The sequence below is a fragment of the Amycolatopsis sp. genome, assembly GCF_035546795.1.
Lineage (GTDB): Bacteria > Actinomycetota > Actinomycetes > Mycobacteriales > Pseudonocardiaceae > Amycolatopsis_E.
In genome coordinates, this window is the sequence record NZ_DASZWC010000047.1 from 56,435 (window position 1) to 112,275 (window position 55,841).

Consider the following 55,841-nt stretch of genomic DNA (forward strand, 5'->3'; position numbering starts at 1 on the left):
TCTCGGACGATCCGTACGAGCTGGAAACCACGTGGTGGTCGCTCAACGTCCCCGAGCGAGGGCTGGGCGCGTGGCTGCACGCCGGTTACCACGGCAACCAGGGCGAGGTCACCTGGCGCGTCTTCGCCTGGGATCCCTCGGGCACCGACCCCGGGCGCCTCGCCTACTACAAGCACGCCCCGGCCGTGCCGATGCCGGATGCACCCGACCTGCGGGACATCACGTTCCCCGGCGGTGGTTTCTCGGTGAAGATGCTGCGGCCGCTGATGGACTACCACGTGGCCTACGCCGACCGGGACGCCGGCTTCGCGATCGAGTTCGAGCACCACGGCGTGCACCCGCCGCGGCGGTTCACCCCCGGCGAACCGCCGATGCTGCACAACCCGCACCTCGACCAGCTGGGCCACCTCACCGGCGAGCTGACGCTCCGCGGTGAGCGGATACCGATCGACTGCTATTCGGTCCGTGACCGGACGTGGGGACCACGCGGCGGCCCGCATTCGCGGAGCCGGAAGCCCGCGTACCTTCGTGGCGAGCACAAAGTGCGCGAGCCCGGCGGTCCGCGCTGGCGCGAAATCGAGCGCGAACGCGGGCGCGGGCGAATTCAGTACATCTTCGGGCACGCCGGCGGACAGACCGGTTTTCTGGGTTTCGTCCGCCCGCAGGACGGCGACGCGCGCGGCTGGTCTCCGCTCAACGTAGGCTGGCTGTTGAAGGACGGACAATTCCAGCGCCTCGACCCGGCACGGAGCCGGATGCGCGACTTCCGTGACCCGGCCACCGGCTGGAGCGCCCACATGCAGGTCGAACTGACCGACACCGCGGGCCGCTCGATGGAGGCCGAAGGGTTCGCCGTGAGCCACATGTGCGAGCACGGGGCCGGTTCGAACGCGTTGATGCGCTGGGAGTACGACGGGAAGATCGGCTGGGGCGAGGACCAGGACGGCTGGCGCCTCGACCACTTCCGGAAGATGCTCGCCGCCCTGCGCGCCACCGCCCGCTCTTGACCACCGTCCGACCTTGGGAGTGAACGAAAATGACCGATGCCGTGATCGTCAGTGCGAGCCGGACGCCGATCGGGACCGCCTACAAGGGAACCCTGACCGAGACCAGCGCGCTCGAACTGGCCGACGTCGTGGTGGCCGAGACCGTGCGCCGTTCGGGCCTGCCGCCGGAGCGGTTCGACGACGTCGTCCTCGGCGAATCGATGTGGGGCGGCGGCGACATCGCCCGGCACGCCGCCATCACGGCGGGCATGGTGGACGTCCCGGGTGTGGCTGTGAACCGGCACTGCGCCTCCGGCCTCACGTCCGTGTCGATCGCGGCCGCGAACATCCGGGCCGGGATGGACGAAGTCGTGCTCGCGGGTGGCGTGCAGTCCTCTTCGACCGCGCCGAGGATGCGGGCGCGCGTGCTCGGCACCGAGGACGAGTGGACCGAGCCGTGGATGAGCCCGAGCCACCCCGGCACGGCCGAAGCGCCGAGCGACGACATGTCGATCACCGTCGGCTGGAACGCCGCGAAGATCGCCGGTGTGACGCGGGAGGAAATGGACGCCTGGGCGCTGCGTTCGCACCAGCGCGCGGTCGCCGCGATCGACAACGGCCTCTTCACCGAGGAAATCGTGCCGGTGAAGGCACGGCGCAGGGACGGCTCGCTGACCGACTTCGCGGTCGACGAACATCCGCGCCGCGGATCGACGCTGGAGAAACTGGCGTCGCTCAAGCCATTGCACCCGGAGATCGACGGTTTTTCCATCACAGCGGGCAATTCCAGCGGGATCAACGACGCCGCCGCCGCGCTCGCCCTGGCGAGCGACACGGTGGTGGCCGCCGAGGGGCTGACCCCGCTGGCGATCGTGCGCGGCTGGGCTTCGGTCGGCGTCGACCCGGTGCGGACCGGGCTGGCCCCGGTCGACGCGGTGCGCAAAGCCCTGCGGCGTTCCGGTGTGCGCCAGGACGAGATCGCGCTCTGGGAGATCAACGAAGCGTTCGCGTCCGTGTGTGTCGCGACCACCCGAATCCTGGGCATCGACGAGGAAAACGTGAACACCAGCGGCAGTGGCTGCAGCCTCGGCCACCCCGTCGCGGCCTCCGGCGCCCGGATGCTGACCACCCTGGTTCATGAACTGCGCCGGCGTGGTGGCGGCTACGGTGTCGCCGCCATGTGCGCCGGCGGCGGACAGGCCGGCGCGGTCGTCGTCGAGGTGCTCAAGCCCTGACGCAGGTGAGTACCGCCGCACGAACGGCGCGGCGGTACTCACCGCAGTGGCGGCCACGTCCGGTGCCGCAACGCCCCGGAGGCCGACCGCATCAGGAAGTCGTCGCGCATGACCTGGTTCCACAGTAGACGGACCAAGCGCTCCACCGGGACCACCGGGGCCGCGCGGGCGAGCGCCTCCCGCCCTTCGGCCACTGTCGCGGGACGCGTGCCGAGTTCCGCCGCCAGCTCGCCGAGCTCGTCGGCACTGACGGCTCGCCCGGCCGCGTCCACCTCCCGGAGATACCGCAGAACCCTTGCCACGCCTTTGGTCCACTGCTTCGCGAGCGGGTCGTCGATCCGCGGGGTGATGGTGCGCAACATGTCGAGCGCGGTGTCGTAAAGGTGGTGCCATGGCTCGGGCGGGGCGGGCTCGGGCTCGGCAGGGCGCCGCAGGCCGAGGCCCAGCACGACGTCCAGCGCTTCCAGCCACAGCCGGCGGTGCAGCTGGGTGTAGAGGATGCGGTTCCCCGCGTCGTGCGGCGGTCCGGGCTCCTCGGGACCGCCGGATCGGAGCGTGGCCATCGTGGTCTCGGCGAAAACCCGGTAGTACCAGACCCGGTCCACGTCCAGCTGGTGCCCGGACAGCTCGGTGTATTCGGCGATCCGGTCGGGAAGATGGGTGAACGTGTCCTGCACGGTTCGCAGCGACAGCCACGCGATGTCGTCCATCGGGTCGCCCCAGTGCGCGAGTTCCCAGTCCACGACCGCGGTCACCTGCCCGTCGCGGTACAGGAAGTTGCCCGGACCGGTGTCGCCCTGCACCAGCACCACGGGGCCGTCGTAGTCCGGGACGTTGTGTTCGAGCCAGTCGGTGCTCAGCCGCACGAGCGGGTCGAGCGTGCCGTCCGGGCGGCGCGCCCGTTCCCGGATCGCCTCGATCCGCTCCAGCGCGTGCTCGCGCGCCGGCCGGACGGGCCCGAGGCCGGGTATCCGCAGCCGCGCCGGGTCCAGCCGGTGCACGTAGGCCAGCTGCCGGACGAAGTCCTGCGCCACCCGCAGTTGTTCGTCCTGGTCCTCGATCCGGGCGAACCAGGTGCCGCCGTCGATCCGGTCCTGCAGCACGGCCTCCCTGGACGGATGCGCGGCATGGATCTTCGGCACCCTGGCGCCCGCTTCGCTCAGCGCGCGGACCACCTGCGCCTCGGTGCCGAGCCGGTGGAACGCCGGGCTCTCCGGCCGCGGGCTGTAGCGCAGGAACAGCTCCCGGACCGCTCCGCCAGGTCCGCGGAAGTCGACGAACCAGCCCTGCCGGATGCCGCCGCCGGGGATGCGCTCCGCCGCGGCCAGTGGCAGCCCGGTGGTCTCCTCCAGCCAGCCGACGATTTCCCCGGGCAGCCGCAACGCCTCGCCGTCCACATCAGCTCCCCACTCGTAAGAGTCTGCTCTTTATAAAACAAGGCACCTGTATGCTGCGGATACCTTGCATGCTAGCTCAAACAGTGCACTCAGCCGAGACCCGTTACCGGAGGAGCTCATGACCGTTCGCGGACTCGAACCCGGCCGCCGTGTGGCGCTGCTGATCAACGAATGCCAGAACGCCATGGTCAACGGCGAGCACAGCGACAACGACGGGCTGGTCGGCGAAATCACCGGGCGGAACGTGCTCGCGAACATCGGCGCGCTGGCCGGCGCGTGCCGCGCGGCGGGCGCGCTGGTGGTGCACTCGACGATCGTGCTGCGGCCCGACGGGGTGGGCACCACCTCCTCGTGTCTGCTGCTGGGTGCCCTGCGCAAGCGGGGAAACTGCGTCGAGGGGCACCAAGGCGCCGAAATCCACCCCGATCTCACCCCGCGCCCGGAGGACTACGTGTCGAGGCGGATCCACGGGCTGACGCCGTTCCACGGCACGGAGCTGGAACCCGTGCTGCGGGAGCGCGGCGTGCGTTCGGTGATCGTCACCGGGGTCTCGACCAACGTCGGCGTGCCCGGCACCTGCCTCGAGCTGCTCAACCGCGGGCTGACGGCCGTCGTGCCGGAGAACGCGATCGCCGGCAGCAGCCGCGAGATCCACGACTTCCAGGTGGCGAACATCCTGCCGCTCATCGCGACCGTCACGACCACGGCGGACGTACTGGACGCCTTGGCGGCCGCTTCGCAGTACGCCTGAGCGCGCCGTCGCGGTTCGCTCAGTCGTACCAGGCTGTCAGGGCCGCCAGGTGCCTGCGCATCCGGTGCCGGGCAACGCCTTCATCCCCGTCCAGGATGGCCTGCAGAATGCCGCGGTGCACGTGGGCCGCCTCGGCCGCACCCGCCGGGCCCGGCTCCGCCGCGGTCGGCGAGTTCGCCCGGTGGCGCGTCCAGAGTTCGGTCAGGATGCGGAGAAACAGCCCGAGTACGGGATTGCCGGACAGATCGGCCAGCTCGGTGTGGAAGGTGTCCGACGCGGCCGGGACGGGAGCTTTCCCCTCGCTCCGCGCGATGACCGCGCCGAGCCGGGCCGCCACCTCGGGTGCGTCCCGGCGCGCCATCACCCGCTCCAGCGTGCCCAGCTCGACGGCGTCGCGGACGGCGTGCAGATCCTCGGACGTGACGCCGCGGTAGTCGAGTGACAGCGCCATGCTCCGGATACTCGCGCCGGGATCGGGCGCGGTGACCACGAGCCCGCCGCCGGGGCCGCGGCGCATGAGGGCGACCGAGTGGTACTCGAGCAGCCGCACGGCCTCGCGCAGCACCGATCTGCTGACCCCTTGCCGCGCAAGCAGATCAGCCTCCGAACCCAGTACCTGCCCGACCGGCCAGCCACGGCGGGCGATCTCGTCCCGGATGCGCGCCGCCACCACCTCGGCGAGCTTCGCCTCCGGCTCCTCCAGCAGCCTCGCCGCTTTCCGGCCGCCACGACGGCCCCGGTGCGCCGGCAGCCAATCCGTGACCTCTTCCAGATGGCCGGCGGTGGCCGCCTCGGCCTTGCCGGTGTCACCGGCGATCACAGCGTCCACAATGGTCAGATGCGCGGAGTGCGCCTCGTCCTTGCCCCTGGCCACCTCTTCCTTCGGGACCCGGCCGGTGGCGTGCGCGTACCGCGCGGTGAGCCTGGCCAGCACGTCGATGAACAGGTGCAGCGCGGGATTACCGGACAGCTCACCGACGAGCACGTGCGGCACGTCCTGGGCGAAGATGCCGGGCTCGTGCCGGCGCTCGGTCTCTTCGGCCACCGTGCGCCGCAGGCGTTCGATGCCCGCCTCGCCGATCCGGGCCGCCGCCAGGCGCGCGGCCGCCGGTTCGAGAAGGCACCGGGCGTGCATCAGATCTTCGGCGGTGGTGCCGATGTACTCCAGGAAAATCACCAGCGCGCGGGTGGCCGGCCTGGCGTCGGGCGCGCGGACGAACAGGCCGCCGCTGGGGCCCCGGCGCATTCCGGCCACCTGGTGGTGCTCGATCAGCCGGACAGCCTCTCGCAGCACCGGGCGGCTGACGCCGTACTTCGCGCGGAGCTCCTGTTCCGAACCGAGCGCCGCGCCGACGGCCAGCCCCGCCGGATGATGTCGTCCTCGATCGACTGGGCCACCCGGGTGGCGAGTTTGCCCGCCGGCAGCACCGTTTCCGGCGCCGCACCGGTTCCGGGGGCCACCGGATCCTCGCGCACCGCGGCACCGGCGGCTGACCTCGGCACGGCGCCTCCTCGATCCGGCTTCCCGGGCACGTCCGTGCGGCTCAGTGTATTCGGTGTGGCCGCACCTGCCGGGCAGGTCACCGGCGGGTGGTATCCATCTAAATAATTTAGTCTCAGGTTCGCACACGACCGCGCAGTAGATGAGTATGCTTTATTCTGCCGCTGACGAACGGAGTGAACGTGGGGATCCGTGATCGGCTCTCGTCGCTGGTGCGCGAGGCGCCCGCCGAAACCGAAGCGATCGAGCACGACGAGACCTGGTACTCCTGGGGCTGGGTCCGGACCGTGGCCGCCGCGACCGCGAAACACCTGGAAGCCGCGGGGCTCGGCCCGGCGAGCCGGATCGGGATCGTGCTGGAAAGCAGGCCGGAGCACGTGGCGGTGCTGCTGGCCGTACTGGGCACCGGCCGGTGTGTGGTCACGCTCAGCCCGTTGCAACCCGCCGCCCGGCTCGCCGCGGACATCGCCCGCAGCGACCTGCCGGTGGTGATCGCCGGCCCGGAGATCTTCACCCGGGACGGCGTTCTCGAGGCTGCCGTCGCCGGTGGCCTTGCCCTCCAGGCGAATCCGTCCGGTGAGATCACCGGTCGCGGCGGTGCACCGGCGCCGGACGCGGCCACCGCCACCGGCGTCGCGATCGAGATGCTGACGTCGGGCACCACCGGGCCGCCCAAACGCGTCCGGCTCACCGATCGCCAGCTCGACAGTTCGCTGGTTTCCAGTGCGAGCACCCCGAAGAACGGCCGCTTGCTGAGCCGGTCCGTGTCGCTCGTGGCCACGCCGCTGGTGCACATCGGCGGTCTGTGGGGCGTGCTGGCCTCCCTCTACGCGGGCCGGCGACTGGCGCTGATGCCCAAGTTCGAGCTGGCGGGCTGGGTCAGCGCGGTCGAGCGGCACCGGCTGCGCGCGTCCGGGCTGGTGCCCGCGGCGCTGCGCACGGTGCTGGACGCGAACGTCCCCGCCGAGAAGCTGTCGAGTCTGCAGGTGGTCACGTCCGGTACCGCGGCCTGCCCGCCGGAACTGGCGGACGAGTTCCAGCGGCGGTACGGGATCCGGGTGCTGATGACGTACGGCGCGACCGAGTTCGCCGGTGCGGTCGCCGGGTGGACACTGCCGCTGCACGAGCGGTGGTGGTCCGGCAAGGCGGGCAGCGCGGGACGCGCTTTCCCCGGTGTCGAACTGAGGATCACCGGTGACGACGGTGCGGAACTGCCCGCGGGGCGGACCGGGCGGCTGGAAGTGCGCACGGCGCAGAGCGCCGCCGGGGACTGGACGCGGACGAGCGACCTGGCCTGGATCGACGAGGACGGGTTCGTCTGGATCAAGGGCCGCGCCGACGACACCATCGTGCGCGGCGGGTTCAAGGTGCAGCCGGAAACGGTGAAGAACGTGCTCGAAACCCATCCCGCGGTCCGCGAGGCCGCGGTCGCGGGACTGCCCGACGAGCGGCTCGGCGCGGTGCCGGTGGCGGTCGTCGAGCTGGCGCCCGGCCGGGATTTTCCCGGCGAGGCGGAGCTGAAGGCCTTGTGCCGTCAGCAGTTGACGCCGTACGAGGTGCCGAAGCACATCGTCGCCGTCGACGAACTCCCGCGGACCCCGTCGATGAAGGTGAGCCGGGTCGAACTGCTGGACCAGGTACGTGCGGCGCTCGAAGACTAGGATTCCGGCGAGGGAAGTGGTCATGGCGCGAATGCCCGTCGAGCAAGGAAAAATCCGCGAGTACGCGCTCGCGACGGCGAACGGCCGGCCGGAGTATCTCGACGACCCGCGTGCGCCGATCCCGCCGACGTTCCTGTCCACCGTGGTCTTCTGGGACGACCCCGCCCAAGCGTTGCGGGCGCCGGAGGCCGCCGCCGCACTGGCCGCGCTGGGCATCGAGCCCGACGTGCGGCGGCTGCTGTCGGCCGAGCAGGAATACGTGTTCCACGGCCCGCTCCCCCGCGCCGGCGACACCCTGGAGACCTCCGTGCGGTTCGATCGCGCCGTGCGCAAGGAAGGGCGGCGAGGGCCGCTGCTGTTCATCCATTTCACGATCGAGTTCCGCGACCAGGCCGGCGCGCTCGTCGCGGAGTGCCACTACACCTCCGCCTACGTCGCCGAGCCGGGAGCCACCGCATGAGCGTGCCCGGCGAAGTGGGAGCGCGGCTGCCCGTACGCCGGTTCGGGCCGGTGGGCATGACCGACATCGTGCGGTACCAGGGCGCGAGCGGGGACCTGAACCCGATGCACCACGACGACGAACTCGCCCGCTCCGCCGGCTATCCCGCGGCGTTCGGGGTCGGCATGCTCAACGCCGGTTATCTGGCCACGTTCTGCACGGACGTCTACGGCACCGAAAGCGTCCGCCGGTTCCGCTCCCGGTTCCGGGAACTGGTGTGGCGCGGCGACATCCTGACCGCCACCGGCACGGTGACCCGCGTCCGCACCGTCCGCGGCGAGCGCAGGGCCGAACTCGACCTGCGGCTCACCACCGGCAACGGCACCATCGTCGTCGAAGGCACCGCGGAATTCGCCCTCTGATACCGCGCCGGCGCGGGCGTTCTACCTTCGGCGGTAGAGCGCCTCCTGCGTCAGGCTCGCGCCGAGGACGCCTTCGCGAGTGTGGACGCTGCCCGTATACCAGCCGCGACCGCCGCCGACGGTGTGCGGCACGAGGTCGAGCAGCACCCAGTCGTCCAGCCGGATCGAGCGGTGGAACCACACCGCGTGATCCAGCGTGGCCCCGGACTGGTACGTCTCGTCGTGCAGCGGGGCGAGCCCGGTCGAGATGTCCGACAGGTACGTCAGTGCCGCGGCGTGCCACAGCGGTTCCTTGGGCAGCTGCAGCGTGACGCGGGCCCAGAACCTGGTGGGCCACGGACCGCCCGGGTACGGCTGGGCGGGCAGCCTGCCTTCGAACGACGTGAGGCGCGGCAGGACGAACGGGGGAAGCTCATCCGGGGCACCGGCGGACGGCACCGGCTCGACCTGGTGATCGGCCCCGTCCTCGGCGGCCTGGAAGGAGGCGGACATGTTGAAGATGACCTTGCCGCGCTGGATCGCGACCACCCGGCGAGCCGAGAACGAGCGGCCGTCGCGGTCCCGGTCCACCCGGAACACCGTCGGGTGGGAGGCGTCGCCCCCGCGCAGGTAGTACCCGTGCAACGAGTGCGGCAACCGCCCGTCCGGCACGGTCGCGCCCGCCGCCATCAGTGCCTGCGCGGCGACCTGGCCGCCGTAGAGCGCCAGGGGATCGTCGAAGACGGCGTTGGCGCGGAACAGATCCCGCTCGATCGGCTCGAGTTCGAGCAGACCCGGCAGGTCGGCCTCCGGGTACCCGGGATCCACCGCCGCCGTCACCGGCACTCCCGGACCGGAGCCCGCCTTTCCATGCCTGCGGTGCGCTCTTGCATGGTCACTCCCCTCACAGGCCGAGACCCTAGCGCCCGGCACCCGGGCACGAGACCACCCTTGTGCTCCATATTACGGAAAGAGTTTTATGAACCATTGGATCTATACCCGAGTCCGCTCATCGTGGAGGTAACCCTGATGGAGATGTGGGAACTGGTGGCCAGGGAGGAAGTCCGTAACACCATCGCGGGCTACAACCATGCCGGGGACCGCGGACGGCTGGCGGACCTCGCGGCGACCTTCACCGAGGACGGCGTGCTGCACCTGGAGGGCCGCGAGCCCGCCGAGGGGCGCGAGGCGATCGTGCGTTTCCTTTCCGGCGTGGTCGCCGAGGGTTCCCGGACCGACGACCGCGGGGAGCGGAAAATCGTCCGGCACTTCGTGGCCAACGTCGCCTTCGAACACACGTCGCCCACCGAGATCCGCACCGCGGCCTACTTCGTGGTGTTCAACGCCCACGGGCCCGACCACTGGGGCCGCTACCGCGACCGGCACGTGCCCGGCGACGGCCGCTGGCTGATCGCCCACCGGTACGTGCGGGTGGACGCCATCGCCGAGGGCTCGAACTTCGCCGGCTGAGCCCGCCGGCCCGCCATCACGGTCGAGCCAGGTTTAATCAGTTAATCTATACTCGCACTCAGCCGGAGTCGCCTGGGAAGGGATCACTGTGGACCTCGAAACGCTGGAGTTCTCCCTCAGCGATCACATCGCGACCGTGACGCTCAACCGTCCGGACAAGCTCAACTCCTTCAACCAGACCATGTGCGACGAGTTCACCCGGGTCTGGGCCCGCGTCCGCGACGACGACGACATCCACGTGGTCGTGCTGCGCGCGGCGGGCGATAGGGCGTTCTGCACCGGCGTCGACGTGAGCGGCAAGCTCGCCAGCGCGGGCCACCCGAACATCTGGACCCAGCAGGACCCGGGTGTCCAGCTCTCCCCCAAAATGAACCAGGTCTGGAAACCGGTGGTGTGCGCGGTGCACGGCATGGCCGCCGGCGGCGCGTTCTACTGGATCAACGAGTCCGATCTGGTCATCTGCTCCGAGGACGCGCAGTTCTTCGACCCGCACGTGACCTACGGCCTGACCGCGGCCCTCGAGCCCATCGGGCTCGCCCGGCGGGTCCCCCTCGGCGAAGCGCTGCGGATCGCGCTGCTCGGGCTCGACGAGCGGATGTCCGCCGAACGTGCCCTGCAGATCGGCCTGGTGACCGAGATCGTGCCGCGGGACGAACTGTGGCAGCGCGCCAACGAGCTCGCGCGGATCATCGCGGCGAAGCCGCCGGCGGCGATCCAGGGCACCGTGCGCGCGATCTGGGAGTCGCTGGACGCCACCCGCTCCCAGGCGCTGCAGACCGGTCTGATGTACACCCAGCTCGGCAATCCGATCGGTACCGCCGAGGTGGACCGCGCCACCGTCGCGCGGCCGAAGCCGATGATCCGCTGACCACCCGCGACTTCGCGTCCGGCGGCCCGCCCCGCGCACGGAGGTTTACCCTTTACGGTTGAAGCGCCGGCGGGAAAAAGGAGGCGGCCGCGTGCCGGTTGAAGTTTCGGAGGAGTCACGGATCATCGACGCCGCCTACCGCTGTCTTGCCCAGAGCAACGGCGAAGGCGTTTCGATGACCGACATCCTCAGCGCCGCCGGGCTGTCCACCCGCGCTTTCTACCGGCATTTCGAATCCAAGGACGCGCTGCTGCTGGCGATGTTCCGGCGCGACAGCGACCGGCTGCACGCGGAGCTCGACGCCGCCGCGCGCTCGACAGCCTCGCCCCCCGAGGCGCTGCGGGCCTGGATCGAGGGGTACCTGCGGCTGACTGCCCTGCCGCGCCGCCGGCAGCGGGTGCTCATGCTGTCCTCGGCGGAGCTGCTCAGTGCCACCGGCTACGCCGAGGCCAGGGCGCAGACGATGCGCCGGCTGCAGGAGCACATCGCCGGGATCCTCCGCCAGGGACAGGCCGACGGCTCGTTCCCGTGGACCGACCCCGAACCCGACGCCCAGGCCATCAGGGCGACCCTGACCGAGGCGTTCGCCGAGCGGATGAGCGGGTCGGCGCGGACGTCCGCGGCCACCGCCGCGGCGCAGGTGACCGATTTCGCCTTTCGCGCGCTCGGCGCACGCGGCCGCCGCTGACCCGCCGGAACGGCGGGCCGCGGCGGCACGTCAGCGGACGGAGAAGCCCGCGTCCAGCGGCAGCTGGATACCGGTGATGTACTTCTGCTCGTCGTTGACCAGCCACGCCACCGCGTTGGCGATGTCCTCCGGTTGCAGGATCGGGATCGGCAGCGCGTTCTGCATGGTGGACATGTCCGCGTCCGGATCGGCCATCAGCTTCTGCATGGCCTCGTTCATGACCATGCCGGTCGCGACGCCGGTCGGGTGGATGGTGTTGACCCGGATCCAGTCCGGCGCCAGGTCGTTGGCCAGCACCTGCATGTACCCGACCAGCCCCCGTTTGGCGGCGGTGTAGGCCTGCTGCCCGGCCTGCGCGCTGCCGGTGCCCTTGAGGCCGGCGCTGGAACTGGTGATCACGATCGACCCGCCGCGCCCCGCCGCGCGCATCGCGGGCAGCGCGACGCGGATCGTGTGGAAGGCGCCGGAAAGGTTGGTGTCGATGATGTCGTGCCACTCCTGCAACGGATCCGCTTCCGGCGTGAGCCGGACGATGCCGGCGTTGGCGACGATGATGTCGACCCGCCCGAACTCGCCGAAGCCTTCGCCGAACGCGGCTTCGAGCGCCGCGTAGTCCCGGATGTCGGCCTGGCGCGCGACGATCCGGCGGCCCTGCTCTTCGACCAGTTTCACCGTCTCGTCCAGATCCTCTGGCGAGGCGTTCGGATAGTCCATAGAGGACACATCGGCGCAGATGTCGACCCCGATGATGTCCGCGCCGTCGCGCGCCAGACGGATGGCGTGCGCGCGGCCCTGTCCTCGTGCGACGCCGGTGATGAACGCGACGCGGCCTTCCAGTGGTGCGGTCATTTCCGGCTCCTTCAGACGGTGGCGATGTAGACGTTCTTGGTTTGCAGGAACTCGTCGAGGCCCGGCTTGCCGCCCTCTCGTCCGTACCCACTCTGCTTGTAGCCACCGAAGGGCGCGGAGGGCATCACCGGCACGAAACCGTTGACGAACACGCTGCCCGCCTCCAGCCGTGCCGCGACCCGGTGCGCCCTGGCGGCGTCCTTGGTCTGCACGAACGCGGCCAGCCCGTAGGTCGATTCGTTCGCCAGCCGGATGCCTTCCTCCTCGTCGTCGAAGGGCAGCACCACCAGTACGGGGCCGAAGATCTCCTCCTGCGCGATCCGGCTGGAGTTGTCCACGTCGGCGAGCACGGTGGGCTTGACGTAGAACCCGTCGGCCAGCTCCCCCGCCGCGCGCTCGCCGCCGGTGACGACGCGGCCGGCACCGGAGGTCCGTGCCTCGTCGATCATGCCGAGAATGCGTTCACAGGCGGCGGAACTCACCACCGGACCGACCACATTGGACGGATCGAGCGGGTCGCCGACGGGCAGCGCCTCGACGGCCGCACGCAGCCGCTGCACCACCTCGTCGTAGATTTCGCGGTGCACGATCATCCGGGTCGGCAGCGCGCAGCCCTGACCGGACATCAGCCCGACGGTGAAGCCCACCGCGAACGGCACCGTCGCGTCGAGGTCGGCGTCGGGGAACACCAGGTTCGCCGATTTGCCACCGAGTTCGAGCGCGACCGGCTTGAGCGTGGGCTGTGCCGCCTCCAGGATCTTGCGGGCTGTCGCATGGCCACCGGTGAACGAGATCTTGCCGACGTCCGGGTGCCGCACCAGCCGGTCACCCGCCTCCGGCCCGCCGGGCAGGATGTTGAGCACGCCCGGCGGCAACCCGGCGTCCTCGATCAGCTCGGCGAACCGCTGGATCGCGAACGGCGCGAGTTCGGGCGACTTCAGCACCACCGTGTTTCCGGCCGCCAGCGCGGGCGCGACCTTCATCGCGACCGAGATCATCGGGCCGTTCCAGGTGATGATGATGCCGACCACGCCGTAGGGTTCGGCCAGCGTGTAGTCGACCCCGCCGGGGACGCCGGGCACGACGGTGCCTTCGATCTTGTCGGCCCAGCCCGCGTAGTAGCCGAACCAGCTCGCCGCGACGTGGTGCCCGCCGGTGGCCAGGCCGACCGCGGTACCCCCCTCGGCCGCGGCGATCCCCCCGAGTTCGGCCGCGTGCTCCTCGATGATCCGCTCCAGGCGCAGCAGCGCCTTGCGCCGTTCGGAGCCGGGAAGATCGCGCCACGCGGGGAAAGCCGCCTTCGCCGCCGCCACCGCCTTGTCGACTTCGGCCGCACCGGCCAGCAGCACCGAACCCTGCACCTGCCCCGTCCGCGGGTCGATCTTGTCCATCGCCCCGCCCGACGTGGCGTCCAGCCACTCGCCACCGACGTAAAGCCTGGCTGTGCCGAGGCTCGCCGGGGTAACCGTTGCTGTCATGGGAAATCCTCCTACAGAGCGAAATTCGAGCCCAGGCGCGCGCCCGGGGTGAATGTGACGGGCAACGAGATCCAGCCGTTGACGACGGCGATCGTCGGATACGGCTGGGCGTGTGCGGTGTCCACGACGTAGTCCGGGAGCCGGCGCAGCACTTCTTCGAGCACGACCCGGAACTCCAGGCGTGCCACGTTCGAGCCGAGGCAGCGGTGGATGCCGAGCCCGAAGGACTGGTGCCGGTTCGGATGCCGGTCCAGCACCACGTCGTCCGGCCGGTCGAAGACCTCCTCGTCATAGTTGGCCGAGGACCAGGACAGGAACACCCGCTCACCCGCGGCCAGTGCCTGCCCGCCGACGGTGCACTCCTTCGTGGTCGTGCGGGCAAGCCCGGGCACCGGGCTGAAATAGCGCAGGAACTCTTCGGTCGCCGTGGGAATCAGGGCGGGATCGGCGCGCAGGCGGTCGCGTTCGGCCGGGTTGTGGTGCAGCCATTCCAGCGCGCTACCGATCAGGCTGCCCGTGGTGTCCACGCCACCGAAGATGACCAGCGTGATGATCTCGATCAGCCGCGCGTCAGTCATCTTCTCGCCGTTGACCTCCGCGTGCACGAGCTCGGAGATCAGGTCGTCCTTCGGCTCGGCACGCCGCGCGGCGATGGTTTCGTTGACCTGACCGAGAATTCCCATGATGCCGGCCATCGCCGCGTCGTGCTCCGGCGAGCCGGGCAGCGTGTGCACCAGCGCGTGCGTCACGTCGGAGACCGTGCGCCAGCCGGTGGTGGGCAGGCCCAGCAGCTCCAGGGTCAGGATCGCCGGGACCGGCGACGCCAGCGCGCTGACCAGATCGGCCTGGCCGGACTCGACGAAGTTGTCGATGCAGAAAGTGGTGACGTCCCGCAGGTACGGCTCCCACCGCTTGACCGACGCGGGCGAGAAACGGCCGTTGAGCAGCTTGCGGTAGTCGAAGAACTCGGGCGGGTCCATCTCGATCGGCACCTGCCGCAGCGGACCGGCCGGGATCGTCGCGCCGGTCCGCGAACCGTCCGGAAGTTCCTGGTAGGACGAGAAAGTCTCGTCGTCACGCGCCACTTCGGCGATGTCGGCGTACTTGCTCAGCACCCAGAAGCCGCCGTGCGCCTCGGTGTGCGCGACGGGGCACTTGCCGCGCAGCGTCGAGTTGATCTCCCGCCAGTCACGGGCGTACGCGCCGGAGTGATGATCGAATTCCGTCGTTGTCACAAGACACCTCACTGGGAAGGAACGTCCGATATGGACGGAGAAGGGTCAAACCCGGAGTTCGATGGCACGTTCGGGACAGCCGGCCTCGGCGTGTTCGGCGCCGGCCTCCAGCCCGGCCGGGACAACGGCGGCCGACACCACGGCGTGACCGTCTTCCTCGCTGAGATCGAACAGCTCCGGCGCGGCCATCGCACAGAGGGCGTGGCCCTGACAGCGCCGGGCATCCACGGCAATGCGCACGCGATCCTCCTTGATCGGCTGCGGTAACCTGAGTCACACAGTATTACGGACGAGCCTCGTCCGCAACGACTTGATCCAAAGAATATAGATCCGGGAAGATCAGCACATGAACGCCGCCAAACCCGCCAGGGGCCGCCCGCGCGATCCCGCACTGGAAGAGCGGATCCTCGCCGCGGCGATGGACACTTACGCGCGCACCGGCTGGGCCGCCTTCACGATGGACGCGGTCGCCCAGTGCGCCGGCGTGGGCAAGTCCGCGCTCTACCTCCGGTGGTCCAGCAAGGAAAAGCTGCTCGTGGACGCGCTGGAGAAGCACTCGGCCCCGGTGCTGGCGCCCGACACCGGCGCGCTGGAGACCGACGTGCTGGCTCTGGCGACAGCGCTTCTGCGGTACTTCCTCGACCCCGCGGGCTGGGTCGCGGTACGGGTCACGGTCGACTCCGCGGTCGAGACCGTCGCGTTCGGGCACATCCGCGACCGCATCGTGCGGATGCACAACGAGGCGGCCTCGGACATGGTCCGGCGCGCGGTACAGCGCGGCGAATTTCCCGGCGACGAACCGGTTCAGCCGTTCGTGCAGGCCCTCTACGGCGCCGTCCTGATGCACGTGCTGACGCTCGATCCCGATGGCAGGGAGCACGCCAGGGCCCACCTGGAAGACCACATCACCCCGCTGGCCCACTTCGTGCTCAACAGCGTCCGGTGGGACGGCACGTACGGAAGCCGGGGAAGCACCGGACGGCGGCCGGCGGGATCCGGCCGTCGCCGGTGAGCGGCGGCCGCACTTCGGTCTCCTCAAAGCGGTTTCAGATCACTGACGAGCCACTGGCCGCCGACGAGCCGCATCGTCAGCTGCAGCCTGCTGCCGTCGATCTTGGGTGCGGTCAGCTTGATGCTGCGCGTGGTCTGGTTGACGAACAACAGCGCGACCGCCTCGTCCGCCGACGTGCTCACCAGGCCGGATCCCGCGATCTCCGCCCGGGTGTCGATCTGGTCCTGTTTCGCCGCGGGGGCGACGACCCCGGACGCGAGCTGCGCGAAATCGTCCTGGAACTTCCCGGTCAGCCGGGTCTTCGCGCGGGCGAGATCGTCGTCCACCGTGCGGAAGTCGTACGACAGCACGTCGACCACGTCCTTGCGGGCCGCGTCGAGCGCGGCCTGACCCGCGGCCTCGTTCGCCTGGTGTTCCCGGTGCTGCCACCAGAATCCGCCGGCGACGCCGGCCAGTGCGAGCACCACCACGGCCCACGTGCTGAGCGCGATCCGGCGATGTGCCGTGACAGGCCGGATCACGGCACGAACTGCATACCTGAGACGAGCCATCGGTTGTCCTTTCGGTCCAGATCGACGGTGATCCGGTACTGCCGGGTCTGGGGGCCGGCCGCCTGGGCGTTGCTGACGCTCGAGCTGAGCGCCAGCTGCACGCGGGCGGTGTCGGCGGTGAGCTGGTCCACCCCGGCGGCTTCCACCCGCCCGGTCGAGTCGACCTTGCCCTGGCGCACCACGTCGCCGAAGGTCTTGGCGATGCCTTCGAACTGACGCTGGAAGTCGCCGGTCGCGCCGGCGGTGAGCGCGGCCAGCTGGGCGTCCACGTTCTGGCCGTTGACGGTCAGCAGGTTCACTGCCTGCTGACCGGCGACCTGGACCGCTTCGGCGCGCAACCGGTCCTGCTCGTCGTCCGCCCTTGTCCGCAGGAAGAACAACACCCCGGCGCCGATCGCGGCGAGGGTGAGCACGGTGAGGCCGCCGACCGCGGCCCGGAGCCGCCAGTTCCGCGGTTTCCTTGGCTTCTCCGGGGTTTCCGCGCTGTCCGGGCTGTCGTCGGCTTGATCGTCCGATGTGGACTCCGGGGACTCTTCGGCCTCCTGCACGTGATCGTCCGGTGTGGACTCTTCTTCGTCCTCCGGACGGCTGCGGGGCCGAGGGCTCGGCCGTTGCCGCGTCGGTACTTCGGTCATGACACTCCTTTCACGGGGCGAGGGTCTGCCGGATGAGGTCCTGCCACGTATGCGGCAGCGGGCCGTTCCGGGCCAGGTCGGCCAGCTGGTACAACTTCCCGTCGGGCGCCTGCACGTCACCGGTGTCCGGGTCATAGGTGACCGCGACCGGCTGTGGCGCGGCGCCCGGCACGGTGACCCGGTCGAAAATCAGCCCACAACCCGCGGCGGTCGCCGCGCGCTTGGCCGGGTTGTTGGGACACGGGTCGTTACGCGCGCCGCGCACGACCCGAGGATCGTTCTGCGGGACCTTGCAGTAGGAGTCCTGCGGGATCGGCGCCGGGCTCAGATCGTTGGGGTCACGATGTTTCCCGGCGTTCTCGAAGCCCGCGGTACAGGTGGGCGGATCGTTCACGTTCAGCTTGAAGTCCAGCTTCGCACTGTCGATGCCACCTTCGATGTCGGGATGCCGCGGATCGCCACCCGCCGACTGCATCTCCAGGATCGTGGCCGGAAGGACGGTCAGGACGTGCTCGATGCCGGGCAGATAGGCGGTGGTCACCCGGCCGACGGTGGCCAGGTCGGCCAGCAGCACCGGCAGGGTCGGCCGCAGATCGCCGAACAGCCCGTCGAGCTGGTCCGCGGCCGGGGCGCCGTCGGCGATGAGCCGCCGGATGGTGCCGTCGCTTGCGGCCAGCTGGCTGGTGAAGGACCTCAGATCACGCGAGTAGGACTGGATCTGCGGCGCGAGCTGCTGCTGTGTACCCAGCACCGGAACGAGGTGGGAGATCAGGTCGAGGGTGGGCTTCAGGTTGGCGTCGGCCTTGTCCTGGAACTGCATCGCGGTGTCCAGCAGCCGGGTCAGGTCCTCGCCGGAGCCGTTGAAGGCCTTGTACAGCTCGTCGACGGTGACGTTCAGGCTCTGCGCGGGCACCGACTTCGCGAACCGGTCGACATCGTCGAGGAGGTTCAGCGTGGCCACCGGCAGCCGGGCCTGCGTGCCGTCGATCTTCGCGCCGTCGGCCAGCACCGGGCCGCCTGGCAGCGGGCTGGCCGGCACGAGGTTGACGTACTGCTCGCCGACGGCGGAGGTGCTGTGCACCTCGGGCACGACATCGGCCGGAACCGGATTGCCGTCTTCGATGGCCAGGTCGATGTCGGCACCGGACCGGACCGCCCGTACCCCCCGGACCCGCCCGATCTCTACGCCGCGGTAGGTGACGATCGCGTTCGGGTAGAGCCCCGCGGCGTCGGGCAGGTTCAGCGAAACGTGGTATTCCCCCGCCCCGAACTGTTCCGGCAGCCGCACGTAGTACACCCCGACGAGCACCAGCGAAACGATCGTGACGAGTACGAACACGGTCAGCTGGGTGCGGATCATCCGGCTGAGCATCAGTTACCGCCTCCCAGCAACGGGTCCAGCAGCCCGCCCAGCACGCTGCCATGGCTCGGTGCCGGAGCATCCGATGTGGACGGTTGCGGTGCCGGCGCCGATGACCCCGTCGGCTCCGGGGCCGCGGGCGTCGCGGGTGATTGCCCGAAGATCGGCGGCGTGATCGGCGCCGGCGCCGGCGGCTGCAGTGGTGACAGCAGCGGGTTCACCCCCTGCAGGCTCGCCGCCGACGGCAGCACCCCGTTCACACTGGTCAGCAGGCCGGCCAGCGGGGTGCCGGTGAGGAACATCCGGTCCACCTCGGGCAACGTGAAGTCCAGTGTGGCGAACAGGTTGATGTAGTCACCCCGGAACGCGCGCTTGATGGAACCGATCGTGAACGGGAAAGTGATGCCCTCGAACGATTCGGGCAGGTTCCGGCCCGCGTCGGCCAGGCCCTTCAACGCGGGTTGCAGGTTGCGCAGGTTCGCCACCAGCCCGTCCTGCGAGCCCTTCAGCACCTGGTCGGCGACCGTGCCGAAGTCGGAAATCGCCTGCATGGTGCTGACCAGGTTCTCGCGTTCGGCGTTGAGCGACCGCAGGCCGGGCGGGATCGTGTCGAGCGCCTTCGTGAGCGTGTCGTTCTCACCGGCGAGCGTGCCGGCCAGATTGTTCAGGTTGTCCAGCACACGGACGAGGTCGTCGCGCTGGGCGTTGAGGCTGCCGGTGAACGTGTTCAGCTGGTCCAGCAGACCGCGGTAGTCCGACTCATGCCCGCCCAGTGCCTTGTCGAGCTCGGTGTCGATGGTGTGCAATTGGTCCAGACCGCCACCGTTGAGCAACAGGGACAGCGCGGAGAGCAGTTCTTCGGTTTCCGGGTAGCGGCTGGTGCGGTCGAGCCCGACCGTGGCGCCGCTCGCGAGCTGACCGGCCGGCGGGGCGTCCGCGGGTGCGTCCAGTTCCAGGTATTCGGCTCCCAGCAAGCTTTTCTGGCCGATCCTGGCGACCGCGTTCGCGGGCACCTTCGTCCCGGGATCGAGCCCGACGGTGACCTTGGCGGTCCAGTTCTCGAACTCGATCCGCCGCACCGAGCCGACGGTGACGTCGTTGACCTTCACCTCGGAGTTGGGCACCAGGTTGGCCGCGTTCGCCATCTGCACGGTCACGTTCAGCGCGTCACTGCCACCGCCTTTGGCGAGCGGCAGCGGTTGCGAATCGACCCCCGCGAACCCGCATCCGGCGGTGCTGAAGGCGAGCAGCGCCACCGCCACGCGTCGTCCCCTCATCCCGCGCTCCCCTGTGTCATCAGCTGCTGGAACCCGTCCATCGCGGCGGGTGAGCCGGCCGGGGGTTCCGGGCCGGGGCGTGCGACCACCATGTTCGACCGGCCGTTGCGATCCACGGCGTCGACGCCGAGCGGGATGTCACCGGAGATCGTGACCAGCTTGGCCAGCGGGCCGAGCGCGTTCTGGCAGTCCTGCGGGCTGCCGCCGAAGCTGTAGATCGCCGAGCACACGAACATCGCCGGCGCCTGCAGGTTCGCGGTGGTCAGCACGCCGTTGAGCGAACCGTCGAGCGGGTCGTAGATGTTGTAGAAGTTCGACAGCGCGGTCGGCGCGAAATGCAGTGTGTCGGCCAGCTTCTGCCGGTCCTTGGCGAGCACGTCGGACAGCGGCTGCAGGTCCTTGACCGTGTCCGAGAGGGTCTGCCGATTGTCCTTGAGGAAGCCGGTGACCTGCTCGAAGGCGCTGTCGAGGCTGTTCAGCGCGGTGCTGAGCTCGTCGGAGTCGCCGTTGAGCAGACTCGCCACGCTGGCCAGCCGGTGGTTGAAGTCGACCACCTGGGCGTCGCTTGTGGACAGTGCGTCGACGAACACCTGGAGGTTGCGCACGGTGGCGAACAGGTCGTCGCCGCCGTCGTTGAGGGTGGCCATCGCCTCCGACAGCGAGCGCAGCGTCTGGTTCAGGTTGTCGCCCTGCCCGTCGAGGTTCGCCGCCGAGGTGTTCAGCAACTGGCTCAGCGCGCCCTGGGAGTTGGCGCCCTGCGGCCCCAGCGCGTTGGACAGCTGGTCCAGCTGCTGTTTGATGTCATCCCACTCGACGGGCACCGCGGTACGGGACACCGGGATCGAGGCACCGTCCGCGAGCTGCGGGCCGCCGCGATAGACCGGCGTCAACGTGAGGTCCCGCACTGGCACCACCGACGGCGCCATGATGATCGCCTTGGCGTCGGCGGGCAACGGATGGTCTGCGTCGTAGGAGAAGTCGACCCGCACCTGCCCCGGCTCCGGCGTGATCGCGGTGACCTTGCCGATGCGCACGCCGAGCAGCTGCACGTCGTCGCCGACGTAAAGGCCTTTGGCCTGGGTGAAGTACGCGGTGCCGTTGCGCTGTGCGCTGCCACCGAAGACAACCACCACACCGGCGGCGACCAGTCCGGCCACCACCAGCACGACGGCGATCCGGAACACCTTGCCGGACAACGGCATCACGAGCCTCCCGTCTTCGGGAACACGGGCTGCTGGTCCGGCGGCGAGGGCCGGTCACCGACGCCGGGCGGGCCGGGCTGCGCCGGCGCCGGCTGCCCGTAGCCCGGGGCCTGCCCGACGCCGAACAGCGACGGCAGCAGCGGAGCCAGATTGGTCGGCGCCAGGTTCGCCAGGTAGGCGTAGAAGAACGGGCCACCACCGACGGCTTCACCCAGCGACCGGCCGAACGCCCCGATCAGCTGGATGGCCTGGTCGATGTTGCCGACATTCTTGTTCAGCACGGCCAGCGCCGACTGCAGCTGTTGCAGCGCGGGCCGGAGGGTGGCGTTGTTGTCCCGGGTGAACCCGGTGAGCTGGTCGCCGGCCTGGCTGATGCCGACCAGGAGCTGGTGAATGGTGTCGCGGCGGTTCTGCAGCTCCTGCAGCAGCGAGCTGCCGTCCGTCATCAGCTGGGTGATCTCCGCGCTGCGCTGGGAAAGCACACCGCTCACCCCGCTCGCCCTGGCGAGCACGTCCCGCAGCGCGCCGTCGCGCGAGGCGACCGTCTGCGAGAGCCGGTTCACCCCGTCCAGGGCCGCCCGCAGGTCCGGTGGGGTACCGGCGAACGTGTCGGACAGAGTCTGGAATGACTGCGCGAGCTGCCGGGTGTCGATCTGGCCGGTAGTGGTCGTCAGGTCGGCCAGCGCCTGCGTCACGTCATAGGGCGAGGTGGTGCGGCTCGGCGGGATCTCCGAACCCGGTTCGAGCTCCCCCGGCCCTTCGGGGTCCAGCGCCAGGTACTTCGTGCCCAGCGCGCTCTTCGTCTTGATCGACGCCCCGGTGGCCTGTCCGAGGCGCACGTCCTGCACGGTGAACGAGACCTTCACGTGATCGCCGTCCAGGTCCACACTGGACACCGAACCGACCCGGTAGCCGGACACCAGCACGTCGTCGTCCGCGTGCAGCCCACCGGCTTCGGCGAAGGCGGCCGTGTAGCTCGTGCCCACGATCATCGACCCGATCGAGCCCACGTTCAGCGCCACCGCCAGCAACACCGCGAGGCCGGCCGCGCCGAAGATCCCGACCCGGGTCTGGTTCATCTCGGAGAACCGTTTCATCACTGGCCCTCCTGGAACGAGCAGCGCGGGGACGAGGTGTCATACATCCGCGGCAGCAGTACCGGCTGCCCGTCGGGACCGCTGATCTTCACCTGGAGCCCGCAGAGGTAGAAGTTGAAGAAGGAGCCGTACGCCCCGCCGCGCGAGGTGAGCTGGATGAGGCTCGGCACCTGGCTCAGCGAGTAGTCGACGAAGTCCGGCGCCTGGTTGAGCGCGTTCGCCACCCGGCCGGTCTGGTCGATCGCCCCCTGGAACTCGGGCCGCAGCGCCTGCAGGAACGTGGTCGCGGTCGAGGCGAGCTCGCTCGTGCGCAGCAACGAGTCACCGATCCTGGCCCGGTCGTTCGCGAGCCCGCTGACCAGCTGTTGCAGCTGCACCAGCAGATCGGAGAACTCGGCGCGATGTGAGTCCACAGTGGACAACACGGTGTCCAGGTTGCCGATCAGGTCACCGATCATCTTGTCCCGGTCGGCCAGCGTCGAGGTCACCGACGCGACGTTGGCGAGCAGGCTGCTCACCGAGCCGGACTCGCCCTGGAACACCGCGATGATCGAGCTGGAGAGCTGGTTGACCTGATCCGGGTCCAGGCCGCGCAGCAACGGCTTGAACCCGTTGAACAGCTGGTCGAGGTCGAGCGCCGGCGCCGTCCGCGACCGCGGGATCGTGGCGTCGGCGGCCAGCGGCGCGGCCGTGCCCGTCCCCTGCGTCAGGTCCAGGAACCGGTCACCGGTCAGGTTCTTGTAGCGAACGGTGGCCCGCGTTGTCGTGGTGAGTGGCACCGTTTTGGCGGCGGTGAAGGAAACCAGCACCGTGTTGTCGGCCTGCAGGCTCACGTCGCCGACCTGGCCCACGGTCACCCCGGCGGCGCGGACGTCGTCGCCCGTCTTCAGACCCGAAAGATCACCGAAGACGGCGTGGTAGCCGGTGTCGTCGTCGAACCGGAAGTTCCCGATCGCGACACCGACCCCGGCGGTCAGCACACCGAGGATCGCGACGAAGGCGATCACCTTGACGAGGTTCGCGGTCTTGCTCATTTACCGCTCACCCCGAGACTGCCCAGCGTCTGCGCGGCGAACGGGCCGAACAGCTCGGTGAAGAACCGCACCGGCGGATCGCCGGCGGACACCGTGTCCTGGTTGCTGGAGTAGACCTTGGTGCCGTCGTCGAAAACGTACCTGGGTGCCGGGAGCTGGTCGTCGCGGACGTAGGGCAGCTGGTAGCAGTCCGGGCCGAGTCCGGTGACCAGTTTCGGCAGGTCGCGCGGGTACTGGTAGCCCTGCTGGCCGGGTTTGAACGCCACCGAGCCCTGGATCGCCGGAAGCTGGTTGCCCATCGCCAGGTTGACGCGCTTGCGCGCCTCGTTCAGCCCGTCGATCGTGCAGGTGAACTCCGGCGCGTACTCGGCGAGCAGCGCGGTGGTCGGCTCCAGCGAGCCGATCGCTTCCATCAGCGGTTCTCCCGCCTGGTCCAGGAAGTTCTCACCGTCGGCCGCGGTCCTGGTGAAGTCCAGCAGTACGGCGTGCAGCCCGGCTTGGGTCTGTGTCAGGGTTTTGCTCGTCACCGACGCGTTGTCGGCCAGCCGCAACAGATCGGGCGCGGCCTTCGAGTAGGTGTCCAGCACGTCGGCCGAACTCGCCAGGTCGGTCTGCAGAGCCGGCAGCCTGGGGTTGAGCTTGTCCAAATAGGAATTGAGCTGCCCGACGTACTCGCCAAGCTGTGAGCCGCGCCCGTCCAGCGCCCTGGCCATTGCACCCAGGGCGGCGTTCAGCTTCGCCGGCTGCACGGCGGTCAGCACGTTCTGCAGCGCGGCGAACACGTCGTTGACCTCCGTGGCGACCTGCCTGGTGCGCAGCACATCGCCCGCCTCGATCGGTTGCGCGACCGGCCCGTCGGGCACGTCCAGCAGCACCGACTTCGGGCCGAAGACCGTGTTCGGCGCGATCGTCGCGGTCGCGTCGCCGGGAATGAGATGCACCGCGCCCGGGTCGATGGCCAGTGACAACCGCGCGCCGGTCTCACCCTCGGGTGCGATCGAACGGATCTCGCCCACCGGCACCCCGTGCAACCGCACGTCGCCGCCGGGCTCGGTGAGCAGGCCGGAACGGTCGGCTTCCAGCGTCACCATGACCGCGGGGGTGAACTTCTGTTCGTAGGAAGCCAGGCCGAGCGTCACGACGGCGGCCACGAGCACGATGCCGACGGCGCCGTAGACGCGCCGGCGGCCGGCGGAAGGCAGGGACTGCACGCGATCACCCCGAGATGTGCAACGTGTGGGAGTTGCCGTACAGCACCATCGACAACAGCAGATTGGTGAACAGCACCGCGATCAGCGACAACCGGACCGCGCGGCCCACCGCGGCGCCGACACCCGCTGGCCCACCCGAGGCGAAAAAGCCGTAGTAGCAATGGATCGACATCACGACGACGGACATGATCAGCACCATCAGGAACGAGTTGAGGATGTCCGACGGGATCAGGAAGGTCTTGAAGTAGTGCCCGTACGCGCCCGCGGACTGGCCGTAGACGCCGGTCACCACCAGTTCCGTGCTCGTGTAGGCGGCCAGCAGCGACAGCGCGTAGATCGGGATCACCGCGAGCGACCCGGCGATGATCCGGGTGGTGACCAGGAACGGCACCGAAGGCACCGCCATCACGTCCAGCGCGTCGATCTCCTCACTCACCCGCATCGCGCCGAGCTGCGCGGTGAACCCGGCGCCGATCGTGGCCACCAGCGCGATGCCGGCGATGATCGGTGCGGCGAGCCGGGTGTTGATGTAGGCCGACACGAAGCCGGAAAGCGCTTCCACCCCGATGTTGGACAGCTGGTTGAAACCCTGGATGCCCAGCTCGATCCCGGCGAAGGAGGTCAGGAACGCACAGACGACGACGGTTCCGCCGATCACCGCCAGTGCACCGGTCCCGAAACTCACCTCGGCGAGGACACGGAACACTTCCCGCTTGTGCCGCTTGAGGGTCAACGGGATCATCCCGTACGCGCGAACGTAGAACCAGCTCTGTGTGCCCGCCTCCTCCAGACCGCGCAGCGGCGCGGTGGCGACTCTGACGATGGTCATGCTCCCCCTTTGAGCTGGAGGTAGACGGTGGTGGTCAGGGTGTTGATGACGATCAAGGTCATCAGTGTGAACACGACGGTCTGGTTCACCGCGTCGCCGACGCCCTTCGGGCCACCCTTGGCGTTGAGCCCGAGGTAGCACGCGACCAGCCCGGCCGCGATGCCGAACAGCGCGGCCTTCGCCAGGCTCACCAGGAAGTCGGTGAAGTTGATCAGCAACGTCAGGTTCGCCACGAACAGGCCCGGGCTCGCGCCTTGCACCAACGAGGAAAAAGCGAACGTACCCACGAGCCCGACGACGGAGACCAGCCCGAACAGTCCTACCGAGACGATCGCGAAGGACAGGACCCGTGGCACGACAAGACGTTGCACCGGATCGACGCCGAGCACGGCCATCGCGTCGATCTCCTCGCGGATCTTGCGGGACCCCAGGTCCGCGCACACCGCCGTGGCCCCGGCGCCGGCGACCACGAGCACCGCGCAGAACGGCCCGAGCTCGCTGATCACCGCGAACCCGGCACCCGCACCGGCGAGGTCCACGGCGCCGATTTCGATCAGCAGCTGACCGATGAAGAACTGCACGACGATCGTGAACGGAATCGTCACGAAGATCACCGGAAGAATGGACACGCTCGCGATGAACACGATCTGCTGCAGGAATTCCTGAAGCTGGAAAGGGGGCCGGAACAATGCCCGCAAGGTGTCGCCGCAGAGCGAGAAGAAACCGCCTACCCGCGAAACGACGATCGCCCCAGAAGGCATCGGCGAAACCTCCGTTGGTTTCGGTGACTGCATCAGATGGAGCAAGAGTGTATTTCATCTAGATCCATAAGACCAGCTGGCCACTACCGCGGTTGCGGTGGCGCTACCAGCGGAAACACCGCCGATGAGACAACGGGATGGCCCGCGTTCCACCCTGTTCGACACGGTCGACGGAAATGTCTCAGCCGCGCGGACGCGCGCAATATCCGGACCTTACGGGAAAATGCCTTTGCTCAGCCGCCGATGCGGTCGGCGAGCGTCGCGACGGCGTCCACCAAGGCGTCGAGCCGGTCCTCGATGCGCCGCAGGCGTTCCTCGGTTCCTTCCTCAGCTGCCGGTGTCGGCGCGTGCCGGGGCCGCAGCACCGGGAAGATGTAGTCGCGCAGATGCCGGCGCAACCGGTCGGCCGTCCACGGCTCACCCATCACCAGCTCCGTGAGTTCCTTGATCAGCCACGAGACGATGTCCTCGATGGGCAGATCACCCCGCAGTTCCCCGCGGTCACGCGCGACCATGAGCACCGGGTGAATGGTGTCCAGCGCGAGCTGGGTGGCACGCGGGTCCAGCTGGGACTGCGCGGAAAGGATCAGCAGCGCCCTGATGGCGGTGTCCTTGGGCAGTGCCAGCACGAGATAGGTGAGCCCATACTCCAGTTTGGGCTCCAGGCTCGTCCGCGACTCGATCATGACGCGGAAGCGGCCGAGGTAGTCGGCCGCCCGGCGCAGCGCGACCTCGATGATGAGGTCGTCGCGATTGCTGAAGTGCCGGTAGGCCGTCGCCCGGGACATGCGTGCGGCCCGGGCGAACTGTTCCATCGACGCGTTCACGTCATGGGTCCGCAGCAGCACGTCCTCGGCGGCGCTGAGCAGCCGCTCCCGAACGGCATTGCCGTCGGTGGCCTCAATGGTCGAGTTCGCCAGCATGCGCATCTCCCAGCCGTCCCGCGACGTCGCGTCGGCCGGTGGTATCACGGCACAGCCCGGCCCGTCACCGGCTGGGCGGCGAACTCACCCGGCTGAGTGAACCGCGCCGAGCGAGTCGCGGATGCCCGCCTGTGCGGCAGGCGGCAAAGTGTGCAGGATCCGCATGACCCGCTCCTGCCTGCGCCGGACGCCCGCACGTTCCGGCAGCCCCGGCGTCGGCCGCAGCTGCGGGACCACCCCGCGCACGTCTTCGGCCGAACCGTCGTGGTGCCCGGCATCGGCGTGCGCCTGCTCCACCGCCATCTGCGCCTGGTCCTTCTCCTCCGACATCCCGATGGGGCCGAGGCGACGGCCGTTGAGGAACTGCTCGACGACCGGCTCGTCACTGGTCAGCAGCACCTCGCGCGGGCCGAACATGACGAGCTCCTTGCGGAAGAGCATGCCGATGTTGTCCGGCACCGTGCGCGCGACGTTGATGTTGTGCGTGACGATCAGGATGGTCGCGTCCAGCTGCGCGTTCAGATCGATCAGCAACTGCGAAAGGTACGCGGTGCGCACGGGGTCGAGCCCGGAATCGGGTTCGTCGCACAAAATGATCTCGGGGTCCAGCACCAGCGCGCGGGCCAGCCCGGCACGTTTCCGCATCCCACCCGAGATCTCGCCGGGCAGTTTCCGTTCCGCGCCGGCGAGGCCGGTCATCTCCAGCTTTTCCAGCACGATGCGCCGGATCTCGGATTCGGATTTCCTCGTGTGCTCGCGCAGTGGGAAGGCGACGTTGTCGTACAGGTTCATCGAGCCGAACAGTGCGCCGTCCTGGAACAGCACACCGAACAGTTTGCGTGTGCGGTACAACTCGCGCTCGCTGCAGCGCACCACGTCCACGCCGTCGATCACGCAACTGCCCCGCTCCGGCTTGAGCAGGCCGATCATCGACTTGAGGAAAACGGATTTGCCGGTGCCCGACGGGCCGAGCAGCACCGAGACCTCGCCCGGTGGCACCGTCAACGAGACGTCGCGCCAGATCGTCTGGCGGCCGAAGGACTTCGTCAAACCCTGGATGACAACCTCGGCACCCAATCGGGCCTCCACGTGATCGCCGGTCGCAACCGTCCACAATGGCAGGACGGTTCCTCTGGATTCGTTAGCTTGACAGCCCGTTGGCGTCCGGTCAAATCCCGGTTCAGCGTCCGTGGTAGGTGGGCGGCGTGCGATCGCGGTAGGCGCGCATCGCCTCGGTCTGGTCGTCGGTGAGCAGCGTGAGCACCTGCTGGCGGTTCTCGAACTCGACAGCGGCGTCGAAGGAGGGCAGCTCCAGCGCCAGCCACATGCCCTGTTTGGTCATCGCGAGCGAAAGCGGCGGCGCGGCAAGGAGATCGTCGATCGCCGCGTCCACCCTGGCGGCCAGTCCGGCCGGTGGCACGGTATCGGCGAGCAGCCCGATCCGCAGCGCTTCGGCGGCGTCGAACCGGCGCGCGGTCATCATCAGCTCGTGCGCGCGGCCTGCCCCGATCAGCCGGGGCAGCAGCCAGGACGTGCCGATGTCGCAGCCGGAGAACCCGACCTTGATGAACGACACCGCGAAGACCGCCGACGTGGCGGCCAGCCGCAGATCCGAAGCCAGTACGAGGGCGAGCCCACCGCCCGCGGCGGGCCCGTTGACGGCCGCGATCACCGGCTGCGGCAGGCGCCGGATGCGCTGCACGAGCCCGGCGATGTGCCGTTGGGTGCCCAGCCCCTGATGCACGGGCCCGGTCCCCGGCGAACCCGCCGAGACCGCCGGTTCCCCATAGCCGTCGAGGTCCAGCCCCGCGCAGAACCCGCGCCCGGCGCCGGTCAGCACGACGACCCGGCACTCCGGGTCGGCCCCGGCTCCGGCCAGTGCCTCATGCAACTGCTCGACCATGCCGGCGGTCATCGCGTTGAGCCTGTCCGGCCGCCGTAGTTCGATCCGCACCACACCGGGCCTCGGCCGTGTGACCCCGACTTCTTGCGCCACCCGATTCTCCTCACCCGCCCGGCACACCTGGCAGCCACCGAGAGATTCGACGATGAATCTATACTTTTGACCTTACGCCGGAGCAACAAGGAGACGCCGACGATGCCCCTCGATGCCGACCTGCTCACGATCCGCGAGAACAAGATCCTGCGCGTGGTCCTCAACCGTCCGGACAGCCTGAACGCCCTGACCACCGGCTTGCTGGAGCAGATAGCCGAGGCCATCGAGGCCGCCGGTGCCGATCCGGACATCCGCGTGATCGTGCTCAGCGGAGCAGGCCGCGCGTTCAGCGCGGGCGCGGATCTCGCCGTGGGCGGACGCCTGGACGAGGGACCGGACACCGCCACGATCGACGCGGCCAACCGGGTGACGCGTGCGATCCGCCAGGTGCCCAAACCGGTACTGGCCGCCGTCAACGGGCCCGCGGTCGGCGTCGGCTGCTCGTTCGCGCTCGCGGCGGACCTGACCGTGGCCCGGGAATCGGCCTACTTCCTGCTCGCCTTCGCCAACGTCGGCCTGATGCCCGACGGCGGCGCGACGGCGCTGCTGCCCGCCGCGATCGGCCGGGCGCTGGCGACCCGGATGGCGATGCTCGCCGAACGGGTGCCCGCGCGCACGGCGGCGGACTGGGGCCTGATCTCCCATGTCACCCCGGATGCGGACTTCGAGTCCGAAGTGGACGGTCTCGCCGCGAAACTGGCCGCCGGCCCGACAGCCGCGTTCGCCAGGACCAAACAGGCCTTCAACGTCACGGCACTGGCCCAGCTGGACGAGGCGCTGGCGACCGAGCGCAAGGGCCAGTCCGAGCTGTTCGAGACCGACGATTTCGCCGAAGGCGTCGCCGCCTTCCAGCAGAAACGCAAACCCGGCTTCACCGGCAGGTAGCGAGCCGATCGCCGCAGGCTCTGGCCCCGGGCAGATTGTTTAGATAATCTGCCCTTCGGTGACGAGCGGAGGCTGGAGTGGACACTGTGCGGCCAGGTCGGCGATGAGGGCGGTCCAGTGTGCGGACTACGGTCCCCCGTCGGTGCTCGAACTCCGGGAAGTGCCCGAGCCCCAGGTGAAACCGGGCAAGGTGGTCGTGGCCGTGAGCGCGGCCGCGGTGAACTTCCCGGACGTGCTCACCGTCGCCGACCGCTATCAGGTGCGCGTCCCGCTCCCGTTCATCCCGGGCAGCGAGTTCGCCGGCCGGGTGCTCAGCGTCGGCGAAGGAGTGACCGGGTTCGCTCCCGGCGACGAGGTGATGGGCTCGACGCACAGCGGCGCTTTCTGTGAGCAGGTAGCCGTTCCCGCGTCGTCGCTCAGGCCCGTGCCGCCCGGCCTCAGCCTCGCCGAGGCCGCCGCGTTCGGAGTCACCTTCAGCACCGCGTACCACGCACTGACGACGATCGGCGAGATGTCGCCTGGTGACTGGGTCGTCGTACTCGGCGCGGCCGGTGGCGTCGGTACCGCGGCCGTGGACCTCGCCGCCCGGCTCGGCGGGCGCGTCATCGCCGCGGCGAGCACCCCGGAACGGGTCGCCATCGGCCGGGAACTGGGCGCGCAGGCGGGAATCGCCTACGACCGCGAAGACCTCAAGGCACGGATCCGGGAGATCACCGGTGGAGCCGGCGCCGACGTCGTGGTCGATCCGGTCGGCGGGCCCTACAGCGAACAGGCGTTGCGCTCGGTCCGCTGGGGCGGGCGATTCGTCTGTGTCGGCTTCGCGGCCGGGGAGATCCCGCGCATCCCGCTCAATCTGGTGCTCCTCAAAGGCGTGCAGGTGCGGGGTTTCGAGATCCGTACCCTCGCCGACCACCGGCCGGACGAGGTCGCACGTTCCTGGCCGGAGCTGGCGAAACTGACCGCGGCCGGGCTGCGCCCCCGGATCTCCGAAGTCCTTCCGCTGGCCGAGGTCGTCACGGCGCTCGAACGCGTGGCGGCACGGCAGGCGCACGGAAAGATCGTCCTGGAAGTCGGCTGAGCGTTACGCCGCCAGCCGCCGCAGCAAGGACGCGAACGCGGTGTCCCGCGGATTGTGGCCCACGTACGCCGGTACCCCGATGATCTCGCCCGTGTACCGGATTTCCCGCGGTTCGTCGTCGACGAGGACGGCGGGCCGGTGCGCGGCAGGCAGCTCCGGCAGCAGCCACCGGCCGTGCTCGTCCCGGCGGGTTTTGCTGTAGGTGGCGGTGACGAGCCCGGCGATGCCCAGGACACGCGTGCGGCGCACCGCGTAGTCCGCACCGCCCGCGCTCCACAGCAATACGGGCACGCCGCGGGCGCGCAGAGCGAAGAACAGCTCCTTCGCGAGCGGCCTCAGCGAACTGCCGGTGACCAGGTCCAGCACGGTGCCGTCCACGTCGAACAGCCAGGCGACACCGGATCCAGACATAGAGTTGACTGTATTTGGGTGCATCTGCGCCGGTCAAGGTCCAGTTGCGCGATACCTGTTGCCCGGTCGGCGTTCTTGCTACGGTGATCAGTGTCCTGAATCGCGGAACGCGGTGAACCGGAAGGACACACGGCATGACTGTCACTGAAGACGCCTCGCCGGTGAACGCGCGGATCCTGACGGGCCTGCGGGTGCTCGATCTCTCGTGCGGACTCGCCGGGCCGGTCGCCGCCCAGCTCCTCGCCGAAGCCGGCGCCGACGTGATCAAGGTCGAGCCACCGGAGGGAGAACTGACCCGCCGCAGGCACCCGTCGGCGTTCCGCACCTGGAACCGCGGAAAACGCAGTGTGGTCCTCGATCCGGACGCGCCCGCACTGCGGTCATTGCTGGCCTCGGCCGACGTTCTGGTGCACAGCCTCCGGCCCGCGACGGCCCGGCGGCACGAGCTCGACGACGAAACGCTCGCCGCACGGTTCCCGCGGCTGGTGGTGTGCGGCATCGGTGGCTGGCCACCGGGGCATCGCGACGCCGGCCGCGCCGGGTACGACCTGCTCGTCCAGGCCCGCGAGGGTCTGCTGGACATGCAGTCCGGCTGGCGCCCCGGCCCGTACGCGTGGCGGTTCCCCGCGCCGAGCTGGGGCGCGGCTTTCCTTGCCACGGCGGGGATCCTGGCCCGGCTTATCCACCGCGAGTCCACCGGTCGCGGCGGGGCGGCGCACACGAGTCTCGCCCAGGGCGTGCACCTGGTCCAGAACATCGCCTGGAACCGCGCGGAACGCCCGTCGCCGAGCCTGGCCGAGGGGCAGCCCGGCACGCTGACGAGCACCCAGACCGCGATGTACGAATGCGGCGACGGCCGCTGGCTGCAGATCATGAACCCGGCCGACCGGGTGGACCTGTCCGTGCTGCCGCTGATGCGCTCGGCGCTGGCCGCGGCCGGCCGGGCGGAGAAGGAGTTCACCGCCGAGAACATGCGGGCCGCGATGCGGCAGGCACCGGCGGCGGCGTGGCTGGCGGCGATCCGGGCCGTCGACGTGGCGGTCGAACTGATCACCCCGCTCGGGTCGCTGCTCGCCGACGAGGACGTCGCGGCCAACGGGTATGTGGTCGAGGTCCACGACCCCGAGCACGGCCGCATCCGGCAGGCGGCCGCGCCCTTCCGCACACAGCCACCGAGCGCGGTCGCCGTGCCCGCGCCGTCGCTGGGCGCGCACACCGCCGACCTACTCGGGGAAACCGTTGTGGCGCCGACAGTTTCCCCGTCCGCAGCAGGTCCCTCGCGGCCGCTGGAGGGCATCCGCGTGGTCGACTTCGGGGCGTACCTCGCGGGCCCGCTCGCGCCCATGCTGCTCGCCGACCTCGGTGCCGAGGTGATCAAGGTCGAGCCCGTCCGTGGCGATCCGGTGCGCGGCTGGCGTGACGGGTTCTATGCCGCGTGCAACCGCGGCAAGCGCGGTCTCGCGCTGGACCTGCACAGCCCCGAAGGCGCCCGCGTGCGGGACCGCCTGCTGGCCTGGGCCGACGTGGTGCACCACAACATCCGCGCCGTCGCCGCGCCCCGGCTCGGGCTCGACGAAGCGTCGGTGCGGGCCGTCAACCCGCGGGTCGTGTTCAGCCATTGCAGCGCGTACGGCTCGCGCGGCGAACGGGCGAACTGGCCGGGCTACGACTCGGTTTTCCAGGCGATGGCCGGATGGAACATCGAGAACGCCGGCGAGGGCAACCCGCCGTTGTTCAACCATCTCGGCACGCTGGACATCCTCACCGCCGCCAGCTCCGCGGTGGCCACGCTGCTGGCGCTGTACCACCGCAGGCGCACGGGTGCGGCGGGCGCCACCGCCTGCTCGCTGCTCAACACGGCGACTTTCACCTCCAGCGAGACCTTTCTCGACGAGTCCGGCGCCGTCGCACCCTATCCGCGGCTCGACAGCGCACAGTCCGGCCTCGGACCGGACTACTGCATCCGCCCGGCCGCCGACGGCTGGGTCGCACTGGTCGCGCCCGACGAGGAACGGCTGTCGGTGGTCCGAGCGACCGACTTCGCCGGCCTGACCGCCTCGGAGGCGGCCGCGCGGCTCACCGCGGCCGGGGTGCCCGCCGAGGAGGTCCGCGAGTTCCGCTGGTTCTCGGTCTGGGACGACGAGGAGAACCTGCGGACCCGGCAGGTCGTGTCGTACCCGCACTGCGAGTGGGGCGAGCTACGGCAGTTCGGCGCCTACTGGGATTTCGGCGAGCTGTCCTTGAAACTGGACCGCGCGTGCCCCGGCGTCGGCGAGCACACCACGGAGATCCTGACCGAGCTCGGCTTCTCGCCCGGCGACGTGGCGGCGCTGGCCCGCTCCGGTGCCGTCGCGGGCCCGGAGCTTCCGGTCACGGGGTCCGCCTAGGGGATCCGGGGACGGCAGCACGGCACACGGCGACTATCGTGGCCGGCTCCACAAAGGAGCGTTGCCGAGGTCGCGGTCTCGGCGCCGGCGGACGCTGAGCGGAATGGGGGGCTGTGCCATGGGTCCGAGGGTGCGGGCCGGAGATCGGTGCCCGTGGTGCCGGCGAGGCGAGGTGCGCCTGACCGCGGGCCGGCACGGGAATTTCCTCGGTTGTTCGAATTGGCTTCCGAAAGGCTTCGGGTGCAACGCCGCCTGGCTGCCGGATGGTTCCCGGCTACCGCCTCGACTTCCCCGGAGCACCCGCCCGGCGCCGAGGTTCGCAGGGAGCCGGCCGTCGCCGGGGTACAACTGGCGTGTGATCGGGATCCTGGTCGGACTGGCGCTGATCGCCGTGTTCCTCGTCGGCGTCCTCGCCGTCATCGTCGAGCTGGTGTCCTGAGCGCGTGCCTTCCCGGAGTCACGCTTTCCCTTCCGTGGCAACGGCGCGTAGCCGCGCCCGCAGTTCGGCCTTGCGGACCTTGCCCAGCGCGGTGCGCGGAAGGTCGCCGACCAGTTCGAGCCGTTCCGGTGTCTTCTGCCGTGCGATGCCGGCGGCGCGGAAATGCTCGCGCACCGCCGCCAGGTCGAGGGTTCGGCCCGGCCGCAGGATGACGTAGGCGCACACCCGGTCGCCGTACCGCGGATCCGGCGCGGCGACCACCGCGGTGTCGGCCACCGCGGGATGCGCCAGCAGGACGTCCTCCACCTCGCGCGAAGAGATGGTCTCCCCGCCGCGGATGATCACGTCCTTGCTGCGGTCGGTGATGGTGAGGTAGCCGTTTTCGTCGAGGCGGCCGATGTCGCCGGTGCGCAGCCAGCCGCCGGGCGCGAACGTGACCGCGTCTAGTCCGGGGTTGCGGTAGCCGGCGAACAGTTCCGGTCCGCGGGCGAGCACCTCGCCGTCGACCCCGGCCGGCAGGTCTTCGTCATCGGGCCCGACGATGCGGATTTCCGTGCCAGGGGCGGCTTTTCCGTCGGTGTGCTGGCGCGGCCACAGTGGGTCCCGGATGGTGCCGGAGGAGATCGTCGGCTGTTCGGTCGAACCGTAGCAGCGGTAGGTGACGACGCCGGCGGCCTCCGCGCGGGCGACGAGTTCCCCGGGCACGGTCGCCGCCCCGACCATGAACTCCCGCAGCGTCGCCAGCGACGCCCCGGTTTCCGCGGCGGCGTCGAGCAGAGTCGCGAGGTGGTAGGGCGAACCGGAGGTGATCGTGACCCGGTGCTCCTCGATCATCGCCGCCGCCAGCTTCGCGTCCCAAGCGTCGAGCAGCACCGCGGGGGTGCCGAGGATCAGCGACCGCATCACGTTCAGCAGGCCGGCGATGTGCCCCGCCGGGAAACAGCCGAGTTTCACCTCGTCCTCGCCGGGCCCGATCAGCCGGGGCTGGGTGCGGATCTCGGACAGGATCGTCTCGTGGGTGTGCTGCACGCCTTTGGGGTCGGCCGTGGTTCCGGACGTGTAGATCAGCAGGCACACGTCGTCGGGGTCCTGCCGCGCCGGCTGGCAGGCGTCGGCGGATTCTTCCAGTGAGCGCCAGGAAATCGCCGGCTCGGGCGCTTGCTCCCCCACCACGATCACACGCTCGAGCGCCGGCGCCTCCAGCAGGCCGGGCAGCCGCGCCAGGTAGTCCGTGCTCCGCCAGCGGTCGGGCATGATCATCAGCTTGGCGCCCGACTCGCGCAGGATGAAGCCGACCTCGCGGGGCCCGTAGATGTGCACGACCGGCACGAGGACCGCTCCGGCGAGCAGCACCGCCTCGGTCGCCACGACCCCTTCGACCCAGTTGGGCACCTGGACCGCGACCACGTCCCCCGGCCGGACCCCCAGCCGCTGCAGGGCGCCGGCCGCCCGGACCGCCCGCCGGTGCAGCTCGCCGACCGTCACCGTCGCGGCCGAACCCGTGAACGTGACCGGCACCGAGCCGAACAGTTCCGCGCCGCGAATGAGCTCTTCGGCGAAGGTCCGGCGGGCGTAGAAGCCCTGTTCGAGGTAGGACCGCACCAGCCGGGCGCGATCGGTCTCCTGCTCGACGGTCATCGCGTGCGCCCTTCGGTCGGTGAATCCGTACGGTGCCGGGAAATCACGTCGGCGCCATACCGGGCCAGCGCTCCCGTCGCGGCTTCGAGGCTCGTGGCAGGCGGGCGCACGACGAACCACGTGACGCCCGCTTCGGCCAGTTCCCCGAGATGCTCGTGATGACCGGCGGCGGCGCCGTGCGCGGACAGATCGCTCTGCGCGGACTGGACCTGCACGTCGATCCCGGCCGGGTCGCGCCCCTCGGCTTCGGCGAGCCCGGCCAGGTCCCTGACCGCCGCCGCCAGTTCGGCGACCGTCGCCAGCGGCGTGGTGCGAGTGGTGGCGGCGAGCTCTTCGCCGATCAGCAGCGGCGCCCAGCCCTGCCCGGCGCGGGCCACCCGGCGGCGGGCCGCGCGGCCGTTGCCGCCGATCCAGACCGGCGGGCAAGGCTGTTGCACCGGCGCCGGCGTGCTGACCTGTCCGTGCGCGGTGAACCCCCGGCCGGCAAAGGAGAACTCCTCGGTGGCCCAGACGCTTCGCAACACGTCCAGCGCTTCGTCGAACAGTGCGCCACGCTCGGCGAACCCGGCTCCCACCGCGGCGAACTCCGACCGCAGGTAGCCGCCACCGGCGCCGAGGATGAGCCGCCCACCGGAGAGCAGGTCCACCGTGGCGACGGTCTTGGCCAGCGCCAGCGGGCGGTAGTACGGGAGCACGAGCAGGTAGCTCAGCAGCCGGATCCGATCGGTGGCCGCGGCGCAGAAAGCCAGCGCGGCCAGTGGGTCGAGCGTCGCGTGGCCGCCCGCCCGGTACCACTTGGCCGAGGGCGCGGGATGTTCGGTGAAGGCGATCGCGTCGAACCCGGCCGCTTCCGCGGCTCTGGCGAACTCGCTCAGCCCGTCCGGGCCGTACAGCGCCGGTGCGCAACCGGGCTGACCGACCGGGTGCTCGACTGTGAACCGCATGGGACTCCTTCGCCGGTGAAGGGCAGAGCACCAACGGTAGTTAATCTAGATGAACTCGATCAACTGTTGGCCACGAATTCCACCCGGATACCGGTGCGGCGCTTCATTGCTTGTTTAGATTCTTCAGTTGAAATAGACTCACGCGGTCAACTCGCACGAAGGAGTGCCGATGCCCGAGGCCGTGAGCGTGAGCACGTGCCGGAGCGCTGTCGGCACCGCCGCCGGCACGCGGCTGCTCATCACCCTGGTGCACGAACTACGCCGCCGCAGCGCCGCCCTGGCGGGCGCCGCCGTCGTCGAGGTGCCCGGTTCCTGATTCGCGACGGGAAGGATCGCCATGGAAACTCCCACCCTGCGGGCGCCGGCGCGGCCGGACATTTCGCTTTCGCGGCGGGACCGTTATCCGGTCTGGCACGAGGTTTCCACCCGCTACGGCGACCTGGACCCCCTCGGGCACGTGAACAACGTCGCGATCGGCCGTCTCTACGAGGAGGCGCGGGTGCTGTTCGAGCAGGCGCTGCGGCAGCGCCGCGCGTTCCGGCCGGTGCGTGCCATGCTGGTCCAGCTCAACGTGCACTACCTCGGTGAGACCAGGTATCCCGGCCCGGTCCGGATCGGCAGCGGGATCAAGCGGCTCGGCCGGGCTTCCTACACCGTCGCACAGGCCATGTACCAGGACGGTCAGTGCGTCGGAGTGAGCGACGCGACCGTCGCCCACGTCCCGGCAGACGGCCCCGGCCCGCTCCCCGACGACTTCCGGTCGGCGCTGGAGACGGCGCTCCTGCGCTGACTCACGAGGGCTCCGCGGAGAAGCCGAACTGCTCGGCGACCGGTTCGAACTCGGGCATCCGCAGCCCGCGCCGGAGCCAGTTCGCGCCGTCGAGCACCATCGTGTGGCCGCTGAGATAGGCCGCGTACGGGGAGCAAAGATACGTCGCGGCCCAGCCCAGTTCGTGGATCCGGCCGACCCGCCCGGCGGGCACCGTCGAACCGTCGCGGTCGCTGTCCGGGCGGGCGGCCTTGAGCGCCGCGTGGTGGTCGTCGTGCGGGAACAGGCCGGGGGCCAGGCCGTTGACCCGGATACCGTGCGGCGCCCATTCGACGGCGAGGGACTGGGTCAGGTTGGTCACTGCGGCCTTCGCCGCCGCGGAATGCGCGGTGCCGGGGCCGCCGGTCCACGAGTAGGTCGCCCCGATGTTGAGGATCGCCCCGGCCGAACCGCGCGCCATCGCACGGCGGGCGAATTCCGTGCTGCAGGTGAACGTCCCGTCGAGCACGATGCCGGTGACCGCACGCCACCCGTTCAGTGACAGTTTTTCGGCCAGCACGGGGAAATTCCCGGCAGCGTTGTTCACCAGCACGCTCACCGGGCCGAGCCCGCGTTCGGCTTCGTCGAACGCGGCGGCGACCGCTGCGGGTTCGCGGACGTCGAGCGGCACGCCGATCGCCCGGCCGCCGGCCCGCTCGACGGCCTCGATCCCGGTGCGGCGGTGGTTCTCGTCCCGGCTCGCGACGACCACGCCGGCGCCGAGACGGGCGAACTCCACGGCCATACCGCGGCCGAGGCCGGTGCCGCCGCCGGTGATGAGCACGACGCTGCCGTCGAAGGTGCCCGGCGGCAGCATCGCCGTGCCTGCGGGCGGGGGTTCGGGTAACGCCATCATCGACCACCTTCCGTGCGGGCACGCTTGCGTTCCCGGTAGTCCTCGCCGCCGAACAGGGCGACTTGTCCGAGCAGTTCCGCGTCCAGTGCCGTGCGCAGCGGACCGCGCCACATCCCGTCCACGGTCTGTTTGATCATCGCGAGCACGCCGGGCGGTTTGCCCGCGATCTCGCGGGCCAGCCCGGCGACCCTGCCGTCGAGTTCCTCCGGCGCCACGACCTCGTCGAGCAGTCCCCAGCCGAGTGCGGCTGCCGCGTCGATCTGCCTGCCGGTCATCAACAGCCATTTCGCCCGCGACGGCCCGGCGAGCATCGTGGCGAGCGGTGCACCGCCGGTGTCGGTCATCAGTCCGTAGCGGATTTCCGGGAACGCCATGCGCGCGTCCGTCGCGCCGATGCGAATGTCCGCGGCGAGCGCCATCTCCAGCCCGCCACCGAGTGCGTAGCCGCGCACCGCGGCGAGCACCGGTTTCGGCGAATCCAGCTGGGCGAGCCGCGTTCGCTGGTGACGGCGCACGAACGCCAGGTCGCTCTCCCCGGCGACGCGCTCGCCGAGCTGGGCGGTGTCCCGGCCCGAACAGAACGACGGACCTTCCCCGCGCAGCACGATGACTTTCACCGCGTCGTCGGCCGAGGCCCGTTGCCAGGCCTGGCCGAGCTGTTCGTGGGTCTCGTCGTCGATCGCGTTGTGCCGATGCGGCCGGTTCAGCGAAATCGTCCCGACACCGTCGGCGACCGCGAGCTTCACATTGTCCACTGTGGCCTGCTAAGGGATCGATGGGGCGGTGGCCAGGATGGCGGCCTGCTGTGTCCGGACGTCGCCGAAGAACTGGTCGAGCAGCCGGGTGCGGGTCACCAGCAGATGCGCGTCGTGTTCCCAGGTGAATCCCATCCCGCCGTGGATCTGGACGTTGGCCCGCGCGTTCTCATACGCCGCGTGGGTGGCGATGCGTTTCGCGGCGGCGACCTGGAAAGCGGCATCGTCCCGGCCCTCCCGCACCGCCATCGCCGCGAACAGCAGCAGCGAACCGGCGGCTTCACTGCGCATCGCCATGTCCGCGCAGGGGTGTTTGATCGCCTGGTTGACCCCGATGGGGCGGCCGAACTGGACCCGCTCCTCGGCGTAGGCGACCCCGGCGTCGCGGGCGGCGTCGGCGATCCCGCTCAGCATCGCCGCGACCAGGAGAGCGGCGAGCAGGTGCAGCCCTTCGGCGGGTGGCTCGCCTGCCGGCGGCCAGCCGGTGACCTCGGTGAGGGTGACCGTCGGGTCGAGACAGTCCAGCCGCCGCCCCGGGCTCAGCTCCGCCAGGGCAACGAGTTCCGGCCCTGGCCCGAGCACGAGATCGGCGCCGGGAAGGTCGACGACCCCGGCCGGGGTGGCCACGGCCACCCGCCGCGCGCCGGCCGCCAGCTCGTCCCGCAGTTCCTTGTCACCCCGGGAATGTGCCAGACGCGCCCCCAGCACCGCGCCGAGGAAACCTGGCGGAGCAAGGTGCCTGCCGAGCGCGCGGAACACCAGCGCCTCCTCGACGGCCGGGCAGCCGGCGCCGCCCGCCTCTTCGGGCAGCCCGAGTGAGAACACGCCCAGTTCGGCGGCTTCGGTCCAGGCATGGGGCGGTGCCGGTTCGCCCATCCGGCCCCGCAGCTGGGGAACCGACAGCCTGCGGCGGAGGAACTGCTCGATCGCGTCCGTCATCTCCACCTGGTCCGCCGACGGGAGAAGATCCACTCCGACCACTCCTTCGCAGCTTGCCGCGGCTGATAATTCTTTGTACTTTATTCCGATCAAGGAGGAAAGGCCCGCCATGATCGCCGCCGCTTCCGAAGACCGCGAGTTCCGCGAAGAAGTCCGGACCTGGCTCACCGAAAATGTGCCCACCGAGCCACAACCCGTTGACATTCAGGAGATGCGCGAGTTCGACCTGGACTGGCAGCGCAGGCAGTACGAGGGTGGGTGGGCCGGGATCGCCTGGCCCGCCGAGTACGGCGGGCGCGGTATGACGCTGACCCAGCAACTGATCTGGTATGAGGAATACGCGCTCGCGAACGGTCCGCACGCCGGGGTGAACTTCGTCGGCCTGAACCACGGCGGGCCCACGCTCATCGCCCGCGGTGACGACGCGCAGAAGAGCTTCCACCTGCCGCGGATCCTGCGGGGCGAAGCCGTGTGGTGCCAGGGCTTCTCCGAGCCGGAGGCGGGCTCGGACCTCGCCTCGCTGCGCACCCGCGCGGTCGTCGACGGCGACGAACTGGTGGTGACCGGCCAGAAGATCTGGACGAGCTATGCCGACGCCGCCGACTACCAGGAACTGCTGGTGCGCACCGATTCCACGGGCTCGAAGCATCAGGGCATCACGTGGGTCATCGCCGACATGCGCAGCCCCGGCATCGAGATCCGGCCGCTGCGCACCCCAGCGCGTGACCGGCATTTCGCGGAGGTGTTCTACGACGACGTGCGGATCCCGCTGAGCAACGTCGTCGGCGAGCCCGGCCAGGGCTGGAGCGTGGCGATGTCCACTTTGGGCTTCGAGCGCGGCGCCGGGTTCATGGCCGACCAGCTGTCTCTGCACCGGCAGCTGGAAGACCTGATCGAACTGGCGGGAACGGTGCCAGGGCCGGACGGCCGCCGCCCGGCGGTGCGGGACGACGAAATCGCCCGCCGTCTCGCCGACGCCAGGGCCGAAATCGCCGCGCTGCGGGCGATGACGTACGCCGCCGTGTCCCGCAACGCTCGCCGCGCCACGCCGGGGCCGGAGGGTTCGATCGTCAAGCTGTACTTCGCCGAAGTCCGGCAGAGCCTGTCGCGGCTGACGATGGACGTACTCGGGCCGCGCGGGCTGACCTTCGTGCACCGGCACGAACCGGACGGCCAGACGGGCGCCTATCTCTACAGTCTCGCGGCCTCGATCGGCGGTGGCACCTCGGAAATCCAGCGGACCATCATCGGCGAACGCGTGCTCGGTCTCCCCCGCTGAGCCGCGCGCTCCCGGTCGCGGTCAGCCGCCGGCTTTCCCGTACAGGCCCCAGCCATCGCCCTCGCGCACCCAGCCGCTGGAGGCCCACGTGCCGCCGTCCACCGGCACGGTCACCCCGGTGACGTAGCGGGCCAGCGGCGAGCACAGGAATGCCGCCACGTCACCACATTCGTCGACGTCCCCTTCGCGGCCCAGCGGAATGTACCGCTCGAGCGCGGCCTGCTCTTCGGGCGGGCGGACCCGCAGCGCATCCTCCTCGACCCAGCCGGTCCGCACCCCCGAGTTGCCCGGTGTCCGTGTCTGGTCCGGCGCGAGGCAGTTCACGCGGATGCCGTGCTCGCCGAGTTCCACCGCCATCGTGCGGGTGAAGTTGACCATGCCTGCCTTGCAGGCCGCGTAAACCGAGTACATCGGCGCGGCGCGACTGGCTTCGATACTCGCCACGTTGACGATCGCGCCGCCGCGCCCACCACGCACCATCGCGTGCGCCGCGTGCCAGGTCGCGGACAACATGCTCACCAGGTTGATGTCGATATGCCGGCGCCAGCTGCGCTCGCTCTGGTCCAGGAACCGCCTGCCGCGCACCCCGCCGGCGTTGTTGACCAGGATGTCGAGCCTGCCGTGGCGGTCCTCCGCCGCCTTGACCACGGCCTCGATCTGCGCGGTGTCCATGACATCCGTGGTCACCGCGAGCGCGTCACCACCGCTGTCCCGGACCAGGCGCACCGTGTGCGCGGCCCGTTCCGGCTCGATGTCCGCGACCACGACCGCGGCACCTCGTTTCGCCAGCCCGAGCGCGATGCCCTGGCCGATCCCGGCTCCGCCGCCGGTGACCAGACCGACCTGCCCGGACAGATCGATGCCGTCCATCTCGCCTCCCGCAGGCGTCAGTGGTACCAGGCCGTGAGCGCTTCGAGATGCCGCCGCATCCGGTGCCGCGCCACGCCTTCGTCCCCGGCGAGCACGGCGTCCAGGATGCGCTCGTGCACCGACTCGACCTCCACGATCGCGCCGGGCCCCGGCTGCGGCGTGGCGTCCGTACCCGCCCGGTGGCGCGTCCACAGTTCGGTCAGTATCCGCAGGAACAGCGCGAGCACGGGATTGCCCGACACGTCGGCCAGTTCGGTGTGGAACACCTCGGAACCGCTCTGCCCGCCGGGGCCGGGTTCGCCGGTCCGCGCGAGGGCCGCCTTCAGCCGCTGCGCGACTTCGGGCTCCGCGCGCCGCCGGATCGCCTCCTGCAGCGCACCCAGCTCGACCGCGTCCCGCACGACGCGCAGATCCTCCGCCGTCACGCCGCGGTAGTCCAGGTACAGGGCCATCGTTTCGATGCTGGCCGCGGGATCGGGCTCGGTCACGACGAGCCCGCCGCCGGGGCCGCGGCGCATCCGGGCGACCGAGTGGTATTCCAGCAGCCGCACGGCCTCCCTCAACACCGCACGGCTGATGCCGTTGCGGGCCAGCAGATCCGCTTCGGAACCGAGCACCTGCCCGACCGGCCAGCCGCGGCGGGCGATCTCGTCGTGGATCCGCGCGGCCACCACTTCTGCGAGCTTGGCACCCGAAACCTCCAGTGCGCGGCCGGCGACCTTCGCGCCCCGGCGGGAGCGATGGGCCAGCAGCCACTCGCTCACCGAGGCCAGATGCGTCACGGTTTCGGCCTCGGCGCGGCCCGCCGCCCCGGCGATCACGGCGTCGGCGATGATCCGGTGCCGCTCCCCCGCCTCCGCCTTGCCCCGGACGATCTCCTCTTTCGGGATCCGCCGGGTGGTGTGCGCGTAACGGCTGGTGAGCCTCGAGAGCACATCGACGAACAGCTGCAACGCCGGGTTCCCGGACAGCTCGCCGAGCAGCACGTGGATGCCGTTCTGGGCGAAGATACCGGCCTCGTCGCGGCGTTCGGCCTCCTCGCCCAGCGCCGCGCGCAACCGATCGATGTCCGGTTCGGTGATCCGCTCCGCGGCCAGCGCCGCCGCGAGCGGCTCCAGCAGCTGACGAGCCTGCATCAGGTCTTCGACGCTGGTACCCACGTACTCCAGGTAGATCACCAGCGCCCGGGTGGCGGGCGCGGCGTCCGGGGCGCACACGAACAACCCGCCGCCCGGGCCCCGGCGCATCCGTGCCACCTGGTGGTGCTCGGCGAGCCGCACGGACTCGCGCAGCACCGAGCGGCTCACCCCGTACCGTTCACGCAGCTCCTGTTCGGAGCCGAGCACCTCGCCGACCGGCCAGCCGCGGCGGATGATGTCGCTTTCCAGCCGGTGCGCGATCTGGACGGCCAGCTTGCGCTCCGGCGCGTCGGCCTCCCGCGCGTCGTCCTCCTCCGTGGCCCCGTCCCGCGCAGCGTCGCCGTCTGTTCGGACCGTCGGCACGAAGACTCCTCGACTCACTGAATTCGGACGCCTCATTCTAGTCGCGACTCCCGGTCATCCGCGGCGGCGGTGTGTTCAGCGCGGCATGATCTCGCGTGGCAGGCCGAGGATCCGCTCGGCGATCACGTTGCGGCTCACCTCCGAGGTGCCGCCCGCGATCGTGAGCGCGCGGTGGAACAGGTACTGGAGGGTCAGTTCCGGCTCACCGCCGGTCACCGCGGCGGTACCCGAAATCCGCATCGCGAGCTCGCTCACGCGCTGCGCGTGCTCGGCCGAGAGCAGCTTCGTGACGTTCCCGGTCACCGACGGTTCGGCTCCCGCGACCGCACGCTCCACGGCGCGCAAGTTGATCAGCTCCATCGCCAGCTCCTCCGCGATCACCCTGCCCGCTTCACGGGAGAGCGCCGCGTCCGCCGCCGCGTACCGTTCGTGCAGCGTGGGCAGATCCGTCGCGGCGAGCCCGCTGCGGCGCGAACCGCCGATGCTGACCCGTTCGTTGGCCAGGGTCGCCCGCGCGACCGTCCACCCGGTCCCTGGCTCACCGACGACGTCGTCGTCGGGGACGAACACGTCGTCGAAGAACACTTCGTTGAACAGCGCGTCGCCGGTGATCTCCCGTAGCGGCCGCACCGTCACGCCCGGCGCCGTCAGGTCGATCACCATCGCGGTGATGCCCAGATGCTTCTTCGCCGCCGGGTCGGTGCGCACGGTCGCCAGCCCGCGCTGGCAGTTCTGCGCGTTCGAGGTCCAGACCTTTTGACCGGTGACGCGCCAGCCCCCCTCGACCTTGGTTCCCCGCGTTCGCACCGCGGCCGCGTCGGATCCCGCGCCGGGCTCGCTGAACAGCTGGCACCACGTCTGCTCTCCGAGCAGGCCGGGGCGGATCCACCGCTGGATCTGTTCCGCCGACGCCGTCTGGGTCAGCGTGAGCAGGACCCAGCCGCCGATGCCGAGGTCGGGCAGGCCGAGCCCGCCGAGCTCCTCCTCGATGACCAGCTGCTCGGCCGGGCCGGCCTCGCGGCCGAACGGCTTGCGCCAGTGCGGCATCAGATACCCGGAGTCGACGGCCAGCAGCCGGCGCTCCTGCTCCGGCGTGGCGAGATAGCGCCGCGCGAACTCCCTGGCGGCCTCGCGATACCCCGCCGCCTCGGGCGGCAGCGCGACACCGAAACGGCGGCGGACTCCGTTCGCGCTCAGCGTGAACACGTCGTCCGCCGCATGATCCGGGGAACCACCCAGCGCGGCGAGCGCGGATGCCCGGCGCAGGTACAGGTGCGCGTCGTGTTCCCAGGTGAACCCGATTCCGCCGTGCAGCTGGATGTTCATCCGCGAGTTCGCCAGGTAGCCGTCGATGGCGACGGTGGCCGCGGCCGCGGCGGCCAAGTCGGCTTCCGGGCCGGGCGTCGCGCGTGCGGCGTCCCAGGCCGCGGCGACGGCGAGTTCGGCACGGACGAGCATGTTCGCCAGATGGTGTTTGACGGCCTGGAACCCGCCGATGGTCCGGCCGAACTGCTCACGGACCTTGGCGTAGGCCAGTGCTTGGTCCAAAGTGGACTGTGCACCGCCCGCCGCCTCCGCCGCGACGAGGGTGCGCAGCAGGCGCCGGGCCACCGGCGCCGCGCCGGGCAGCACGGCTTCTGCCACCGAACCCGCCAGGTCGAGCCGGGCCGCCCCGAGTGACGGGTCCAGCGCGTCGAGCGGCTCGGCCCGCCCACCGCGCACGACGACGATGTCCTCACCCCGGCTGAACAGATGCAGACCGGCCCACACCCCGCCGAGCGCGGGCCCCGCTTCCCCGTCCAACGCCAGCGACGCGCGGACCGAGCCGTCCGCGAGCCCGGGCAACAGCGCCGCCCGCTGTGCGGGCGAGCCTGTTTCCGCGATCAGTGCCGACGCCACGGTCGTCGGCACGAACGGGCCGGGCGCGATCTCGGCGCCGAGCCCTTCGACCACGACCGCCAGCTCCGCCAGGCCGTATCCCGAACCGCCGTACTCCTCGGGCAGGTGCAGGCCGGTCCAGCCCAGCTCGCCGAGCTGTTTCCACTCCTGCCCCGGGTCGCCGCCCTGTGCCGGGCCCAGTGCACGCCTGGCCGAGGCCCGCACTCCCTTCCCGGCCGCGAACGACCGGACGACACCGGCCAGCTCCTCGTGTGCGTCCGTGATGGCCAGTGCCATGTGGCATCCCTCCGGGTGATCGCCTAGCTTGCCAAGAAGAGTATCCGAAATAAGACCCTTACGGCCAAGTTCGGCGGCCGGGCCGGTTGACAACCCCCGCCGTCCGGGACTCTACTGAGAACGACGTTTTCACCGAGGAGGAGGCCAATGCAGGCCACGAGGGATGTCGCGATAGTCGGAGTCGGCGCGACGGAGTACTACCGGCGAGGCCAGTCCTGGCCACGCACGATCACCGAACTCGCCGGCTCGGCCATCCTGGCGGCCTGCGAAGACGCCGGACTGAGCGCGAAGGACATCGACGGTTTCGCCTACTACTCCGGCGCCGGCGCGGGCTACGGCCAGTCGATGGACACCGCGGACTTCATGGAGACCCTCGGCATTCCCGAGGTCACCTTCACCGCCGCGCTCACGTCCGGTGGCGGCGGCGCGGCCGGGTCCATCGGGCTCGCCCGTGCGGCCATCGTCGCCGGGGATGCCAACGTCGTCGTCACCGTGATGGCGCTGCAACAGGCGCGCCAGCGGCTCGGCTCGGTGTTCGCCGCCGTGCCCGCCACGCCGATGAACTCCTTCATCCAGCCCTCGGGCCTGTCCGGGCCGGGGCACCTGATGTCGGTGCTGACCCGGCGTCACATGCACGACTACGGCACCCGGCGCGAGGCGTTCGCCGAGATCGCGCTGTCCCAGCGGGAAAACGCGGCGAACCGGCCGAAGGCGCTCAAGAAGGAACCGCTCACGCTGGAGGACTACTTCGCCGCGCGGATGATCGCGGAACCGTTGTGCCTCTACGACTTCTGCCTCGAAACCGACGGCGCCGTCGCCGTCATCACCACGAGCGCGGAGCGCGCGAAGGACCTCAAGCAGAAGCCGGTGCCCGTGGTCGCCGCGGCGCACGGCGGCAGCCGCGAGTGGGGCCGCGCCTTCGGCTGGATGGGCATGCCCGGCGAGAACTTCGCCTCCTCCGGGCACGCGCCGGTGGCCAAGCACCTCTTCGAGCGGGCGGGGGTCGGCCCGGCCGACATCGACGTGGCGCTGCTCTACGACCACTTCTCCCCGATGGTGCTGATGCAGCTCGAAGACTACGGTTTCTGCGCGAAGGGCGAGGGCGGCGCGTTCGTCGAGAGCGGTGCCATCCGGTACAAGGGCGGCTCGATCCCGGTCAACACGCACGGCGGTCAGCTGTCCGAGGCCTACATCATCGGCATGACCCACATCAAGGAAGGCGTCGAGCAGATGCGGGGCACGGCCATCAACCAGGTCCCCGACGCCGAACTCGCACTCGTCTCCGGCGGCCCCGCCGCGCTCCCGGTTTCCGGGCTCATCCTCGGGAGGGACTCATGACCGCGCTCGCCACCCGGCTGCCCGGCGAAAACGTCCACATCGCCACGGATCCCTACACCGAGCCGTTCTGGCAGGCCGCGAAGGAGGAGCGGCTGGTCGCGGCGAAATGCGGCGACTGCGGCACTTTCCGGATGCCGCCGACACCCTTCTGCCCGAACTGCCAGTCCCGCGAGGTCGAGTGGGCCCAGCTCTCCGGCCGTGCCGTGGTGTTCAGTTTCTCGGTGGTGCACGGGTTTCCCGGCCTGCCGGACATCACGCTGGTCGCGGCCGTGCTCGACCTGCCCGACGCGCCCGGCGCCCGGCTGGTGAGCAACGTGGTCGACGTCGACCCGGCCAAGGTCGAGATCGGTGACGAGGTCGAGGTGGTGTTCTCACCCATCGCCGATGGCTGGAAGCTGCCACTGTTCCGTCCGGTCGCCTAGGAGCAGGTATGGAGATCAAGGGCAAGAAGGCGGTGGTCGTCGGCGGCGCCTCCGGGATGGGCCGGGCCAGCGCCGAACTGTTCGCCGCGCGCGGCGCGGACGTCGCGGTGCTGGACCGGCCGGAATCGGCCGGTGCCGAGGTCGCGGCCGCGCTGGGCGGGACGTTCCACCCGGTCGATGTGACCGATTTCGCCGGCGCCGAAACCGCGCTGGCGGCCGCCGTCGAGGCACTGGGCGGGCTGCACGTCACCGTCACCACCGCGGGCGGCGGGATGGCGCAGCGCACCCTGACCAGGAACGGCCCGCACGACCTGGATGAGTTCCGGCGCGTGCTCGACCTGAACGCGGTGGGCACCTTCAACATCAGCCGGCTGGCCGCCGCCCACATGAGCCGCAACGAACCGGAGGACGACGAGACCGGCGAGCGCGGCGTCATCGTCAACACCGCGTCGATCGCCGCGTTCGAAGGCCAGATCGGGCAGGTCGCCTACAGCGCGGCCAAGGCCGCCATCGCCGGAATGGCGTTGACGATGGCCCGGGATCTCGGCTCGCTCGGCATCCGGGTACTCGCCATCGCGCCCAGCCTGTTCGCCACCGGCGGCATCGGGCGGCTGTCCGAGGAGATGCAGGTCGCGCTCACCAAGGACAACGCCTTCCCCAAGCGGATGGGCAAACCCGAGGAGTACGCGAAGCTCGCGCTCGCGATCGTGGACAACCCGATGCTCAACGGCCAGTGCCTCCGCCTGGACGCCGGCCAGCGGTTCGCGCCGCGATGAGCGCCCCGGTGGACACTCCGGCCACCGGCCCCGGTACGGCCGTCGTCACCGGCGGCGGGACCGGGATCGGCCTGGCGATCGCCCGGCGGCTCGCGGCAGGCGGGAACCGCGTCGTGATCGCCGGGCGCCGTCGCGACGTGCTGGAGCGGGCCGGTGGCGGGCTGATTCCGTACACCGCCGACCTTTCCCGGCCCGACGACGTCGAAGCGCTCGCGGAGTTCGCGCGCGCCGAGCTCGGGGTCGTCGGTGCGCTGGTGCTCAACGCGGGCGGCGCCCACCACGGTCCGGTCGAGACGCTGGCCGAAGTGGCCGGGCACTGGCGGTCCACAGTGGACCAGAACATCCTTTCGGCGGTGCTGCCGGCGCACGCCTTCCGGCCGTTGCTGCGCCGGCCCGGCGGGCGCGTGGTCGTGGTGACCTCGGCCGCGGCGCGGGCGCCGGGCGGTGGCGGCGAGGTCGCGTATGCGTCCACGAAGGCCGCCCTGAACCGGTGGATCCGGACGGTGGCGACCGAGCTGGGACCGGAGGGCATCACCGCGAACGCCGTGGCGCCCGGCTTCGTCCCGGACACCGGACTCTACGGCCCCGGCGGCGTCGACCCGGCCTGGAGCGAGCGGATCGGCCGCGGCATCGCCGTCGGCCGCACCGGCACGGGAGAGGACATCGCCGCGGCCGTGGAGTACCTCGTCTCCCCCGCCGCCGGGTTCACCAACGGCACGGTGCTGGAGGTCGACGGCGGCGTCCGCACCCGCTAGCGCAATATTTAGTATCCGTAATCATTTTCCCTTTGTCCTGGGTGCATAACTGCCGCCCCGGCGTGCTTGACCTCACTTCGTCGCCAAATTTAGAGTATCCGGAATAGCCGAGTCGCTTTCCGCGCGACGACTACATGAGGTGGTGCGATGTCGCAGCACATCGGTTTCCTGGTACTCGGGCTCGGCAACGGTGCGGTCTTCGCGGCACTCGCGCTCGCTCTCGTCGTCACGTTCCGCAGCTCGGGAGTGGTCAACTTCGCGACCGGGGCCATCGCCCTCTACGCGGCCTATCTGTACTCCTTCCTCCGGCGCGGTGAGCTGCTGCTGCCGATTCCCGGACTGCCCAAGACGATCGGCATCGGCGGCAAGCTGGGGTTGTTCCCGGCGATGGCCGTCGCACTGGTGCTTTCGGCACTCTTCGGCATGCTGCTCTACGCCGTGGTCTTCCGTCCGCTGCGCACGTCCTCGCCGGTGGCCAAGGTCGTCGCGTCGATCGGCGTCATGCTCGTGATCCAGGCGCTGCTGGCCGCACGCGTCGGCACCCAGGCGATGTCGGTCGCGGCGATCCTGCCGAAGCGGACCTACGAGTTCGCGGGGCTGCGCATCCCGGCCGACCGGGTGTGGTTCGCGCTGCTCATCGTGGGCATCGCCGTACTGCTCACGCTGTGGTTCCGGTTCACCCGCTTCGGCCTCGCAACGCGCGCGGCGGCCGAGTCGGAAAAGGGGGCACTCGTCAGCGGGCTGTCCCCGGAGCGGATCGCGGTCGTCAACTGGGCGATCAGCTCGGCGGTCGCGGCGCTGTCCGGCATCCTGATCGCGCCGATCGTGCCCCTGATCCCGGTGTCCTACACGCTGTTCATCGTGCCGGCGCTGGCCGCGGCGCTCGTCGGGAACTTCATCGCGGTCGGCGCGGCCGTGGCCGCCGCGCTGGTGATCGGCATGCTCCAGTCCGAACTGCAGTACGTGCAGGGGCTGGTCGACTGGCTGCCGCAGACCGGGCTGGCCCAGCTGGTGCCGCTCGTGCTGATCCTGGTGTTCCTGGTCATCCGAGGCCGGCCGCTGCCCTCCCGTGGCGCGGTCATCCAGCGGACGCTCGGCCGGGCGCCCCGCCCGCGCGGGCTCGCGGTACCGGTGCTCGCCACGACGGTGGTCGGGCTGGTGGCACTGGTGGCGACCGGCGGCGGCCTGCGGGCAGCGCTGATCACCACGATGATCATGGCGGTGATCAGCGTCTCCACAGTGGTGGTCACCGGCTACGCCGGCCAGATCTCCTTGGCACAGCTGACTTTGGCCGGAGTCGGGGCGTTCTCGCTGAACCGGTTCGCCACCACGCTGGGCATCCCCTTCCCGTTCAGCCCGCTGCTGGCGGCGGTGGCCGCCACGGTGATCGGCGTCGTGGTGGGTCTGCCCGCCCTGCGCATCCGCGGGCTGCCGGTCGCCGTGGTGACGCTCGCGCTCGCCGTCGCGCTGGAGAACCTGTGGTTCCGCAACACCGGGATCAACGGCGGCCTGCAGGGCGCGCCGATCGGCCCGCCCCGGATCTTCGGCCTCGACCTCGGAGTCGGCGTCGGCGACGCGTATCCGCGGCTGCCGTTCGGCATCTTCTGCCTGCTCGTGCTGCTGGTGATCGGGATCGGGGTGGCGAAGCTGCGCACCAGCAACCTCGGCGCCGCGATGCTGGCGGTGCGCGCGAACGAACGCTCCGCCGCGGCGGCCGGGATCGACGTCGCCCGGGTCAAGATCATCGCCTTCGCGATCGGCGCGTTCATCGCCGGACTCGGTGGCGCGCTGCTGGGCTACGCCCAGACGCTCGCCAGTCCGGATTCCTTCACCGCCATCGGCGGTCTCGGCCTGTTCGCGACCGTCTACATCGCCGGCGCCACGTCGCTGGCAGGCGGTATCGCCGCCGGGATCATCGCGCCCGGGGCCCTCGTCTTCTACGCGCTGGACCAGGCCTTCTCGCTGGGCATCTGGTACGACGTGATCGCCGGGATCGGCCTCGTGCTCACCGTCGTCAAGAACCCGGAAGGCATCGTCGGGCCGCTGCACGCCCTGGTCGGCAAGCTCCACGCACGGCGTGCCACTCCGCCTGGTCCGGTACGGGAAGAGCCGGAGCGAGCCACACCCGCGACCGCTCCCGCGCCGCCCGGGGAGATCGTGTTGCGGTTGACGGAAGTCGGTGTCCGCTACGGCGGCGTGGTCGCGGTCGACGGCGTGTCGTTCGAGGCGCGCGAGAACGAGATCATCGGGCTGATCGGGCCGAACGGCGCGGGAAAAACGACACTCATCGACGCGGCCAGCGGGTTCACCCCGGCTTCGGGTTCGGTCGAACTCCTTGGCAGAGACCTGAAATCGGCCAGACCGCACCAGCGGATCCGGGCCGGGCTCGGCCGCACGTTCCAGGGCATCGAACTGTATGAGGACCTGACCGTCGAGGAGAACGTCGCGGTCGGGCAGGAAGCGGCGCGCCACGGTGGCGAACACGGCGACAGCCCTCGGGGCGCCGGCCTGCTGGACCGGCTGTTCGAAGTGCTCAAGCTCGAAGCCGTGCGCGACCGGCCGGTGCGGGAACTGTCGCAGGGGCAACGGCAACTGGTGTCGGTCGCCCGTGCGCTCGCCGGGCGGCCCAAGGTGATCCTGCTCGACGAACCGGCCGGCGGCCTCGACACCGCCGAAAGCCGCTGGCTGGGCGAGCGGTTGCGGGCGGTGCGCGACGCGGGCGTGACGGTGGTGCTGGTCGATCACGACATGAGCCTGGTGCTGGACGTCTGCGACCGGATCGTGGTGCTCGACCTCGGTGCGGTGATCGCGGACGGCACACCGGCGCAGATCCGGGTCGACGCCGGGGTGGCCCGCGCCTACCTGGGCACGACGACCACCCCGGAGGTGGCGACGCGATGAACGCGATACTGGAATGCGCCGGGCTGGATGCCGGCTACCTCGCGGGCAGCCCGGTCGTCCGCGGGTTCGACCTGACCCTCGCCCCCGGTGAGGTCACCGCCCTGCTCGGGCCGAACGGCGCGGGCAAGACCACGGTGCTGCTCACCATCGCCGGGCTGGTACCCGCGCTCGGCGGGCGGCTGGCCATCGACGGAAAGCCGCTGGGCAAAGGAAAAGCGCGGGCCGCGGCCAAGCAGGGCGTGGTGCTGGTGCCCGACGACCGTTCCCTGTTCACCGGGCTGACCGTGCGCCAGAACCTGGCACTGTGCCGGCGCCGGGGCGGGACGACCGTCGAGCGGATGCTGGAGTTCTTTCCGGCGCTGGGAAAACGGCTGAAAATCGAGGCGGGCAAACTCTCCGGGGGCGAGCAGCAGATGCTGGCGATCGGGCGCGCGCTGATGCTGCAACCCCGGGTACTGCTGATCGACGAGCTCAGCATGGGCCTGGCGCCGGTGGTGGTGGAGGAGCTGCTGCCCGTCGTCCGTCGGGTGGCCACCGAGACCTCCGCCGCCGTTGTCCTTGTGGAGCAACACGTCGGCCTCGCACTGGGCATCGCCGACCACGCCGTGGTGCTGGTGCACGGCGAGCAGGTGCTCACCAGGCCGGCGTCGGAGCTGGCCGCGGATCCGTCCATTTTGGAGCGTGCTTACCTCGGTGAGCTGCCTGCCGTGACCGGCTGAAACGAACACACGAAAAACAGGGGCGGTGGCCGGAAAAGGCCACCGCCCCCGCTTTCGGTGGGCTAGCCGAACACCTTGGAGACGTCGACCGAGCTGTAGGGGCCGGGCTGCGATCCGCTGTACTTGGTGATCATCATCTGGCCGCTGCAGATCGTGGCCTTCACCAGCTGGGCGGGCAGCACGCTCTTGTCACACGAGAACGTGGCACCGTCGCCGATCGGCAGCGGCACGTTCTTCGCGTTCCCGATCGCGGTCTTGACGCCCGCCGGCGTCGTGATGTCAGCGGACCCCGCACCGGCGTTGACGGCCCGGATGAACCCGAGCATCGACAGGTAGCCGATCGGGGTGATCCCGGTCGCCTCGGCGGACGGGGCGTACTGCGCCATGACCGCCTGGTACAGCTTGGCCTCGGGGGTGCTGCCGACCGGGTCGCCGACGTCGAAGAGCGTCACGCCGTTGATCCCGTCGTCGCCCAGCGCGTCGATGACGGACTTGGCGACGCACGAGGTGTTCACCAGCTTCGGCACGGTGGTGCCCGACGTCTGCAAAGCCGAAAGCACCGACTGGCAGACCGTGTTGTCCGCGACCACGCCGACCGCGTCGGGTTTTCTCGTCAGGCCGGCCTGCACCTGGGAGCTCGAATCGGCCACCCCTTGGGGGACCGTCACCAGCTGCATGTCGACGCCGACCTTCTTGAACAGGGGCGCTCCGATGGCCTGCACCGCGGCGACGAGCTGGGGGTTGTCGGGGCCGTAGATGGTGAACTTCTGGTAGTGCTGGTCCTTCGAGTACTGTGCCCACGCGCCGAGCAGCCCGATGAAGCCCGATCCGAAGAAGTAGGTCCCGGTCCCGGTGATCTCCGAGGCCGCGGCCGGTGACGAACCGACCCACGGGATCCCGGCGCCCTGCAGCACGGGCACGATCTGGTCCGCGGTCGCGGGCTGGCCCGCCACCACCGCGGTGACCTTGTCCTGCACGAACTTGTTGGCGCAGGCCGCGGCGGACGCGCCGTCCGCCTTGTCCCCGCACCGTTCGATCTCGATCACGTGCCCGTTCAGCCCGCCGAGATGGTCGTTGGCGTACTTCGCGGCTGCTTCCGCAGCGTCACCGATGAAGGGCTGGCTGACCGTGCTGCCGCCTTCGACGTTGAACAGGCCGATCTTGACGGGGGCGCCGGTGGCCTTGTTGGCCGGCCCGAGCACGGACAGGTCCGCGGACCCGCCGGAGCCCTGCGCGGAACCGGTGTCGCCACCGCCGCATCCCGCCATGCCCGCTGCCGCGATCACCGTGACCGCGGCCAGCGCCAGGGGCCGTCGCTTTCCAGAAATACGCACCGTTGCGCTCCTTGCCGGAAGAGGGCACTTTATTTCCGATGAGACTAGGTGAGCCGAACGGGTGTGTCGAGGGTCTCCACCGAGCTGTGACCACCGGGGACTCGTCGTTCTTCCCTGCGATGCGGGCAAGTACACATAGTGACCGGGGCCGGGGCGTGCGCCCCGGCCCCGGCCGGTGTGAAATTAGCGGATACTCAGTCGGCGAGGCGGTAGCGCTCCAGCTCGTGGGCCAGCATTCCCTCGATCGTCGGCGCCGGTGGCTCGGGCAGGGTCACCGGCTGCTCCCTGGCCGGCAGCAGCACCACCGCGGTGCCGGGCGTGGTGGTCTCGCCGCGCTGGTTCTCGCACCACACGCGCAGGTGCGCCTCGTTGCGGGTGACCCCGCCCTCGGTCACCTGCCGCTTGTCCTCGACCACCCCGCGCACCCAGGTGGTGTCGCCGATGTAGTTGAACTTGCGGTGCTCGCAGCGCAGCTTCCACAGCCAGGCGTCGTCGCCCATCCACTCGGTGACCAGGTGGGTCAGCCAGGTCTCGCGCATCCCGCCGTAGTCATAGGAATTGGGTAGCCCCAGTTCCCGGGCCCGCGCCGGTTCCCAGTGCAGCCGCTGGACGGTGTCCGGGATGTTCAGCCCGTTGGGCGGGTAGAGTCCCGGCGCCTTGCGGCGGATCCGTGCCGCGATCCCGAACGCCCCCGGCGGGGTCAGCTGCATTCCCCAGCCCAGATGCCAGACCACGACGTCGGTGGTGGTCAGCGGGCCTTTCACCCGCGGCTGCAGATCCTCGCCGATCCGCACGTCCTCGAAGTACCGCGGTTCCGCGCCACGTCGGGTCTCGGCCGCGTACGCGGCGTCGATCTCGGCGATCTGCTCGTCGGTATACGGCACCTGCTCCAGTTTTTCCTTGGCGCGCTTCTTGGAGGTGTGCCGTTCGGCGTTGATCCAGGTGCCCCGGCGCACGGCGTGCATCTCCCCGGCACCGTTCGTGTAGAGGTAGTCGTGCGTGATGTGGGCCGTGCGGCCGCCGAAGCTGCTGCGCTTGGGCTGCACGCCGACCTGGGCCTGCAGCACGCGGCAGCGGTCGCCCAGCGTCAGCGGGCGCCACCATTCGAACTCCATGACCGCCTGGTACGAACCGAGCCCGGCGAACGGGTCGCCCTTGAGCAGCGCCTTGGTCTCCGGATCCGGTTTGGGCGCGGCGTCCTCCCCCATCGTGTAGAGGAAGGCGGGCGGGGCCAGCAGCGTCCCCCAGCGCGTGCCCTTCGCGTATTCCGGGTCGGTGTACAGCGGGTTGTCGTCGCCGTAGCCGTAGGCGAAATGCCGGGACCCGTCCGCGGTCACCTCGTAGTTGTGCGGGGGGTTGTACTGCGGGTTCGGCACACCGAGCCGGCGGCGCGAACGCGCGATCGCCTCATCGGTCAGCACACCGAACTGTTCGGCGGCTTTCGGTGCGGTTTCGGTCAAGGTCACTACCTCCGAGTCGGACGTATGCGCTCTGCTAACAGAGTACATTTATTTAGATTAACTAGCGTGTCGCGAACTGAGCCAAGGAGCGCGAAATGATCGAACCCGTCGATATTCCCGACGTGACCGGTCCGGCGGAACCGAGCCCGCCGCGGCGGGCCGGCTCGGTGCGCAGGACGTCGACGATCGACTTGCACTGGCCCGGCGGCTGGGGCACCCAGTTGCGCCTGCTCGGCCGCGCCCGTGATCTGCTCACCCCGGCCGAAGGCGGCGACGGGCGGGTGCTCGCCGAGGACGTCATGCGGGTCGGCGTGGCTCCGGAC

General features: G+C 70.2%; 55 protein-coding genes (2 of these 55 running past the window's edge). 23 read left to right on the plus strand and 32 right to left on the minus strand.

The annotated features are described in order from the left end of the window. Together VHD82_RS25660 and VHD82_RS25665 are read left to right on the plus strand one after the other, a co-directional pair. Positions 1–1,007, plus strand: the 3' portion of a protein-coding gene (locus tag VHD82_RS25660) for a DUF7065 domain-containing protein (protein WP_325709074.1). 58 nt of this gene lie to the left of the window's left edge; only the last 1,007 of its 1,065 coding nucleotides appear in the window; its start codon lies beyond the left edge, outside the window; the stop codon is at positions 1,005–1,007. 29 nt (positions 1,008–1,036) lie between these two features. Then, positions 1,037–2,221 carry a thiolase family protein gene (locus tag VHD82_RS25665; RefSeq protein WP_325709078.1) on the plus strand — a complete coding sequence of 395 codons (1,185 nt, stop codon included), beginning with the start codon at positions 1,037–1,039 and terminating at the stop codon, positions 2,219–2,221. 38 nt (positions 2,222–2,259) lie between these two features. Here VHD82_RS25665 and VHD82_RS25670 read toward each other — a convergent pair whose 3' ends face one another. Continuing rightward, on the minus strand, positions 2,260–3,618 hold the full coding sequence (locus VHD82_RS25670; RefSeq protein WP_325709081.1) for a phosphotransferase family protein: 1,359 nt from the start codon (positions 3,616–3,618) through the stop codon (positions 2,260–2,262). Between the two features lie 118 nt (positions 3,619–3,736). On the opposite strand from VHD82_RS25670, the gene VHD82_RS25675 reads away from it, so the two are divergent. After that, a complete protein-coding gene (locus VHD82_RS25675) occupies positions 3,737–4,369 on the plus strand; it encodes a cysteine hydrolase (protein WP_325709084.1) in 633 nt (210 codons plus the stop codon). Between the two features lie 19 nt (positions 4,370–4,388). Here VHD82_RS25675 and VHD82_RS25680 read toward each other — a convergent pair whose 3' ends face one another. Both VHD82_RS25680 and VHD82_RS25685 read right to left on the minus strand, forming a co-directional pair. After that, positions 4,389–5,663 (minus strand): FadR/GntR family transcriptional regulator, encoded by a 1,275-nt coding sequence (locus tag VHD82_RS25680; RefSeq protein ID WP_325709087.1) that lies wholly within the window; start codon positions 5,661–5,663, stop codon positions 4,389–4,391. Continuing rightward, positions 5,639–5,872 carry a hypothetical protein gene (locus tag VHD82_RS25685; protein WP_325709090.1) on the minus strand — a complete coding sequence of 78 codons (234 nt, stop codon included), beginning with the start codon at positions 5,870–5,872 and terminating at the stop codon, positions 5,639–5,641. Before VHD82_RS25685 ends, VHD82_RS25680 begins: the two co-directional genes overlap by 25 nt. Positions 5,873–6,052: 180 nt before the next feature. Between VHD82_RS25685 and VHD82_RS25690 the strand changes: the two genes are divergently transcribed. From VHD82_RS25690 to VHD82_RS25700, 3 genes are read left to right on the plus strand one after another with little or no spacing between them, the layout of a single operon-like run. Beyond that, positions 6,053–7,531: a class I adenylate-forming enzyme family protein gene (locus VHD82_RS25690; RefSeq protein WP_325709093.1), complete on the plus strand. Its 1,479-nt coding sequence runs from the start codon at positions 6,053–6,055 to the stop codon at positions 7,529–7,531. Positions 7,532–7,553: 22 nt separating this feature from the next. Further along, positions 7,554–7,991, plus strand: coding sequence for an FAS1-like dehydratase domain-containing protein (locus VHD82_RS25695; RefSeq protein ID WP_325709096.1), 438 nt, complete (start codon positions 7,554–7,556; stop codon positions 7,989–7,991). After that, entirely contained in the window at positions 7,988–8,392 is a 405-nt protein-coding gene (locus VHD82_RS25700; protein WP_325709099.1) for a MaoC/PaaZ C-terminal domain-containing protein, read from the plus strand. The genes VHD82_RS25695 and VHD82_RS25700 overlap by 4 nt, the downstream gene beginning before the upstream one ends. 21 nt (positions 8,393–8,413) lie before the next feature. On the opposite strand, the gene VHD82_RS25705 is transcribed toward VHD82_RS25700, so the two are convergent. Continuing rightward, a complete protein-coding gene (locus tag VHD82_RS25705; protein WP_325709102.1) occupies positions 8,414–9,211 on the minus strand; it encodes an acyl-CoA thioesterase in 798 nt (265 codons plus the stop codon). Between the two features lie 189 nt (positions 9,212–9,400). Here VHD82_RS25705 and VHD82_RS25710 point away from each other — a divergent pair, with 189 nt between their 5' ends. The 3 genes from VHD82_RS25710 to VHD82_RS25720 all read left to right on the plus strand — a co-directional run bounded on the left by VHD82_RS25710 (position 9,401) and on the right by VHD82_RS25720 (position 11,397). Further along, positions 9,401–9,841: a nuclear transport factor 2 family protein gene (locus VHD82_RS25710; protein ID WP_325709106.1), complete on the plus strand. Its 441-nt coding sequence runs from the start codon at positions 9,401–9,403 to the stop codon at positions 9,839–9,841. Positions 9,842–9,929: 88 nt separating this feature from the next. Continuing rightward, positions 9,930–10,709: an enoyl-CoA hydratase/isomerase family protein gene (locus VHD82_RS25715; protein WP_325709109.1), complete on the plus strand. Its 780-nt coding sequence runs from the start codon at positions 9,930–9,932 to the stop codon at positions 10,707–10,709. Between the two features lie 91 nt (positions 10,710–10,800). Further along, positions 10,801–11,397: a TetR/AcrR family transcriptional regulator gene (locus VHD82_RS25720; RefSeq protein WP_325709112.1), complete on the plus strand. Its 597-nt coding sequence runs from the start codon at positions 10,801–10,803 to the stop codon at positions 11,395–11,397. Positions 11,398–11,427: 30 nt separating this feature from the next. Here VHD82_RS25720 and VHD82_RS25725 read toward each other — a convergent pair whose 3' ends face one another. The 4 genes from VHD82_RS25725 to VHD82_RS25740 are packed head-to-tail and all read right to left on the minus strand — an operon-like array spanning position 11,428 to position 15,199. Next, a complete protein-coding gene (locus VHD82_RS25725; RefSeq protein WP_325709115.1) occupies positions 11,428–12,246 on the minus strand; it encodes a mycofactocin-coupled SDR family oxidoreductase in 819 nt (272 codons plus the stop codon). 11 nt (positions 12,247–12,257) lie between these two features. Then, positions 12,258–13,724: an aldehyde dehydrogenase family protein gene (locus VHD82_RS25730; RefSeq protein WP_325709118.1), complete on the minus strand. Its 1,467-nt coding sequence runs from the start codon at positions 13,722–13,724 to the stop codon at positions 12,258–12,260. 11 nt (positions 13,725–13,735) lie between these two features. Beyond that, the gene (locus tag VHD82_RS25735) at positions 13,736–14,959 is read right to left on the minus strand and encodes a cytochrome P450 (protein WP_325709121.1); all 1,224 of its coding nucleotides are present in this window, start codon (positions 14,957–14,959) and stop codon (positions 13,736–13,738) included. 45 nt (positions 14,960–15,004) lie between these two features. Then, complete coding sequence (locus VHD82_RS25740) at positions 15,005–15,199, minus strand: ferredoxin (protein ID WP_325709124.1); 195 nt, start codon at positions 15,197–15,199, stop codon at positions 15,005–15,007. Positions 15,200–15,305: 106 nt separating this feature from the next. Between VHD82_RS25740 and VHD82_RS25745 the strand changes: the two genes are divergently transcribed. Then, positions 15,306–15,971: a TetR/AcrR family transcriptional regulator gene (locus VHD82_RS25745; RefSeq protein WP_325709127.1), complete on the plus strand. Its 666-nt coding sequence runs from the start codon at positions 15,306–15,308 to the stop codon at positions 15,969–15,971. 23 nt (positions 15,972–15,994) lie between these two features. On the opposite strand, the gene VHD82_RS25750 is transcribed toward VHD82_RS25745, so the two are convergent. The 13 genes from VHD82_RS25750 to VHD82_RS25810 form a co-directional block, all read right to left on the minus strand. Beyond that, positions 15,995–16,492, minus strand: a complete 498-nt coding sequence (locus tag VHD82_RS25750) for a hypothetical protein (RefSeq protein WP_325709129.1) — start codon at positions 16,490–16,492, stop codon at positions 15,995–15,997. Then, positions 16,489–17,157, minus strand: coding sequence for a hypothetical protein (locus VHD82_RS25755; protein ID WP_325709132.1), 669 nt, complete (start codon positions 17,155–17,157; stop codon positions 16,489–16,491). Before VHD82_RS25755 ends, VHD82_RS25750 begins: the two co-directional genes overlap by 4 nt. 10 nt (positions 17,158–17,167) lie before the next feature. Next, positions 17,168–18,517: an MlaD family protein gene (locus tag VHD82_RS25760; protein WP_325709136.1), complete on the minus strand. Its 1,350-nt coding sequence runs from the start codon at positions 18,515–18,517 to the stop codon at positions 17,168–17,170. Between the two features lie 11 nt (positions 18,518–18,528). Then, entirely contained in the window at positions 18,529–19,794 is a 1,266-nt protein-coding gene (locus VHD82_RS25765; RefSeq protein ID WP_325709139.1) for an MCE family protein, read from the minus strand. Beyond that, the gene (locus tag VHD82_RS25770) at positions 19,791–20,996 is read right to left on the minus strand and encodes an MCE family protein (RefSeq protein ID WP_325709142.1); all 1,206 of its coding nucleotides are present in this window, start codon (positions 20,994–20,996) and stop codon (positions 19,791–19,793) included. Before VHD82_RS25770 ends, VHD82_RS25765 begins: the two co-directional genes overlap by 4 nt. Next, positions 20,996–22,093, minus strand: coding sequence for an MCE family protein (locus tag VHD82_RS25775; RefSeq protein WP_325709145.1), 1,098 nt, complete (start codon positions 22,091–22,093; stop codon positions 20,996–20,998). The genes VHD82_RS25770 and VHD82_RS25775 overlap by 1 nt, the downstream gene beginning before the upstream one ends. Then, positions 22,093–23,127 (minus strand): MCE family protein, encoded by a 1,035-nt coding sequence (locus tag VHD82_RS25780; RefSeq protein ID WP_325709148.1) that lies wholly within the window; start codon positions 23,125–23,127, stop codon positions 22,093–22,095. The genes VHD82_RS25775 and VHD82_RS25780 overlap by 1 nt, the downstream gene beginning before the upstream one ends. Continuing rightward, complete coding sequence (locus tag VHD82_RS25785; protein WP_325709151.1) at positions 23,124–24,338, minus strand: MCE family protein; 1,215 nt, start codon at positions 24,336–24,338, stop codon at positions 23,124–23,126. The genes VHD82_RS25780 and VHD82_RS25785 overlap by 4 nt, the downstream gene beginning before the upstream one ends. Positions 24,339–24,342: 4 nt before the next feature. Further along, complete coding sequence (locus VHD82_RS25790) at positions 24,343–25,167, minus strand: ABC transporter permease (protein WP_325709154.1); 825 nt, start codon at positions 25,165–25,167, stop codon at positions 24,343–24,345. Then, entirely contained in the window at positions 25,164–25,928 is a 765-nt protein-coding gene (locus tag VHD82_RS25795) for an ABC transporter permease (RefSeq protein WP_325709157.1), read from the minus strand. Before VHD82_RS25795 ends, VHD82_RS25790 begins: the two co-directional genes overlap by 4 nt. Before the next feature lie 233 nt (positions 25,929–26,161). Next, positions 26,162–26,851, minus strand: a complete 690-nt coding sequence (locus tag VHD82_RS25800; RefSeq protein ID WP_325709159.1) for a TetR/AcrR family transcriptional regulator — start codon at positions 26,849–26,851, stop codon at positions 26,162–26,164. 84 nt (positions 26,852–26,935) lie between these two features. Then, positions 26,936–27,928: an ABC transporter ATP-binding protein gene (locus VHD82_RS25805; protein ID WP_325709162.1), complete on the minus strand. Its 993-nt coding sequence runs from the start codon at positions 27,926–27,928 to the stop codon at positions 26,936–26,938. A gap of 103 nt (positions 27,929–28,031) precedes the next feature. Beyond that, entirely contained in the window at positions 28,032–28,847 is an 816-nt protein-coding gene (locus VHD82_RS25810; RefSeq protein WP_325709165.1) for an enoyl-CoA hydratase/isomerase family protein, read from the minus strand. A 102-nt stretch (positions 28,848–28,949) separates the two neighbouring features. On the opposite strand from VHD82_RS25810, the gene VHD82_RS25815 reads away from it, so the two are divergent. Next, positions 28,950–29,732 carry an enoyl-CoA hydratase gene (locus tag VHD82_RS25815; RefSeq protein ID WP_325709168.1) on the plus strand — a complete coding sequence of 261 codons (783 nt, stop codon included), beginning with the start codon at positions 28,950–28,952 and terminating at the stop codon, positions 29,730–29,732. A 142-nt stretch (positions 29,733–29,874) separates the two neighbouring features. Continuing rightward, the gene (locus tag VHD82_RS25820; RefSeq protein ID WP_325709171.1) at positions 29,875–30,810 is read left to right on the plus strand and encodes an NADPH:quinone oxidoreductase family protein; all 936 of its coding nucleotides are present in this window, start codon (positions 29,875–29,877) and stop codon (positions 30,808–30,810) included. A 3-nt stretch (positions 30,811–30,813) separates the two neighbouring features. Here VHD82_RS25820 and VHD82_RS25825 read toward each other — a convergent pair whose 3' ends face one another. Next, the gene (locus VHD82_RS25825; RefSeq protein ID WP_325709174.1) at positions 30,814–31,221 is read right to left on the minus strand and encodes an HAD family hydrolase; all 408 of its coding nucleotides are present in this window, start codon (positions 31,219–31,221) and stop codon (positions 30,814–30,816) included. Between the two features lie 134 nt (positions 31,222–31,355). On the opposite strand from VHD82_RS25825, the gene VHD82_RS25830 reads away from it, so the two are divergent. Further along, positions 31,356–33,608: a CoA transferase gene (locus VHD82_RS25830; RefSeq protein WP_325709177.1), complete on the plus strand. Its 2,253-nt coding sequence runs from the start codon at positions 31,356–31,358 to the stop codon at positions 33,606–33,608. A gap of 457 nt (positions 33,609–34,065) precedes the next feature. Here VHD82_RS25830 and VHD82_RS25835 read toward each other — a convergent pair whose 3' ends face one another. Beyond that, complete coding sequence (locus tag VHD82_RS25835) at positions 34,066–35,685, minus strand: AMP-binding protein (protein ID WP_325709180.1); 1,620 nt, start codon at positions 35,683–35,685, stop codon at positions 34,066–34,068. Further along, the gene (locus VHD82_RS25840; protein WP_325709183.1) at positions 35,682–36,629 is read right to left on the minus strand and encodes a TIGR03619 family F420-dependent LLM class oxidoreductase; all 948 of its coding nucleotides are present in this window, start codon (positions 36,627–36,629) and stop codon (positions 35,682–35,684) included. Before VHD82_RS25840 ends, VHD82_RS25835 begins: the two co-directional genes overlap by 4 nt. Before the next feature lie 169 nt (positions 36,630–36,798). Between VHD82_RS25840 and VHD82_RS25845 the strand changes: the two genes are divergently transcribed. Both VHD82_RS25845 and VHD82_RS25850 read left to right on the plus strand, forming a co-directional pair. Next, positions 36,799–36,945 (plus strand): hypothetical protein, encoded by a 147-nt coding sequence (locus tag VHD82_RS25845; protein ID WP_325709186.1) that lies wholly within the window; start codon positions 36,799–36,801, stop codon positions 36,943–36,945. A gap of 21 nt (positions 36,946–36,966) precedes the next feature. Beyond that, positions 36,967–37,419, plus strand: coding sequence for an acyl-CoA thioesterase (locus VHD82_RS25850; RefSeq protein WP_325709189.1), 453 nt, complete (start codon positions 36,967–36,969; stop codon positions 37,417–37,419). A gap of 1 nt (position 37,420) precedes the next feature. On the opposite strand, the gene VHD82_RS25855 is transcribed toward VHD82_RS25850, so the two are convergent. Genes VHD82_RS25855 through VHD82_RS25865 form a run of 3 tightly spaced genes read right to left on the minus strand, consistent with a single transcriptional unit; the run spans position 37,421 to position 40,020 of the window. Further along, positions 37,421–38,290, minus strand: coding sequence for an SDR family oxidoreductase (locus VHD82_RS25855; RefSeq protein ID WP_325709192.1), 870 nt, complete (start codon positions 38,288–38,290; stop codon positions 37,421–37,423). Then, on the minus strand, positions 38,290–39,048 hold the full coding sequence (locus tag VHD82_RS25860; protein ID WP_325709195.1) for an enoyl-CoA hydratase/isomerase family protein: 759 nt from the start codon (positions 39,046–39,048) through the stop codon (positions 38,290–38,292). The genes VHD82_RS25855 and VHD82_RS25860 overlap by 1 nt, the downstream gene beginning before the upstream one ends. Positions 39,049–39,057: 9 nt before the next feature. Continuing rightward, positions 39,058–40,020: an acyl-CoA dehydrogenase gene (locus VHD82_RS25865; protein WP_325709198.1), complete on the minus strand. Its 963-nt coding sequence runs from the start codon at positions 40,018–40,020 to the stop codon at positions 39,058–39,060. A gap of 76 nt (positions 40,021–40,096) precedes the next feature. Here VHD82_RS25865 and VHD82_RS25870 point away from each other — a divergent pair, with 76 nt between their 5' ends. After that, a complete protein-coding gene (locus tag VHD82_RS25870) occupies positions 40,097–41,266 on the plus strand; it encodes an acyl-CoA dehydrogenase family protein (RefSeq protein WP_325709200.1) in 1,170 nt (389 codons plus the stop codon). Positions 41,267–41,287: 21 nt separating this feature from the next. Here the strand turns inward: VHD82_RS25870 and VHD82_RS25875 are convergent, their stop codons facing one another. The 3 genes from VHD82_RS25875 to VHD82_RS25885 form a co-directional block, all read right to left on the minus strand. Continuing rightward, positions 41,288–42,136 (minus strand): SDR family oxidoreductase, encoded by an 849-nt coding sequence (locus VHD82_RS25875; RefSeq protein WP_325709202.1) that lies wholly within the window; start codon positions 42,134–42,136, stop codon positions 41,288–41,290. Positions 42,137–42,153: 17 nt separating this feature from the next. Then, the gene (locus VHD82_RS25880; protein ID WP_325709205.1) at positions 42,154–43,638 is read right to left on the minus strand and encodes a FadR/GntR family transcriptional regulator; all 1,485 of its coding nucleotides are present in this window, start codon (positions 43,636–43,638) and stop codon (positions 42,154–42,156) included. 75 nt (positions 43,639–43,713) lie between these two features. Beyond that, the gene (locus tag VHD82_RS25885; protein ID WP_325709208.1) at positions 43,714–45,813 is read right to left on the minus strand and encodes an acyl-CoA dehydrogenase; all 2,100 of its coding nucleotides are present in this window, start codon (positions 45,811–45,813) and stop codon (positions 43,714–43,716) included. 147 nt (positions 45,814–45,960) lie between these two features. On the opposite strand from VHD82_RS25885, the gene VHD82_RS25890 reads away from it, so the two are divergent. The 6 genes from VHD82_RS25890 (at position 45,961) to VHD82_RS25915 (ending at position 52,724) form a co-directional block, all read left to right on the plus strand. Further along, positions 45,961–47,151, plus strand: coding sequence for a thiolase C-terminal domain-containing protein (locus VHD82_RS25890; RefSeq protein ID WP_325709211.1), 1,191 nt, complete (start codon positions 45,961–45,963; stop codon positions 47,149–47,151). Beyond that, complete coding sequence (locus VHD82_RS25895) at positions 47,148–47,573, plus strand: Zn-ribbon domain-containing OB-fold protein (protein WP_325709214.1); 426 nt, start codon at positions 47,148–47,150, stop codon at positions 47,571–47,573. Before VHD82_RS25890 ends, VHD82_RS25895 begins: the two co-directional genes overlap by 4 nt. Positions 47,574–47,581: 8 nt before the next feature. Further along, positions 47,582–48,349, plus strand: coding sequence for an SDR family NAD(P)-dependent oxidoreductase (locus tag VHD82_RS25900; protein ID WP_325709217.1), 768 nt, complete (start codon positions 47,582–47,584; stop codon positions 48,347–48,349). Next, positions 48,346–49,104, plus strand: coding sequence for an SDR family oxidoreductase (locus VHD82_RS25905; RefSeq protein WP_325709220.1), 759 nt, complete (start codon positions 48,346–48,348; stop codon positions 49,102–49,104). Before VHD82_RS25900 ends, VHD82_RS25905 begins: the two co-directional genes overlap by 4 nt. A 147-nt stretch (positions 49,105–49,251) precedes the next feature. Beyond that, positions 49,252–52,005: a branched-chain amino acid ABC transporter permease/ATP-binding protein gene (locus VHD82_RS25910; protein ID WP_325709223.1), complete on the plus strand. Its 2,754-nt coding sequence runs from the start codon at positions 49,252–49,254 to the stop codon at positions 52,003–52,005. Beyond that, positions 52,002–52,724 (plus strand): ABC transporter ATP-binding protein, encoded by a 723-nt coding sequence (locus tag VHD82_RS25915; protein ID WP_325709226.1) that lies wholly within the window; start codon positions 52,002–52,004, stop codon positions 52,722–52,724. Before VHD82_RS25910 ends, VHD82_RS25915 begins: the two co-directional genes overlap by 4 nt. A 62-nt stretch (positions 52,725–52,786) precedes the next feature. Here the strand turns inward: VHD82_RS25915 and VHD82_RS25920 are convergent, their stop codons facing one another. Further along, positions 52,787–54,058 carry an ABC transporter substrate-binding protein gene (locus VHD82_RS25920; protein WP_325709229.1) on the minus strand — a complete coding sequence of 424 codons (1,272 nt, stop codon included), beginning with the start codon at positions 54,056–54,058 and terminating at the stop codon, positions 52,787–52,789. A gap of 194 nt (positions 54,059–54,252) precedes the next feature. After that, complete coding sequence (locus tag VHD82_RS25925) at positions 54,253–55,518, minus strand: FAS1-like dehydratase domain-containing protein (RefSeq protein WP_325709232.1); 1,266 nt, start codon at positions 55,516–55,518, stop codon at positions 54,253–54,255. Between the two features lie 95 nt (positions 55,519–55,613). Here VHD82_RS25925 and VHD82_RS25930 point away from each other — a divergent pair, with 95 nt between their 5' ends. Continuing rightward, on the plus strand, positions 55,614–55,841 hold the start of the coding sequence (locus VHD82_RS25930; RefSeq protein WP_325709234.1) for a DUF2889 domain-containing protein. 780 nt of this gene lie beyond the right edge of the window; 228 of the gene's 1,008 nt are visible here — the first part of the coding sequence; its start codon is at positions 55,614–55,616; its stop codon lies beyond the right edge, outside the window.

Bases quoted from the DNA above. Each gene is read 5' to 3' on its own strand.
- VHD82_RS25665 (WP_325709078.1), top strand. From the start codon at position 1,037: ATGACCGATGCCGTGATCGTCAGTGCGAGCCGGACGCCGATCGGGACC.
- VHD82_RS25675 (WP_325709084.1), top strand. From the start codon at position 3,737: ATGACCGTTCGCGGACTCGAACCCGGCCGCCGTGTGGCGCTGCTGATC.
- VHD82_RS25695 (WP_325709096.1), top strand. From the start codon at position 7,554: ATGGCGCGAATGCCCGTCGAGCAAGGAAAAATCCGCGAGTACGCGCTC.
- VHD82_RS25700 (WP_325709099.1), top strand. From the start codon at position 7,988: ATGAGCGTGCCCGGCGAAGTGGGAGCGCGGCTGCCCGTACGCCGGTTC.
- VHD82_RS25710 (WP_325709106.1), top strand. From the start codon at position 9,401: ATGGAGATGTGGGAACTGGTGGCCAGGGAGGAAGTCCGTAACACCATC.
- VHD82_RS25725 (WP_325709115.1), bottom strand. From the start codon at position 12,246: ATGACCGCACCACTGGAAGGCCGCGTCGCGTTCATCACCGGCGTCGCA.
- VHD82_RS25730 (WP_325709118.1), bottom strand. From the start codon at position 13,724: ATGACAGCAACGGTTACCCCGGCGAGCCTCGGCACAGCCAGGCTTTAC.
- VHD82_RS25745 (WP_325709127.1), top strand. From the start codon at position 15,306: ATGAACGCCGCCAAACCCGCCAGGGGCCGCCCGCGCGATCCCGCACTG.
- VHD82_RS25755 (WP_325709132.1), bottom strand. From the start codon at position 17,157: ATGACCGAAGTACCGACGCGGCAACGGCCGAGCCCTCGGCCCCGCAGC.
- VHD82_RS25760 (WP_325709136.1), bottom strand. From the start codon at position 18,517: ATGATCCGCACCCAGCTGACCGTGTTCGTACTCGTCACGATCGTTTCG.
- VHD82_RS25765 (WP_325709139.1), bottom strand. From the start codon at position 19,794: ATGAGGGGACGACGCGTGGCGGTGGCGCTGCTCGCCTTCAGCACCGCC.
- VHD82_RS25770 (WP_325709142.1), bottom strand. From the start codon at position 20,996: ATGCCGTTGTCCGGCAAGGTGTTCCGGATCGCCGTCGTGCTGGTGGTG.
- VHD82_RS25775 (WP_325709145.1), bottom strand. From the start codon at position 22,093: ATGAAACGGTTCTCCGAGATGAACCAGACCCGGGTCGGGATCTTCGGC.
- VHD82_RS25780 (WP_325709148.1), bottom strand. From the start codon at position 23,127: ATGAGCAAGACCGCGAACCTCGTCAAGGTGATCGCCTTCGTCGCGATC.
- VHD82_RS25790 (WP_325709154.1), bottom strand. From the start codon at position 25,167: ATGACCATCGTCAGAGTCGCCACCGCGCCGCTGCGCGGTCTGGAGGAG.
- VHD82_RS25795 (WP_325709157.1), bottom strand. From the start codon at position 25,928: ATGCCTTCTGGGGCGATCGTCGTTTCGCGGGTAGGCGGTTTCTTCTCG.
- VHD82_RS25800 (WP_325709159.1), bottom strand. From the start codon at position 26,851: ATGCTGGCGAACTCGACCATTGAGGCCACCGACGGCAATGCCGTTCGG.
- VHD82_RS25815 (WP_325709168.1), top strand. From the start codon at position 28,950: ATGCCCCTCGATGCCGACCTGCTCACGATCCGCGAGAACAAGATCCTG.
- VHD82_RS25825 (WP_325709174.1), bottom strand. From the start codon at position 31,221: ATGTCTGGATCCGGTGTCGCCTGGCTGTTCGACGTGGACGGCACCGTG.
- VHD82_RS25830 (WP_325709177.1), top strand. From the start codon at position 31,356: ATGACTGTCACTGAAGACGCCTCGCCGGTGAACGCGCGGATCCTGACG.
- VHD82_RS25835 (WP_325709180.1), bottom strand. From the start codon at position 35,685: ATGACCGTCGAGCAGGAGACCGATCGCGCCCGGCTGGTGCGGTCCTAC.
- VHD82_RS25840 (WP_325709183.1), bottom strand. From the start codon at position 36,629: ATGCGGTTCACAGTCGAGCACCCGGTCGGTCAGCCCGGTTGCGCACCG.
- VHD82_RS25845 (WP_325709186.1), top strand. From the start codon at position 36,799: ATGCCCGAGGCCGTGAGCGTGAGCACGTGCCGGAGCGCTGTCGGCACC.
- VHD82_RS25850 (WP_325709189.1), top strand. From the start codon at position 36,967: ATGGAAACTCCCACCCTGCGGGCGCCGGCGCGGCCGGACATTTCGCTT.
- VHD82_RS25855 (WP_325709192.1), bottom strand. From the start codon at position 38,290: ATGGCGTTACCCGAACCCCCGCCCGCAGGCACGGCGATGCTGCCGCCG.
- VHD82_RS25870 (WP_325709200.1), top strand. From the start codon at position 40,097: ATGATCGCCGCCGCTTCCGAAGACCGCGAGTTCCGCGAAGAAGTCCGG.
- VHD82_RS25875 (WP_325709202.1), bottom strand. From the start codon at position 42,136: ATGGACGGCATCGATCTGTCCGGGCAGGTCGGTCTGGTCACCGGCGGC.
- VHD82_RS25885 (WP_325709208.1), bottom strand. From the start codon at position 45,813: ATGGCACTGGCCATCACGGACGCACACGAGGAGCTGGCCGGTGTCGTC.
- VHD82_RS25890 (WP_325709211.1), top strand. From the start codon at position 45,961: ATGCAGGCCACGAGGGATGTCGCGATAGTCGGAGTCGGCGCGACGGAG.
- VHD82_RS25895 (WP_325709214.1), top strand. From the start codon at position 47,148: ATGACCGCGCTCGCCACCCGGCTGCCCGGCGAAAACGTCCACATCGCC.
- VHD82_RS25900 (WP_325709217.1), top strand. From the start codon at position 47,582: ATGGAGATCAAGGGCAAGAAGGCGGTGGTCGTCGGCGGCGCCTCCGGG.
- VHD82_RS25905 (WP_325709220.1), top strand. From the start codon at position 48,346: ATGAGCGCCCCGGTGGACACTCCGGCCACCGGCCCCGGTACGGCCGTC.
- VHD82_RS25910 (WP_325709223.1), top strand. From the start codon at position 49,252: ATGTCGCAGCACATCGGTTTCCTGGTACTCGGGCTCGGCAACGGTGCG.
- VHD82_RS25915 (WP_325709226.1), top strand. From the start codon at position 52,002: ATGAACGCGATACTGGAATGCGCCGGGCTGGATGCCGGCTACCTCGCG.